Here is a 56077-nt window from a genome sequence, read left to right on the forward strand (position 1 = left end):
GCTGCCCGGGCGCTGCTTAGTGGAGGAGCCGTCGGGGCGGTCGGGCTCTGTCGGGCCGGTGGGGGTCTCGGCATCGTCGGCCGCGGCGGCATCGTTAGCCCCGGGCAGCTGCGGGGCGCGCACTGGGGAGACCTCCCCGCCCGGGGCTGTCGCGGCGGGCGCGGTGGAATTGGAGCCGTTGAGTGCGGAGTCGGTGCCCGGCGACCAGGGGCGCGGGCTGGAGTCCGCCTCCGGTGCGGGGCGGGTTTCCTCCCGCGCGGGTTCGGCGGTCTGGCAGGCGGAAAGGCAAAGGGTAGCGGCGATGGCAAAGGCGGCTGTGCGGTAGCGCGGCAGCATGAAAGATTCCCCCGAATGTTTCTCGATAACTCTGTGTGCGTAGTCGGTGATTCATTGCGTTGAGTGAGCGTGCTGTGTGTATTTTCCCCGAGCAGGTGGCCGGTCCGCGCCACCGCGTTCGCTCCAACCGCCACCCTAGCGCAGGGCGACGGGGCACGCAGGGCGGGTGCGGGCGGCTACAACTTTTGTATAGCGCGAAAATCCGTAGAATGTGGGCTATGCCTACTTCTAGCGCCATGACAACGTCCAAGTCCGCCGAGCTTTTCGCACGAGCGGAGAAAGTGATCCCCGGCGGGGTGGATTCCCCGGTTAGGGCGTACGGTTCCGTCGGCGGGCAGGCCCGCGCTATTGCGCAGGGCAAGGGCTCGCAGCTGTGGGACGTGGACGGAAACACCTACGTGGACCTGGTCAGCTCCTACGGGCCGATGATCCACGGCAACGCGCACCCGAAGATCGTAGAAGCCGTGCAGTACGCGGTGGAAAAGGGCCTGAGCTTCGGCGCGACCGCTGAGGCCGAGGTGCAGCTGGCCGAGACCATCGTGGGCCGCACCGCCGTCGACAAGGTGCGCCTGGTCAACTCCGGCACGGAGGCCACCATGTCCGCGGTGCGCCTGGCCCGCGGTTTCACCGGCCGCCCGAAGGTCTTAAAGTTCGAGGGCTGCTACCACGGCCACGTGGACGCCCTGCTGGCCGCGGCCGGCTCCGGCGTGGCGACGCTGGGGCTGCCCGATAGCCCGGGCGTGACCGGCGCGCAGGCCCAGGACACCATCGTCGTGCCCTACAACGACCTGGAGGCCGTCCGTCAGGCCTTCGCCGAGAACCCCGGCCAGATCGCTTGCATCATCGCCGAGGCCGCGGCCGGCAACATGGGCACCGTCGCCCCAGACGAGGGCTACAACGCCGCGCTCAAGGAGATCGCGCACGCCGACGGCGCGCTGCTCATCCTGGACGAGGTCATGACGGGCTTCCGCACCTCCCACCAGGGCTGGTACGGCGTCGACCACGTCGCCGGCGACCTGGTGACCTTTGGCAAGGTGGTCTCCGGTGGGCTGCCTGCCGCAGCCTTTGGCGGCCGCGCCGACGTGATGGACTACCTCGCCCCGGTCGGGCCGGTCTACCAGGCCGGCACACTGTCCGGTAACCCGGTGGCCATGGCCGCGGGCCTGGCCTCCCTGGAGCTGGCGGACGAGGAGCTCTACCCGCGCCTGCAGCAGCAGGCCGACCGCCTGGAAAAGCTCATCCACCGCGCCCTGGAGCGCGAGGGCGTGGCCCACCACGTCCAGCGCGCCGAGTCGATGCTCTCCATCCGCTTCGCCGAGGGCGAGGGCCGCAACTTCGCCGACATGCAGGCGACCGAGACCTGGCGTTTCACCCCCTTCTTCCACGCCCTGCTGGAAGGCGGCGTCATGGTTCCGCCGAGCGCTTTCGAGACCTGGTTTGTATCTGACGCGCTTAGCGACAATGATTTCGAGAGGATTGAAAACGCACTTGCCACGGCAGCGAAGGCCGCTGCCGCCGCAACAAAGGAGAACTAGTGACTGCCACCATCGTCCACCTGGTCCGCCACGGCGAGGTCTACAACCCGGGCAAGATCCTCTACGGCCGGATCCCGGGCTACCACCTGTCGTCCCGCGGGCACTCCATGGCGGCGCGCACGGCCGAGGTTTTCCGCGGCCACGACGTGACCTACCTGGCGGCCTCGCCGCTGCAGCGCACCCAGGAAACCGCCCAGCCCATCTCCAAGGTCACCGGCTTGGACGTGGAGCTGGACAAGACCATCATCGAGTCCGGTAACCGCTTCGAGGGCTTGCGGACCAAGGGGCTGCGCTCCCAGCTGTGGAACCCGCGCCGCTGGCCGCTGATGCGCAACCCGCTGGAGCCGTCCTGGGGCGAGCCTTTCACCCAGATCGCAGGCCGGATGATGAACGCGGTCGAGCGCGCCCGCGATAAGGCCGCTGGCCACGAGGCGGTGCTGGTCTCCCACCAGCTGCCCATCGTGATGGTCCAGCGCACCGTGCTGGGCCTGCGCCTGCCGCACGCCCCGTGGGCGCGGGAATGCGATCTGGCGTCCGTGACCTCCCTGGTCTTCCAGGACGATGAGATCACTGATATCTATTACTCGTCCCCGGCCCACCAGATCTAGCCTTCTGGCCTCGTCTTTAAGTTCTTTAGCCGCCCGGTTATTAATTCAACGGTCTATTTTCCCGGCCTAGATTTTTCAGGTGTATATGTCTTCCAAGTTTGTTGCCGCCGCTGCCGCGCTGACCGCGGCGGCGCTGACCCTGTCCGCCTGCCAGCAGTCGGAGGAAAACTCCAAGAACGCCGTCGCCACGGGGGAGACCTTCGAGTTCATCACCCCGGGCGGGCAGACGGAGATCCGCTACGCGCCTGAGGAGCGCAAGCCGCTGCAAGAGTTCAGCGGCGAGGACCTGATGAACGAGGGGGAGACCATCTCCCTGTCGGACTTCGACGATCAGATCGTGGTGCTCAACTCCTGGGGCCAGTGGTGCGCGCCGTGCCGCTCCGAGTCGGACGACCTACAGCGGGTGCACGAAAAGCTCCAGGAAGACAAGGCCGGCACCGTCTTCGGCATCAACGTGCGCGACTATAACCCGCAGATTTCGCGCGACTTCAAGAAAGACAACGGCCTGGAGTACCCATCCATCTATGACCCGCCGTTCAAGACGGCGGCGGCGCTGGGCGGCGTGCCCACCGCGGTCGTGCCCACCACCATCGTGCTGGACAAGCAGCACCGCCCGGCCGCCGTCTTCCTACGCGAGATCACGGACCAAGACCTGCTGGAGGTCGTCGAGGAACTAGAGCAGGAGTCCGCCTAGCGTATGGACGCACAGCTAATTGTGGCCCAGTCGGGGCTGGGGCAGACGTTTGCGGACACCGCCGTGGCCGGTCCCCTCCTGTTAGGGATCATCGCCGCGGCTGCTGCCGGCCTGGTCTCTTTCGCCTCCCCGTGCGTGATCCCGCTGGTGCCCGGTTATATCTCCTACCTGGCCAGCGTGGTCGGCGGGGAGGTGACTTACGACGCGGAGTACGGCGCCCGCGTGGGCAAGCGCCGCCAGTGGGCGGTAGTCGGCGCGGCGCTGCTGTTTATCCTCGGCTTCACCGTGGTATTCGTGCTGGCGACGGTCTCCGTCTTCGGCGCGATCTCCGTGCTGACCTTAAACGCTGACACGCTCATGCGTATTGGCGGCGTGGTCACCATCCTCATGGGCGTGGTCTTTATGGGCCTGGTGCCCGCGCTGCAAAAAGACACCCGCTTGTCGCCCAAGCGCTGGACCACCTGGCTGGGCGCACCGCTGTTGGGCGGTGTTTTCGCCCTGGGCTGGACCCCGTGCCTGGGGCCGACCCTGGCCGCCATCATCTCCGTGTCCGCGGGCACCGAGGGGATGACGGCGCTGCGCGGCACCATCCTCATCATTGGCTACTGCCTCGGCCTGGGGCTGCCCTTCCTGCTCGTGGCGCTGGGCTCGGCCCGGGCCATGCGCACGATTTCCTGGCTGGGCAAGCACTCGCGTACCGTGCAGGTAATCGGTGGCGTGGCCATGATCCTGGTGGGCCTGGCACTGCTGACGGGCCTCTGGGGAGAATTCATCAACTGGATCCGGCAGTGGACCGTGGAATACGGCGCGACCCTCATTTAGTTAAGGAGCATTCGTGAAACAGATCGGCACCTGGCTCAAGCGGGGCTGGAACTGGCTGACCAGTATGCGCACCGCCTTGGCACTGCTGTTTTTGCTGGCGGTCGCCGCGATCCCCGGCTCCTTGCTGCCGCAGCGCGACCTCAACGAGGCCAATGTCAACGAGTTCATCGAGACCAACGGCACCATCGCCGAGATCTACGACAAGCTGCAGCTTTTCGACGTCTTCTCCTCCACGTGGTTCATCGCCATCTTCGTGCTGCTGACCATCTCGCTCATCGGCTGCATCCTGCCGCGCTCGTGGGATCACTACAAGGCGTGGAAGACCCAGCCGACCCGCCCGCCCAAGTTCCTGACCCGCATGCCGCTGCACTCCGAAGGCACCTCGGAGCGCGGCATCGAGGAGCTCAGCGACAAGACGCAGGCGATGTTCAAGCGCTGGCGCGTGGCCCGCTACGAGCCGGGCGAGGATCGTGCCGGGGCGCTGTCCTTTTCGGCCGAGCGCGGCTACTCCCGCGAGCTGGCCAACCTGATTTTCCACGTCGCCCTGGTGGCCATGCTGGTCACCATCGCCGTGGGCCGCATGGTCTACTACGAGGGACAGGTCATCGTGGTCACCGAGTCCGGCAAACACGTTTCTGCCTCCGATGCCGAGCAGTCCACCGAGTTCTGCAACACCTCGACGTCGAACTACGACTCCTTCCGCGCCGGCCCGCTCTTCGACGGCACGGGCCTGCACCCCTTCTGCCTGGTCGCGCATGATTTTACCGCGGACTACCTGCCGAACGGGCAGGCGGAGATGTTCACCTCGAACGTCTCCTACGCCGAGGGCGAGGACATCTACGCCAGCGAAGAGGCCTGGGACGACTACGAGCTCAAGGTCAACCACCCGCTGCGCCTGGCCAATAACCGCGTCTACCTGCAGGGCCACGGCTTCGCGCCCACCGTGACGGTGGAGTGGCCGGACGGGGAAAAACGCACGCAGACCATGCAGTTCCGCCCGGACGATCTGACCAACTTCCTGTCCTCGGGCGCCATGCGCTTCGACCCGCCGGCCGGCATGTACCCGGACCTCTACGAGCGCCGCCAGAACCAGCTGGCTATCCAGGGCCTGTTCGCGCCGACGGCCAGCTGGTCCGGCGAGAACGGCGAGCTGCTGTCCTCGTCCTTCCCGTCCATGATGGACCCGGCGCTGGCCATCGACATCTACCGCGGCGACGCGGGCCTGGACACCGGCACGGCGCAGTCCATCTTCTCCCTAGACTCGACGCTGATGCATTCGGGCGCGCTGCAGAAGCTGGAGCGCGTCAACCTGGGGATGGGCGAGTCGGTCACGCTCGACGACGGCACCAAGGTCACCTTCGACGGCGCCAACGAGTTTGCCAACTACCAGGTCTCCTACGACCCGATGCAGTTCTGGGTGCTCGTCTCCGCACTGGTCATGCTGGCCTCCCTCGTCGGCTCGCTGGTCATCAAGCGCCGCCGCGTGTGGGTGCGCCTGCGGCCGAACGCCGACGGCACCACCGCCATTGAGATGGCGGGCCTGTCGCGCACGGACCGGGCCGGCTGGTCGGAAGAGTTCCACGTGCTCTACCGTGAGCTGCTGGAGCTGCCCGATCCGGAGGAGACGGAAGAGGACGAGCTCTTCGATTACGAAGACAAATAATCCTGTCCATCTAAAGTTGGATTCCCGTGTTGGCCAGGGGTAGTCTAATCTGCGAACGCAATCTGTCAGAGTAGGTGTGTATGCCGGTCGATCAGAACCTGTCGAACTTTTCGGACATCGCGGTACAGACCGCGTTTGTCATCTATATCGTCGCCCTTTTCATGTCCCTTATGTACTACGGGCGCATGAAGAGCCTCCTGGAGACCCGCCGCGCGGCCCAGGAAGAAAAGGCGAAGGGCCGCAAGGAAAACAAGGAGCTCGCCACGGTAGGCGCCAGGTCTAGCGACGCCGCCGCCACCCCCGTCGGGGCCGCGGGCGCCGAGCCCGCCCCGACCGCGGATGAGGTCGCACACCGTGAGCGCCGCGCCGACAAGATTGGCAACATGACCCAGTCGCTCATCTGGGTGGCCGTGGTCCTGCACCTGGTGGCGATTGTCCTGCGCGGCCTGGCCACCGGCCGTTTCCCGTTCGGCAACCTCTACGAATACGTCCTGATGGTCACCGCCGGCACCATGGTGGTCGCCGCGATCTCCCTGCAACGCAAGCAGTGGCGCCCGCTGTGGCCGTGGCTGCTCACCCCGATGTTGGCCCTGCTGTTCTACGGTTCCACCAAGCTGTACGCGGAGTCCGCCCCGGTCGTCCCGGCGCTGCAGTCGCACTGGCTGCCCATCCACGTCACCACGGTCTCCGTGGGCGCGTCCATCGGTATTGTCTCTGGCATCGCCTCGATTTTGTACCTGCTGCGCCGCGCGCAGCCCAAGGGCGAGGAGCATGGCTTCCTGGGCACCATCACGATGATTTTGCCCTCGGCGAAGAAGCTGGACCAGCTGGCCTACCGCCTGGCGGTCATCACCCTGCCCACCCTGGGCTTAGGCATTGTCCTGGGTGCTATCTGGGCGGAGTCCGCCTGGGGCCGTTTCTGGGGCTGGGACCCGAAGGAGACTGTCTCCTTTGCCACCTGGATCCTCTACGCGGCCTACCTGCACATGCGCGCGACCCCCTCGGCCCGCAAGTACGCCCCCTGGGTCAACATCTTGGCGCTGGCCACCATGATCTTCAACCTGTTCTTCATTAACATGGTGGTCTCCGGCCTGCACTCCTACGCGGGCCTGAACTAGCCACGAGCTTCCCACTAGCTCACTACTGCCGCGATTGGTGGCGGGAGGTCTACTGAATGGAAAACCGCACTCGTAACAAGCCCGGCAAGCCGGCTGGGGACAACCCGCAGCTGCTGCACTTGGGCGACTACCTGGCCCGGTGCCGCCGGGAGCGCGGCATCCTGCAGCAAAAGCTCGCTGAGGACGCGGGCGTGTCCCGCTCGACGCTGCACACCATCGAGCACGGCGGCACGGGCGTGCGGTGGGAAAAGGTTGCGGCCGTGGCCCAAGCGCTGGGCCTGGAGCTCACGTTTAAAGACCAGTCCGAGTAGGCCGGGCCCACAGGCCCGCGGGGCTTAGGTCTCGTCCTGCGGGGGCTGCTGCCGGCGCTGGCGTTCCTGCTGGCGGCGCTGCTCGGCCTCACACGCCTCCCGCGCGCGGCGTTCCTTGAAGCGCTGCTTTTCAATGTTCCACAGGAACTCTTCGTCATCATCCGGGCCCTTGATCTGCTTGGGGCTTGGGGCGCGGTTATCCGCTTGGATTTCGGTCCGCTTGCCCCACGTGCCGGGGCCGAAGGCCTTCCAGACTAGGATGACGGCGGCAACGATGAGGAGGAGAAGGATGAGGCGTCCCATGCCCTCCATAGTACTTAACCGAAAATTAACCGACTAGCTTAGGCGAAGGTAAAATGTCTGACGTGTCAGCCCACGATAACGAACCCCAGAACCGCCCCGCGGCGGTCCCGGAATCGACCCCCAAGTCGACCCCGGCTCACGATGCCGCCCCGGCAACCCCGGCCGGCGATGCCCGGCCCGCCGGCCAGGCGGGTGCAGCGCAGCCTGCCGATGCGGTCACTGCCGCCGCGGGGGAGCGGGGCGAGCACGAGCCGCCCAAGCCCGACCCGGAGCTGCGCTCTGCCTCGCGCAAGGCGATGGCCAAGTACGGCCTGGCCCGCCTGGTTCTCTTCCTGGTCCTGACGGCGGTCATCCAGGGCCTAGCCATGCTCATCGGCGCCCCGGTGCCTCTTATCTTCTCCGCGCTGTTGGCCTTGTTCCTGGCGCTGCCGCTGTCGATGCTCATCTTCACCAAGTGGCGGCTCGAAGCCACGAACTCGCTGGCCGAGTACTCCCGCCAGCGCAAGGCCCACAAGGCCTGGGTCCAGCGCGAGCTAGCCGGCCGTAACTAGCGGCCGAAGAGGAAGGCGATCACCAGCATCACCGGCAGCGCGGCGAAGGTAGTCAGGAAGACGACGTCGCGGGCGACGGTCTGGCCGCGCTGGAAGGTGGCCGCGTAGTTGTAGACCTGCTGGGCCGTGGGCAGCGCGCAGAGGATAACTGCGGCGTAAGTGGCGTCGGCGCTCAGGCCGAAGATGCTCGCCAGGCCGAAGGCCGCCAGCGGCATGCCTACCAGTTTCAGGAGCGTCGCCGTCGCGGTGGGGCGGCGCGCGGAGGGGTCGGAAAGCACCCCGGAGGTCTTCAGGGAGGCACCGAAGCTCATCAGGATCATGGGGATGGACGCCCCGCCCAGCAGGCCGATGGGCTCCATGATGGGCGCGGGGATTTCCCAGCCGCGCCAGGCCACGATAAAGCCCAGGAAGCTGGCCACCACCATGGGGGAGAGCAGCCCAGTCTTGATCCCTCCCAGCAGGGACTTGCCGCCCAGCGCGCCCAGGATGAGCGGGGTGAACAGGACCATCTGGATGAAGACGACGGGGATGGCGTACGTGGAATCGCCCAGCACGTAGGTGCTCACCGGCAGGCCGATGTTGACGGAGTTGAAGTAGCTGGCCGCGGCCGCGCCGGAGGCGATATCCGGCAGGGACTGGCGGAAGTGCAGGGCCGCGTAGACGGTGGCGACCACCACGGTCGCCCCGATGACCACCAGGATGACCGGGGAGAAGACTACCCCGGGATCCGAGCGCGCCACGGAGTGGAAGAGCAAAGCCGGGGTCGCGGCGTAGAAGGCCACCCGGTTGAACATCAGGCGCTCGCGATCGGAGCCGATAACCCCGCGTACGGCGAGCACCCAGCCGACGAAGATGACGGCCAGGATGATGGCAAACCCGGTGATAACCCCTAGCATCTAGCGCACCTTTCCTGCAGTCGGTGGATCCTGCCTAGACGATGACCAGCGCGATGGCTACGACCACGGCCCAGATGAGCATGGCCCGGCCGGCCATGCCGAGGACCGGGATGAGCTCCCGACCCTGGGCGCCGCGGTTGACGGTGCGCACCGCGCCGAGCGCGAACGGGAAGTAGACCAGGCCCAGTAGCGCCAGCCAGGAGTCGAAGGCGATGCCGATAGTCAGCAGTACCGGCAACAGCAGGAGCACGGTAAACAGTAGGCGGGCTCGTTCGTTGCCCAGGGTGACGGCCAAGGTGATCTTGCCGGTGGCGGCGTCCGAGGGGATATCGCGGATGTTATTGGCCAGGTTGACCGCGGAACTCATCGCGCCAACGCCCACGGCCAGGGCGAGGCCGGTCCAGGAGATGCGGCCGGCCTGGGTGAACTCGGTGCCCAGCACGGCCACCAGACCGAAGAAGATGAAGACGGCGACCTCGCCGAGTCCGCGGTAGCCATAGGGGTTCTTGCCGCCGGTATAAAACCACGCGCCGGCGATGCACAGCGCGCCGACGAGGATGAACCACCAGGCACCCGCCCACAGGGACAGGATGATGCCGGCGGCACCGGCCACGGCGAAGCAGCCGAAGGCGGCGTACTTGACGTGGGCGGGCTTGGCGAGCCCGCCGCCGGTGAGCCGCTGCGGGCCGGAGCGGTCATCGTCGGTGCCGCGGATGCCGTCCGAGTAGTCGTTGGCAAAATTGACGCCGACGATGAGCGCCCAGGCCACGATGAGCGCGAGCAGGGCCCGCCCGAGGTGGGCTTGCCCCAGCGAGGCGGCCGCGCCGGTGCCGGCGACGACCGGGGCGAAAGCGTTGGCCCAGGTGTGCGGCCGGGCCCCTTCAATCCAATCCGCGCGGGTGGCGGAGTACTTCTTTCCAGCAGCTGACATACAGCCCATTGTGCCACGCGCTCAGTTAGCGCTTTAACTAACTGCCGTCCCAGAGCCAGCCGGAATCCCAACCGTCCTTCCCGAAAGTGCTCGTTCCAACCCGTCGAAGTCAACTTCCCACTTAACTTCCCACAGTGTTATGTTAAGTGGGAAGCTGGTGTAGCAGCCATGTTCTATTGTGCTCAGATGTAGCGTCGGGTGTTCTGCCGGCTGCGCCACGCATAGACACCGAGGGCAGCGGCGAAGACCACGGCGTTGGCTACGGTCATGGCGGCGGAGGTGGCAGCCTGGAGATGATAGGCGGCCCAGAAGCCGGCGGTGGCCGTGCCGGTTGCTACCAGGCAGGCGAGACCCAGCATGGGCAGCACGCGGTGGGCTAGCAGCCGGGCGGTGATGGCGGGGAAGACCATGAGCGCGATGACCAGCATGGCGCCGGCGGCGTGGAAGGCCGCGGTGGCGCTGAATGCCACCAGAGCCATGAACGCGGTGTGCAGGCCGCGCCCGCCTATTGCCTGGATGCGGCAGAACTCGGCGTCGAAGGAGCTAGCCGTCAGCCGCGGGAAAGCCACGGCGACAAAGGCGGCGTTGATGATGAGCACGGTCAGCATGACCCAGAGGTAGTTCGGGTTGGCGAAGACCGCCAGGTTGAGATCCCCCACCAGCACGGTGTGCACGTCCAAGTGGACGTGGCTCATCTTGGTCGAAATCAGGATGGTGCCGAAGGCGAAGAGGGCGGGGAATACCAGCCCTAGGGAGGCATCGCCGGTGACCAGCTTGGCGCGGCCGAGCCACTCGGTGAGCAGGGCGACAGCCAGCCCGCCGAGCGCGGCGGTCAGCAGGAGCCAGGGGGAGCCGATATCCGCGGTGAACAGGTAGCCCACGGCGATACCGGGCAGGACCGCGTGGCCGATGCCGTCGATGACCATGGACTCGCCCTTCAGCACGACGAAGATCCCGGGGATAGCGCAGGCTAGCGAGGTCAGGATGGCCAGCAAACAGGCGGAAAAAGCGAGACTCATGCGCGCACCTCCTGGCGGCGGTTAAGGCCCGTGCGGGCGAAGGATACGGCCACGAGGGCGGCCTGGACGAGGACGATGACTGGACCGGTGGGCAGCGGTCCGTAGGCGATGGAGATGTAGCACCCGACCGCGGCGGCCAGCCCGCCGAAGGCGGCGGACAGGGCAATGAACGGGAGCAGGCGGGTGGTCCACTGCCGGGCGGCGGCAGCCGGGGCGATGACCACGGCCACCATCAACACCACGCCGGAGACTTTGACCCCGGAGACCGTGACCACCGTGAGCGCGAGGAAGCTTAACCAGTCCAGCACCCGGACGGGCAGGCCGGCCACCTGTGCAAAGGAGACGTCAAAGACGACGGCAGACTGTTTATCGTGTACCCAAGAAAGAATCAACAATGTGCCGACGCCAATGACGAGTATGAGGCTCACATCGGCGCGCGTGAGGGTGGAGGCATTCCCCAGCAGGTAGTCCTGGATGCCGGCCTTGCCGGGCAGGGGGTGGCGGGAAATGTACTGCATCAACAGCATGCCGAGTGAGAAGAATGTGGTTAAGGTGGCCGCCATGGCCGCGTCCGGGCGCAGCGGGGTGCGGCGTACTAGGGCGTTGATGATCGCCACGGCGAGCACCCCGGAAAGCACCGAGCCGACGACGAGCGCCAGCGGGTTACGGCCGTTTAGCCCCAGCATGGTGGCGGCGAGGAAGGCGACGAGCAGGCCGGGCAGGGCGGAGTGCGAAATCGCATCCGCCAGCAGCGACTGGCGCCGCAGGTAAATCAGCGGCCCCAGCGCCCCGGCGCACACGCCTAGGCCCACGGTGCCAACGAGGGCCTGCGTGTAGGTGTAGTTGTCTAAGAGATCGAGCGGGTTCATGCAGGCAGCCCGAACATCTCATTGACCACGGAATCCTGCAGGGCCTCAGCTACCGGGCCGGTGGCCAGCACGCGGCCGTGGCCGAGGGCTACCACGTCGTCGCAGTAGTGGGTGACCTCCGCGAGGTTGTGGTGGACCAGCAGGACCGCGGCGCCGTCGTCGCGCCGGGCGCGGATGATGGACATGATGGCGTCCTGGCTGGCGGCGTCCACGCCTGCGAAGGGCTCGTCCAAGATGAGCAGGTCGGGTTCGTTCACCAAGGTGCGCGCCAGAAGTGTGCGCTGGCGCTGCCCGCCGGACAGTTGCCCGATGGGCATGTGCGCATGGCTATCCATCCCGGTTTCGTGCAGGGCCTTCGTCGCGGCCTCGCGGTCCGCGCGGCCGGGCCACTGCCACCAGCGCAGGCGCGGTAGCCGGCCCATGCGTACGACATCGGCCACGGTGGCGGGGAACTGCCAGTCGACGTCTGTGTGCTGGGGCATATAACCCAGCCGCTGGCGGAAGTGGTCGAGGGACTGCCCGTCGAAAGACAGCTCGTCCGCCGCCAGCGGCTTGATTAGCCCGGTCAGGGTCTTGACCAGCGTGGACTTGCCCGCGCCGTTGGCGCCGACCAGCCCCGTAATCGCCCCGCGGCGCAGCGCGAAGGAGGCGTCTTCCAGAATTGCGTGCCGGCCGTAGCCGGCGGTCAGGTGGCTGACGCGGAGCATCGTCCGGTCGCAGTCGCCGTTGCTGCGTTCCCGCGGCACCTGGTGAAGTGCGGACATTTTAGGACAGCGCCTCCGCAACGGCCTCGGCGTTGTGCTGGAAGGCGCCCAGGTAGGTATCCGTCGGCGCGGTCGGGCCTAGGGTATCGGCGAAAAGCTCCTGGTCGGAGACGTGAACGTCCCAGCCGCGGGAGTGGACCGCCTCCTTCAGGGAGGTAATGGCCTGCGGATTGGCTTGGTTGTCTTGGAAGATGACCGGCACCTTCTCCTTGGCGATGGTGTCGGCCAGCTCGGAGATCTGCGTCGGTGACAGCGCGGCCTCGGTGGTGACGAAGTCCGTGGCGTGGACCTCGAAGTTGAAGGTCTTGCCGAAGTAGTTGAAGGCGTCGTGGCCCGTGATCAGCACGCGTGGGTCGGCGCCCTCGAGCGCCTTTTCAGCCTTCGAGTGGGCGTCGGCGATCTTTTCTTCGTAAGAGTCGGCGGCCTTCTCGTAATCCGCGGCGTTGTCGGCGTCGATCTCGCCGAGCTTGTCACCGATTTCGTCGACTACCTCAGACCACAGCTGCGGGCTGTTCCAGATGTGCGGGTCGTAGAGCTTTTCGCCCTCCGGGCCCTGTTCCGGCCAGGGCAACAGGTCGCGCTTGTCGAGCTTCTCGCCGACGCCCAGCTGCTTGTTGCCCAGGGACTCGAGCTGGTCGATCATCTGGGCCTCGAGGTGCAGGCCGTTCCACAGGACCAGGTCGGAGTCGCGCATGGCCTCCATGTCCTGGGTGGTGGGCTGGTAGGTGTGCGGGTCGCCGCCCGGGCCGACCATGGTAGTGACCTCGGCGTCCGGGGCGATATTGTGCACGGCGTCGGCCAGGTAGCCGGTGGTGGCGAAGACGGTCAGGGGTTTGCCCGCGCTGCCCGCCGATCCGGCGGATTCTGCGGAGTCGGACGAGCAGGCGGTCAGGGTGGCAGTCAAGGTAGCCAACGTCAGGGCCGTAACGGCCAGGGAAGTGCGACGTTTCACCGTGGGTGCCACCTCCTTTCAAGAATATAGAAATGAATGTCGGTGTTCAACGGGTTGAACTACTAAGACCGTACACAGTGAACCCCGTGTTCTGCAACGAGCTAGCTAAAATAGCCCCTATGCATATCAGCGATCTGCCCGAACGCACACAGGACTACCTGAAGGTCCTGTGGGACTATGAGGAACGTCACGGCGAGGGCACCCCCATGGCGCTAGGTGAGCTCGCCACCGCGTTGCAGCAGAAGCTGCCCACGGCCTCCGAGGCGGTCAAGCGCCTGGCCAAGCAGGAGCTCGTGGTCCACGAGCGCTACTTCGGCGTGGGCCTGACCCCGACCGGTCGCGAGCTGGCCGTGGTGATGGCGCGGCGCCACCGACTGCTAGAGACCTTCCTGGTGCGCACCCTCGGCTACAGCTGGGACGAGGTCCACGCCGAAGCGGACGCCTTGGAGCACGCCACCTCCGATCGCTTCGTCGACGCTATCGATGCCCACCTGGGCCACCCCGACCGCGACCCGCACGGCGATCCCATCCCGCGCGCGGACGGCAGCTCGGAGCCGCTGTCGCCGCAACGCCTCGCCCAGGCAGAACCCGGGGCAGAGGTGATCCTCGAGCAGGTCAACGACTCCGACCCGGAGCTGCTGCGCTACCTCGACCGCTTCGCCGTGCACCCGGGATCGGCCTTGCGCGTGGTCGCCGCCCCCATGGCCGGGCTGTTAGAGGTGGAAACCTCCGCCGGGGCCACCTTCACCGTGGCAGAGGGCGTGGCCCAGGAAATGGTCGTCCGGCCGGCGGATAAAGACAGCTAGACTGGGCAGGTATGACTTCCCGCGTAGTTTTAGGCTGTACCTCCATGACCCCGCACTCCTACCCGGATTCCCCGCGCCGGGCGGAGATGGTCGACGTCCTGCGCGGCGCGCTGGCAGCCGGGGTGGATACCTTTGACACCTCGGAGATTCAGGGCCCGTTTACCGGCGAGGAACTGCTGGGCGAGGCCCTGGGCGGCCGCGGCACCGTGGTCACCAAATTCGGCTGGGAGATAGAAGACGGCACCCCGACCGGCCGGCTCAACTCCCGCCCGGAGGTCATCCGGGCCAGCGCCGAGGGCTCGCTGCGGCGGCTCGGAAGGGACCAATTGGACGTCTACCTCCAGCACCGCGTGGACCCCCAGGTGCCCATCGAGGAGGTCGCGGGTACTATCGGCGAGCTCATTCAGGAAGGCAAGGTTGCCCGCTTCGGCCTGTGTGAGGCCGCCCCGGATACCATCCGCCGCGCGCACGCGGAATGTCCGCTAAGCGTTATCCAGCACGAATACTCGCTGTGGACCCGCGGCCCGGAGGCCACCGTCCTGCCGGTCGCCCGGGAGCTGGGCCTGGATGTTATGGCTTATTCCCCGCTGGGCAAGGGCTTTTTGGCCGGCTCGGCCCAGCCGAACGATGACTCCTCGTCGCCGCGCCTGCACGCGGAGAACTTCGCGGCGAACCAGCAGCTGGCTCAGGCCCTCTTCGCGCTGGCCGAGGAGTGGGGGATGACCTCGGCGCAGCTCGCGCTGGGCTGGCTGCTGGCCCAGGGTGCGGACATCTACCCGGTGGCCGGCAGCACCAACCTGGAGCGCATCCGCGCCAACGCCGCGGCACAGCCGCTGGGCCCGGCCCAGGTCGAGGCCGTCGATGCCGCCGTGGCCGCCCACCCCGTGGCCGGCGCACGCTACACGGACAAGCACTTGTCGTTTATGGATGCCGGGTTGGAAACTGACTCCGGTACCGGGCAGAAACCCTAAACAAGGCGGGTAGAAAGTTTTTGGGGTCGCATGCGCGCTAGCCCCTAAAAAGCTGGACAATAGCCTGTCGGTTGACCTTGCCCGGGCCGGTGGTGGGAAGCTCGTCCATCCGGCGCAGATCCTTGGGCAGCTGCCAGCGCGGGGTATCGGCTTCCTCGAGCGCGTCGATGATGTCCCCGCGGGAGGCCCAGCCGGTGTAGGCGGCCACGATGGCCTGGCCCAGCCGCGGGTGGGGGACACCGACCACGCAGACGTCATTGACGCCGGGCACGGACTGGATGGCGCGTTCGAGAACCTCGGGGTGCAGCTTCAGCCCGCCCGAGTCGATGATGTTGTCCAGGCGGCCGGTGACCTCCAGCCGGGCAGCCTCGCCTTGGCCGTGGAGGACGCCGCCGTCAGAGGTGGCGAACCAGCCGGGCCGGGCGAAGGCTGGGTGATCCGGTACGTTGCGGTAGCCGCGGGCGATGGTGGGCCCGCCCAGGTAGATGCGGCCGTTATCTACGGCGACCTGGGTGCCGGGCAGCGCCTGGCCGTCGTAGACGCAGCCGCCGGCGGTCTCAGAGGAGCCGTAGGTGGTCACGACGGCGATGTCCAGCTTGGCCGCGGACTCGGCGAGTTGCGGGTGCAGGGCCGCGCCGCCGACCAGGATGGCGTCGAAGGCGCGCAGCGCCTCGATGCCGGCCAGGGAGTCCAGTGCCTTGCCCAGCTGCATGGGGGTCAGGCCGGTGTAGAGGCGATCTCCGGTGCGGGATAGTTCTGCGGCGGCGTGGGCGAAGGCGTCCACGTTGAAGCCTTCCGTCAGATACAGGCACCAGGGATCCACGCCAGCGACGAGCGAGCGGACCAGGACCTGGAGGCCGGCGATGTGGTGGGCGGGCATCGCCAGCAGCCACTGGCCGGGCCCGCCCAGGCGCTGGTGGGTGGCGTCCGCGCTGGCGACCAGGTTGACCGCGGTCAGCTGCGCGCCCTTCGGGGTGCCCGTGGACCCGGAGGTGGGCACCACCAGGGCGATGTCGGCGTCGATGGGCTGGCCGCAACGCTGGGAGTTGGTCAGCACCGTGGTCTTGGCGCGGTCCGTGGCGGGCACGGGGAGAAAAGACTTATGCCCCGCTATCGCCGCCTCCAGGTCGGGGAGGATGGCGGCGGGCCGGTCGGGGTGGACGGCTAGCGGGGCGAGGAGATGAGTCACGGTCACATAGTTTAGCCGCGGGCGGCGCGTTTGCCGAAGAAGATGCGGTCCAGGGAAATCTGGCCGGCGCCAACGGCGACGAAGGCGAGGGCGGCCGCGGCGATAGCGCCGACGAGCTCCCAGCCGCCACCGTCGATGAACAGGCCGGAGGAGAAGTGGTTGGCGAAAACGCCGGCGCCGATCATCTGCAGGACGACCAGGCCGCTGACCCAGCGGGTGAACAGGCCGGCGATGATGAGGATGCCGCCCACGAATTCGATGACGGCTGCCACGACAGCGGCCAGGCCGGCGGCCGGCACGCCCATGGCGTCGAAGGAGTCGGCGGTACCGGCAATACCCCACTCGCTGAACTTCTGCCAGCCGTGGCCCATGAGGATGATGCCGAGGACAATACGGGAAACAAGGAGGGCAATAGAGCTGCTGATTCTCATGGCCAAAACTTTACAGTTTAACTAATGTGCTGTCCATTCCAGAGAGAAAACTTGTTGAAAAGTCCGCAAAAATTATCGCAGACACACCAGAATTTATTAAGCGTACGGTTGGGCTTTTGTCACTTCCGAAGAATGTTGACAACCGTCCCGTTGTAGTCATCGGCGCTGGCGTTTGGGCCAGCGCATCTCTTTGATGCTTTCCGTCCGCGGCGGAGTAGTGCACTTGCCCGACCCCGGCTCCCCGGAGGCTCTAGATAAGGCCAAGGCCTATATCGACGCCAACCTGGAAAACTACGTGGCTAGCTTCATCGAAAACATGGGCTCCGGCCAGACCGATCAGGAGCTCTTCGATTTCATGCTTGAGCACATGGCCACCTATGGTCTGCAGGTCGTGCCGGTGTACAAGGAATTCACCGGCTTTGCCATCAACCGCGTCTGAGCCGCCATCAAGCGTGAGGTCCTCACCGTCCTAGGCCAGGGCGGCTCCGATCCGGAAGCTATCGATGCCGCCTTCAAGGAACTGACCCAAGGCCCCGACACCCCGCTGGAGCTGCTGGACAAGATGGTCGACGATGACAAGCTCGGCCTAAAGTCCGGCGAGGGCTTCTACCGCTGGGAAAACGGCCAGCCGCAGCTCTAGTCCTAAAAACCCGGCTAGTTGGGGACTATGACCGTATGTCGCCTAGCTCCGGCTCGAGTGACCTCCGCGGACAGTCCGTAGAGGCTCTTGATGAGCTTGGCGGTGACTACGTCCGTTGGCTTCCCGTGTGCGACTAGCTGACCGTCTTTAAGCGCCACGAGGTGATCGGCGAACCGCACGGCCTGCTGAAGATCGTGGACAACGGCGATGACTGTTTTGTGCTCATTGGCACTCAGGCTGGCGATTAGCGTTAGTAGCTCGTGTTGGTAGCCCAGATCCAAAAACGTGGTGGGCTCGTCCAACAAAAGCACCGGGGTGTCCTGGGCCAGCGCCATGGCCAGCCAGGCGCGTTGGCGTTGGCCACCGGACAGTTCACTCAGGCGTCGGTCTGCAAGTTTGCCGAGTTCCACGGTGGAAAGAGCCTGGGAAACTTTGTCCCAGTCCTGGCTGCTGCGCTGGCCCAGCAGGCCCTGGTGGGCGAACCGGCCGCGTGCGACCAGCTCGGTCACGGTGAGGTGCTCAGGGGCGCTTGCGTCTTGGGCCATCAGCGCGATGCAGCGAGATAGCTCCTTGCGGTCGAAAGAACCTATCTCTTTCCCATCGAGGCAGATGGTGCCGGCGGTGGTGGTCAGCACGCGCGCCAGCGCGCGTAGCAGCGTGGACTTGCCGCAGCCGTTAGGGCCAATGATGCAGGTGAATTGTCCGCGCGGGAACTCGACGCTTAACCCGCGTACGGCCGTAAAATCGCCGTAGCCTACGGTGGTCTCCTGCACTGTGATGGCGGGGGGTGGGGTGGTGGAGGACATGGAGGCGGTCAAGGAATCCTTTCTGGGGCTGGGGAAGGAGTTGAAGCTGTTCGACACTATCGCGGGCGAAGCCCAGCAGGGGCGCGGAGTCTATCTGCGGGAAGCTCGGCTGGTGGCCAGCATGAGGGCTATTAGATAAACCCCGCCGAGGGTCACGGTAACCACCCCTACAGGCAGCATGACGGTTGGAAACAGGTGCTGGCCGATGATGTCGCAGACCAATACCAGGGTGGCCCCGGTTAGTGCAGCGGCCGGTAGATTGACGCGTTGGCCACCGAGCAAAAAGCGGGTCAGGTGCGGTGCTGCCAATGCCACGAAAGAAATCGGGCCGGCTAGCGCTGTACACAGGGAGGTCAGTAGAGTAGAAATGGCCAGGAACAGTAGCCGGGTACGGGTGACGTTTAGACCCGTGGAGTAGGCGGTGTCATCGGCTAACTCCAGCGCTTCGCAGCACGGCCCCAGCACCAAGCTGAGCGCGGTGATTAGGGTCAAAATCGCTGCCGCTGGAGCGACGAACCTCCATTCGAGTCCGTTGAGCGAACCAGCTGCCCACGTGGCTACCGCCAGAGCGGTGTCCAAGTCTGCGTTCAGTATCAGGTAGCGGTTCACCGCTGCCAGGGTAAGTGATACTCCGATCCCGACTAGGATTAACCGCATCCCGCTTACTTGTCGGCGCACCGCCAGGGTCATGACAATCAGAGCAGTAAGACCGCCGCCGGCGAGCGCGCCAATCCCGACGTTGATAAAGCTGCTAAAACCCAGGTAACTGACCACGATAACGCCGGTGTAGGCGCCGGTGTTGAAGCCGATAATATCGGGTGAGCCCAGTGGGTTGCGGGTGAGAGTCTGAGACAGTGTCCCAGCCACTGCTAGCCCAGCACCGATTAAGGCGCCTGCCGTGACCCGCGGCAGGCGCCACCCATAGACCACCCTGGCGCCTAAACTGGATTCGGAGCCGGGATCGGGGTGGATTAGCGCCTGCCAGGCGGTGCCATGGTTCAGTCCAGCGCCAGGGAAAGTCAGGGCCAGCACCGCAGCGAGGAGCACCACCACGGTACTGAGAGTGATTACCATCCTACTCCGGCTACGGGAACGGGCGGCGATGTCACGAACGTCTGAGACCTCTGGCGTGCTCATAAAGTCACCTGCTTGCGTTGGGCTAGAAAAATCAAAAACGGTGCGCCGATGATGGCCACGGTCACGCCGGCGGGTAGCTCACCGGGCAGGAGAAGCCTTCCTAAGATATCCGCGGCGAGCAACAGGATGGGGCCGGTGAGTCCACTTACCCAAATCTGGTCACGTTCGTTGGTGATGCCGGCTTGGCGTACTAGGTGGGGGACTACCAGGCCAACGAATGCTAGGACGCCGACAGCTGCGGTGACGGTTGCCGCAAGCAGGGATACCACCAAAAGAGCTAGCGCCCGGGTGCGCGCGACGTGGACGCCTAGCGCCTTTGCAGTAGACTCGCCCAGCGGCAGGATGGCCAAGCGGGGGGCGAGGAATGCCAGAGCTACTAAGGCGACGGAAAGGCCGGTGGCCATGAGGTAGAGCGGGGTGGCGGCAGCCACGTCCAGGCTTCCGACCATCCAGGATTTGATGCGGGCGAATGTCTGTGGGTCCAGTAGTGACATCCCCTCGGAAAGGCCCTCGAACACGGCGGATACGGCCACTCCGGCGAGGACGATCCGTAGGGGGTCGATAGGGCCGGAGGCGTCGCGGCCGAGGCGCGTGACCAGCATCATCGTCCCGCCTGCGCCGACGAGAGCAGCGGCGGTAAAGGCGGGCGGAGAAGAAAGCCCCAGCGCGCTGAGTGCTAGCGCGGCGGCGAAGGCGGCGCCGGCATTCATTCCGAAGACCCCTGTATCGGCCAACGGGTTGCGCGTGATGATCTGCAGGACACAGCCGGCCATCGCGAGGCCCGCGCCGGCTAGGAGAGCGGCGATGGTGCGGGGGATGCGCCGTGCGAGGAGAATTTCTCTGGCTGTGCTGCCGCTTGACTCTCCTAGCAGTCCAGCAACTACCTCCGCGGGGTGGAAGAATTGAGCGCCCACGAACAGGCTGAGGGTTACCAGACACGCGAGTATTAGCACTGCAGAAGCGATAAAAACGGTCAGCGGCCGGGAAGGAACGCGACGGACTAGGGCGTTCGGCGCGCTCTGAGCAGGCACCATTGAGCTGTTGTGAGTCATATTGCTGCAATAGTAGCGCAAGTTAGTATAGGCTAGCCAACATGGTAAAGCATTTTTTGAATAAAAAACTCTCCCTATCAGGTGCGGCGACTGTCGTCGTACTCGCGCTAACGCTGACTGGGTGCAGCGCCGCTGAGAACAGTGAGTTCAAAGATGGTCAGGGAAACAAGGAGGTTGCCTACAGCGGTGAGCGCTTTGAAACCGCGGACGAGGAAACCGCGAAGTTGGGAACCGATGCTGAACCGGGCCAGTTCCCGCGCACCATCAAGCACGCCAGCGGTGAGACGGAAATAAAGGACAAACCGCAGCGCGTAGTCGTGCTAGACATGGGGGAGCTCGACTCCGTAGTTTCCCTGGGTATTAAACCGGTGGGGATGGTGACTTCTAAGGGGCAACACCCGGTCCCGGACTACCTAGCCGACCACGTGGAGGGCGTGCCCTCGGTGGGAACCATCCAGGAAGTCAACGTTGAAAAGGTGGCGGAGCTGAAACCCGATCTCATTCTCGGTTCGCAACTGCGCGTCGACGACTTGTACGGCCAGCTATCGGATATCGCACCGACCGTGTTGTCCATTCGCCCAGGTTTTCCCTGGAAGGAGGATTTTCGTCTCGTAGGTGATGCACTGGGCGAGGAGGAAAAGGCCGTGAGCATTCTCAACGACTACGCGGACACCTTGGCCGAGGTTAAGAAAAAGATGCCCGCGGACACCACCGTATCGATGCTGCGATTCATGCCGGACAAAATCCGCCTCTACGCCAACAAGTCGCTGATCGGCGTGATCCTGCACGATGCCGGCTTGGCTCGGCCGGAAAACCAAGACGTCGACGAGCTAGCTACGGAGATATCGCCGGAAACCATTTCTGAGGCTGACGGCGAATACATCTTCTACTCCAGTTACGGCGATCCGTCCGCCACGGGTGAAGCCACCATCGTGAATTCCGAGCAATTCAAGAACCTGCCAGCTGTCAAGGCCGGAAGAGCCTTCCGCGTCAGTGATGATCTCTGGTTCTTAGGGCTGGGGCCCACCGGGGCCGAGAAAATCGCCAATGAACTAGTCGACTACTTGGACGTCGACTAGCTGGCTTAGACATTAACCAGGTGCAATTGGTCTAGTAGTAATAAGGGAAGTTGTCCCAGTTGGGCTCGCGCTTTTCGAGGAAGGCTTCCTTGCCCTCGACCGCCTCATCGGTCATATATGCCAAGCGGGTTGCCTCCCCGGCGAAGACCTGCTGGCCCATCAGGCCGTCATCGGTCAGGTTAAACGCGAATTTCAACATACGCTGCGCGGTGGGGGACTTCATATTGATTTCGCGGCCCATCTGGATCGCCGCGTCCTCGAGCTCGCCGTGATCGGCGACCTCGTTGACCGCGCCCATCTCGTACATCCGCTGGGCGTCGTAGGTCCGGCCCAGGAAGAAAATTTCGCGCGCGTACTTCTGGCCAACCATCTTGGCCAAGTAGGCGGAACCAAAACCGGCGTCGAAGGATCCGACGTCCGCGTCAGTCTGCTTGAAGCGCGCCTCTTGGCGGCTGGCCACCGTCATATCGCAGACCACATGCAGCGAGTGCCCGCCGCCGGCGGCCCAGCCGTTGACCACGGCGATAACCACCTTCGGCATGGTCCGAATCAGGCGCTGGACCTCCAGGATATGCAGGCGTCCGCCCTCGACCTTCTCGCGCGCGGTATCCACCGTGGACTCATCCGCCGTGGCGTCATCGTGCGCGTGCTCCGTGGCGTAGCGGTACCCGGAGCGACCACGAATGCGCTGGTCACCGCCGGAACAAAACGCCCAGCCGCCGTCCTTCTGGCTGGGGCCGTTACCAGTCAGCAGTACCGTGCCCACATCAGGTGTGCGCCGCGCGTGGTCCAGCACCCGGTACAGCTCATCCACCGTGTGCGGCCGGAAAGCGTTGCGCACCTCCGGCCGGTCAATCGCCACGCGCACAATCCCATCCGCCCGGCTATCCCCGTGCAGCCGGTGGTAGGTCACATCCGTCAAGTCTTCGAAGCCGGCAACCGGCGCCCACAGCTCCGGCTTGAACGGGTTGTCCGTGCTGTATTTCCTTTGCTCAGTCATGGTCTCGACTGTAGTCAATCCCGGTGAGGTGGAACGGGTGTGGCCCCGCGGTCTTAGCCCGCTTCGGGGAAAGTGAAAAATTTTCCTTCAGGTAGGTCGAGGAAGCTCCAGATTCTCTAGGTGTGATGAACACAGCCTTGCTGGGTAAATGAGAACGCAAATTTAAGGGGAAGCTAAAGCGGTTGCGAATCGCAGGGGAGGAAGTAGTGTGTGGGGTATATCAAAGAAAGTTATAGGAAATATGGTTTTAACAGTCATGGTTGCGGTGATGCCCGCAGGGGTGGCTGGTGCTGAGGAAGTGGCAGATGCTTCCTCGGTTGAGCGCGAGAGGCTGCATCAAGTTATCGATGGGGGACAAGCTCAGAGTACCGACCCAGCTGCGTACGATTATATTCCGGAGGTGGACGATAGTCCGTCTGGGGAAACTCAAGATCGGAGTGCTTCTGGGTATGAGCCCATCAACGGGTTTGGATTCACTTTCAACGGCGTGCCGTTTAAAGTGACTACTGGAGAGCTGCAGCACAGGATTATTGGTTCCGGCAACTATATCGAGTCGGAGGGAGCACAGTATCGAGTCCCTTCAACCATTTGTAACTGGCGTGTCGATTATCAGAATCGTAGCGGTGCGCAGATCCACCGTACCTTCAAGTGGGCAGAATCACGCGGGCTGTAGTTTCGGCGCTGTGTCCGATAGTGGTCCCAGAAACGTTCATGTGAAGGCGGGATGTCAGCAGTGTGCCCGTTTGTTTGTGGCAGGCAAGTTCCGTGGTGAGCAATGCCATAACATAGGTTAGTTGCATGAAGTTTATCTCTCGGATTATTGAGCTAGGAGCGCTACTGGTTGCCTGTGTAGCATTTTCCATCGGATTTAATGCGACGAATAATGCTTCCATTTATCTGCACCCCGGAACCGGATTAGAGGAAGCAACTCGGCTCCTCGAACAGGCACAAGCAATGTTTACTGCGGCCGCATTTAGCGGAGTGGTTTTCCTTATGTTGTTCCTGATGAGGCTAATTAGGTTTTTCGTACAGAGGACCCAGCGAGACGGCTCCTGACTTGGGTGTTGCCTAAATTTTCCGGCTGTTTCTGAGTCTTGGGGCATCCGATGGCGGCAATTTGAGAAGTAAATGCCATGTTGCTTCCCCGAGTCTCAGTTCCGGTAACTGCCCAGTAGGCTGGGGACATGAATCTTGATGATGTTTTAGACCGCGCTCACGTGGTCCAGCTGCCCATGGCGGTGAAGTTCCGTGGGGTGACCCGCCGGGAGGCTCTGCTCATTGACGGGCCGAAGGGCTGGGGTGAATTCGCTCCCTTCCTGGAATACGGGCCGGAAGAATCCGCGCACTGGTTGCAAGCCGGTTTGGAGTCTGCCTACCAGGGCTTTCCGGTGCCGTTGCGGGAGACGGTTGAGGTTAACGGCACGATCCCGGCGGTGCCGGCGGAGCAGGTTCCGGAGATCATGCAGCGCTACCCGGGCTGCACCACCTTCAAGATTAAGGTGGCGGAAAAGGGGCAGACCCTGGATGATGACATCGCGCGCGTGGCGGCCGTGCGCGAGCACGTGGCGGCCACGGGGGCCACGCCGGTGCTGCGCGTGGATGCCAACTGCGGCTGGACCGTGGACCAGGCGGTGGAGGCCGCGCAGCGCCTCATGCCGCTGGATTACATGGAGCAGCCGTGCCAGACCGCGGAGGAACTAGCCGAGGTGCGCACCCAGCTCATGCGCCGCGGTATCTTCGTGCGCGTGGCCGCGGATGAGTCCATCCGCAAGGTCGAGGACCCGTTCCGCGTGGCCGAGCTGAAGGCCGCGGACGTGGCCGTCGTGAAGCCGGCGCCGCTGGGTGGCGTGCGCCGGGTGCTGAGCATCGCCAGCGAGCTGCGCGCTAGGCACATGGACATCACGGTGGCCTCCGCGCTCGATACCTCCGTAGGCATCAGCATGGGCCTGGCGGCCGTGGCGGCGCTGCCCAAGATTGCTGATGACGAGGACATTGACGTCGCCCCGGCCGCAGCGGGTCTGGCGACCGGCTCGTTGTTCCTCGAGGACGTCACCGCGCCCCGGGAAATCGTCGACGGGCACCTCAAGGTAGACGCCGCCGTCCCGGAGCCGGACCGCCTGGCCGCCTTGGCCGCCCCGGCGGACCGCCGCGACTGGTGGTTCGAGCGCCTGCGCCAGGCCTGGGAGTTCGTGCCTGCCCAGGAAGACTAATAGGGGACTTGTGGTGGGCCGCGCTGCTGTTAGCTTTCTGGACGTAGGCTGGATTACATGACGGAAGGAATGATTTCGGTCCGAGACGCCCACCTGCACAACCTGCGCCACGTCAACGTGGACGTGCCACGCGGCAGGTTGGTTGCGGTCACGGGGGTCTCCGGTTCGGGTAAGTCGTCGCTGGCGTTTGGCACCATCCACGGTGAGGGTCAGCGGCGGTACTTGGAGTCCGTGGCGCCGTTCGCCCGGCGGCTGATCGGCTCGGCCGTGGACCCGCAGGTCGAGTCCATCACTGGCCTGCCGCCTACGGTGGCGCTGCAGCAATCGACCTCCGGCGGCGGGGCGCGCTCCACCGTCGGGACGGTCTCCGCGATGGCGAATACGCTGCGACTGTTGTACTCCCGTGCCGGTAACAACCCGGAGGGGCTCTACTCCGATTCCTTTTCCCCGAACACCCCGGAGGGCATGTGCCCGACCTGCCAGGGCCAGGGCATCGAACACGTCCCGACGGAGGCCTCCATGGTCCCGGATCCCACCTTGAGCATCGAGGACGGCGCCATCGCCGCTTGGCCGGGGGCGTGGGCCGGCAAGAACTTCCACGACATCCTGGAGGAACTGGGCTTCGACCTGGACAGCCCCTGGCAGGACCTGCCGGAACAGGACCGGCAGTGGATCCTCTTCACCGACGAGCGGCCCGTCGTAACGGTCAAGCCACACCGCGGGGCCGACCAAATCCAGCGCAACTACCAGGGCACGTGGCGCTCTGTGGCCGGGTACCTGAACAAGACCCTGGCCGAGACCGAGTCGGACACTCTGCGCCGGCGCACCCTGTCCTTCATGGAATCGCGCAGCTGCCCCACCTGCCACGGCCGCCGGCTGAACCCGCGGGCACTCGAGGTCACCTACGCGGGCCGGCCCATCGATGCCACCAACGCGTTGCCGCTCGATCAGCTGCACGCCGAGCTGAGCGAGCGTGCTCCGGAAGAAAACTCGGCCGAGGACCTGCTGCTCAAGCAGCTGGTGCCGACGCTGGCCTCCGCGGTGGAACTGGGGCTGGGCCACCTCAGCCTGGATAGGCCCACCGCCACGCTGTCGGCCGGTGAGCTGCAGCGCCTGCGCCTGGCCGGGCAGCTACGCGCCGGGCTCTTCGGCGTGGCCTACGTGCTCGACGAGCCCTCGGCGGGCCTGCACCCGCAGGAGCGCGCCGCGGTGGCGCAGATGTGCCAGCGCTTCCTCGCCGAGGGAAACAGCGTCCTGCTGGTCGAGCACGACATGAACCTGGTGGCCCAGGCCGACTGGATAGTCGATGTCGGGCCGCAGGCCGGCAGCGGCGGCGGGGAGATTGTCTTCTCCGGCCCCGTGGACGAATTCATGGACCAGGCCGACTCGCCGACCGCGCGGGCGCTGCGCCACCGGAAGCGCGAGCCGAAGAACGCCCCGCGCGAGGCCACCGGCCAGCTGGAGCTGCGCGGCGTCCAGGCCCGCAACATGGACGACCTCACCTTGAACATCGGCCTGGGACAGTTCACCGTGGTCGCCGGGGTGTCGGGTTCGGGCAAGTCCACGCTGGTCAGCACCGTTCTGGCCGGCAAGCTGCGCGAGGAACTCACCGCGGTGACGGACACCGAAGAAGCCGGCGGATGGTCCATCGACTCCGTTGACGGGCTCGACCAACTCAAGCGCGTGGTGCAGATTACCCAGAAGCCCATCGGCCGCACGCCGCGCTCCACCCTAGCCACCTACACCGGCCTCTTCGACGCGGTCCGCAAGCTGTTTGCCGGCACCGACTACGCCCGCGGACGCAAGTGGACGGTCAGCCGCTTTTCCTACAACACCAAGCAAGGCCAGTGCCCGACCTGCCAGGGCGCGGGCAAGATCGAAGTTGAGCTGGTCTTCCTCCCCGGCGCCTACACCACCTGCCCGGACTGCGGCGGGGCCCGCTACAACGCTAAGACCCTGGAGGCGACCTGGCGCGGGTACACCATTGCCGACATCCTGGCCCTGACCGTGGACCAGGCCAGCGAGGTCTTCGACGCTGATGATAAGGCTGAGGCCAAGGTGGCGCGTGCCATCGAGACCCTCCAGGCCGTCGGGCTGGGCTACCTGCAGCTGGGGCAGGGCGCGCCGGAGCTGTCCGGCGGCGAGGCCCAGCGCATCAAGCTGGCCACCGAGCTGCAGCGCTCCCGCAACTCGCGCCGCGGCCACACCATGTACCTGCTGGACGAGCCCACCACGGGCCTGCACCCGCAGGACGCCGCGTTGCTGGGCGCCGAGCTCAACCGCCTCGTGGACGCCGGCAACAGCGTCGTAGTGGTGGAGCACGACCTGTCTTTTATCGCCCAGGCCGACCGTGTCGTGGAGATGGGCCCGGGCGCGGGCAGCCAGGGCGGGCAGATCGTGGCGGACGCCGCTCCGGCGGAGCTGGCGCAGCTGGATACCCCCACGAGCAAGGCCCTGCGCGCGGCCGTGTAACGGCTCCCGCCTGCCGGGGCGGGGCTGTACTCGGCGCGCCCCGATCCGGTACTAATGGGAGTTATGCCTAATCGTTACGATAATTCCGACGACGAGACGCGCTATATCGGCCGCGTCCCTAACAGCGGCAACCAGCAGCCGCAGGGCGGCCAGGAGCGCCCGCGTCAGTACTTCCCGGGCGAATACGACCCGAACCAGCCCCAGACGCAGCAGTACCAGGCCGGCTACCAGCAGCCGGGCCAAGAAACCTACGTGGGGCAGCCTGGCTACTACCAGGGTGGCTACCACGATAACTACCAGGGCAATGACCAGCAGCCGGTCAGCGACTATGAGCCGCCGCGGGAGAAGAAGTCCGGCTCGGGCCTGGCCGGGGTCCTGGGTGCGCTGGCCGTCCTGGCGCTGGTGGCCGCCGGCGCGTTGTTCTTCCTGTGGCGCAACGCCGCCAGTGAGGCGGACAAGCCCGCGCCGGAGCCGGTGACCGAGACAGTCACTCACACCACGCAGGAACCGACCACCGTCACCGAAACTGAGACCACCACGGATAGCTCCGGCGAGGGTGACAGCCTCCGGGACCGCGGCCGGGATCTGATCCCGTCGGAGGTGCCGGATGACCTGTTGCCGGAGAACACCGAAGACATGGATGTCGAGGGCTGGCTGCAGGATCTCTTCGGCGAAGGCGGAGCACTGGAAAACCAGTAGAGGCAGCTAGACTTAGCCACTATGACTGGCACGCAAGACAATTCCCCCGCCCGCGCGACCGACGCCACCGAGGTGGCGCGGGCAGTCGCAAGCGAACTAGCTAAACATCTCACCGACGTGGTCATCTGCCCGGGCTCCCGCAACGCGCCGCTGTCTCTGGCTCTCATCGCCCAGCCGGGCATCCGCGTCCACACCCGCCTGGACGAGCGCGCTGCGGCCTTCCTGGCGCTGGGCATGGCGCGCGTCCAGCGTCGCGCGGTCGGGGTCGTGATGACGTCCGGCACCGCGGTGGCGCACACGCTGCCGGCGATGATCGAAGCCTCCTACGCGCACCTGCCGCTGGCCGTGATTTCGGCCGACCGACCGGCGCGCCTGGTCGGCACGGGTGCTTCCCAGACCATCGAGCAGCAGGGGATTTTCGGCCGCTACTCCGAGACCACCCAGGTCACCACGGTCGAAGACGCCGCCAACATCGGCGAGCGCTTCGCCCGCGACCGGCAGGTCCACATCAACGTCGCGCTGGACAACCCGCTGGTGGGCGAGCAGCTGCCGGAGCCGGGCGCTGTCCCGGCGAGCGCGCCGCGGGCATCGAGCGCGGGCTGGGTCAACCACGGCGAGGTGGAGATCGACTTGAGCCGCAACACCCTGGTCATCGCCGGCGACGAGGCCTGGGCCGTGGAGGGCCTGGAAGACGTGCCCACCATCGCCGAGCCCAGCGCCCCAGCGCCGTACCACCCCGTGCACCCGGCTGCGGCGCACATCTTCCGCCGTGCCCAGGTCAGCGCGAACGACTACGTAGTCAACACGAAGGTCGAGCAGGTCATCGTGGTCGGCCACCCGACCCTGCACCGCGCGGTGCTGGCGCTAATCAATGATCCGGACATCGACCTGGTGACCCTCTCGCGCACCGCGGACTTCACCAACCCGCGCGGGGAGCGCGCCCGCCGCGGCACCCGCGTGAAGGTCACCGGCGAGGTCAGTCGCGAGTGGTACCGCATCTGCCAGGGCGCGGCCGAGGTCGGCGCCGAGGCGGTGCGCTCCGCGCTGGAGAACGAGGACTACGGCTTCACCGGCCTGCACGCGGCGGCCGCCGTCGCCGATACCCTGGCGGTGGGCGACTACTTCGTGGTGGGCGCTTCCAACCCGGTGCGGGACGCCTCCCTGGTGGGACTGCCCTTCGACGGGGTGGAGACCTATTCCCAGCGCGGGGTCGCCGGCATTGACGGCACCGTGGCCCAGGCCGTCGGCATCGCGCTGGCTGGCCAGTCCCTGCACGCCGACCTGCCGCGGGCCCCGCGCACCGTGGCGCTTCTGGGGGACGTGACCTTCCTCCACGACGCCTCCTCGCTGCTCATCGGGCCGGATAACCCGCGCCCGGAAAACCTCACCATCGTGGTGGCCAACGACGACGGCGGCGGCATCTTCGAGACCCTGGAGGTCGGCCAGGAGGGGCTGCGTGGCTCCTTCGAGCAGGCCTTCGGCACCCCGCACGAGGCGGACATCGAGTCCCTAGTCCACGGTTACGGCGCCGACTACCGCCGCGCCGAGACCCCGCAGGAGCTCCTCGACGTGCTGGCGGAGCTGAAGGAATACTCCGCCGGCGTGACCGTGGTCGAGGCCCGCACGACCCGGGAAACCCGCCGCGGCCTGAACGCGGCCATCCGTTCCCACGCCGGCGAATAGGTAGACCCACCCCATGCAGCAGAGACGCCACCGTCCCGCCATCCTGCGCCGGCGCGGCCGCCAGCTCATCCTAGGCGCCTACGCCGTGATGATCGTCGCCGCGATCGCGCTGGTGGTAGGTCCCTGGCTCAACGACCGGGAGATCAACCAGAACCCGGGGCGGGCCCTGGCGACCGTCACGGACATCGACTGGCTGCGCACCACCGTCGACTTCCAGGATGAGTCCGGGCTCTACCACTCCCCGGAGACCGGGCTGCTCTACCCCTCCGGGCTGGGCGAGGGGCAGCGCGTGTGGGTGTCCTATTCCACCGCCGACCCGGAGCTGGTCAAGGTGGAGGGCCGCGAGTGGACCCTCTCAGTCATCCCGGCGCTGTCCGTGTGGGCCGTGTCCACGGCGGCGGCTGCCGTATTGTGGTGGTTGTTAAACCGGGCAACTCGGGGTGTTAATAAAAATTAACCTCAAGTTCGCGCCGGGGCCACCAGCGGTTGAGTTTGATGAACAAGGATGAGCGTATGCGAGTAGCCATTGTTGCGGAATCTTTCCTCCCGAACGTCAACGGCGTGACCAACTCGGTCCTGCGCGTGCTCGAGCACCTGCACGCCAACGGGCACGAGGCCCTAGTGGTCGCGCCGGGCGCGCGGGACGGCCAGGAAGAAATCGCAGACTACCTGGGTTTCCGCATCCGCCGCGTGCCCACCGTGCGGGTGCCGCTGGTGGACTCCCTGCCCGTTGGCGTGCCGACCACAGAGGTGCTCGGCAGCCTGCGTGAGTTCCAGCCGGACATCATCCACCTGGCCAGCCCCTTCGTCCTGGGCGCGGCCGGGGCTTTCTCCGCCCGGCAGCTGCGCATCCCGGCCGTGGCGCTTTACCAGACGGACGTGGCCGGCTTTGCCACCAAGTACCACGCCTCCGCCCTGGCGCACGGCGTGTGGGAGTGGCTACGGATCATCCACAACTCCTGCCAGATGACCCTGGCGCCGTCCACACCCACCATCGAGGACCTGGAAAAGCACAACGTGCGCAACGTCCGCCGCTGGGGCCGCGGCGTGGACGCGGAACTGTTCCACCCCTCCAAGCGGGATGAGACACTGCGGCGCAGCTGGGACGCCAGCGGCAAGAAGAACATCGTCGGCTTCGTGGGCCGCCTGGCCGCCGAAAAGGGCGTGCACCGGCTCAGCGCGCTCAACGACCGGGACGATATACAGCTGGTCATCGTGGGCGATGGCCCGGAACGCCCCCTGCTGGAGGCCCAGCTGCCCACCGCGGTCTTCACCGGCGCCCTCAACGGCGAGGAGCTGGCTCGCGCCTACGCGAGTCTCGACCTGTTCGTCCACGCCGGCGAGTTCGAGACCTTCTGCCAGTCCATCCAGGAGGCCCAGGCTTCCGGCGTGCCGACCATCGGCCCGCGCGCGGGCGGCCCAGTCGACCTCATCGACGAGGGCTACAACGGCCTCCTGCTGGACGTGGACACCTTCATCGAGAACCTGCCGCGCGCGGCCGAGGCCCTGCTCAACCCGGAGATCCACGCCGAGATATGCGCCAATGCCCGGGAGTCCATCCGCACCAAGACCTGGGAGGGGCTGTGCGACCAGCTCATGGGCTACTACGCCGAGGTGCTGGAGGAGACCCGCCGGGTGCCGCTGACCATCCTGGGGCAGCGCCCGGAGCTGCCGCGTTGGGCCGCGCGCGCCCTCGGCGCCCGAGTGGCCTAGACTAGACAGCCGTGGCTAAGGCAAATCTGGACAAGCACCCCTTCGACGTCGCGCACATGTTTGACGCGGTCGGGGAGAAATACGATCTGACCAACACGGTCCTGTCCTTCGGGCAGGATGCCGGTTGGCGCAAGCGCACCCGCGAGCGCCTCAACCTGCAGCCGGGCGAGAAGGTCCTCGACCTAGCCGCCGGCACCGCGGTCTCCACCGTGGAGCTGTCCAAGTCCGGCGCCTGGTGCGTGGCGTGCGACTTTTCCCGCGGCATGCTGGCCGCCGGCCGCGACCGCAACGTGCCCAAGGTGGCCGGCGACGGCATGCAGCTGCCGTTCGCGGACAACACCTTCGACGCGGTGACCATCTCCTACGGCCTGCGCAACATCCACGACTTCGAGCTGGGCCTGCGGGAGATGGCGCGCGTGACCAAGCCCGGCGGGCGCCTGGCGGTCGCGGAGTTCTCTAAGCCCGTGGTGCCGGTCTTCGGCACGGTTTACAAGGAATACCTGACCCGCCTGCTGCCGCCTATCGCCCGCGTGGTCTCCTCCAACCCGGAGGCCTATATCTACCTGGCAGAATCCATCCGCGCCTGGCCGGACCAGGAGGAGCTGGCCCAGGCCATCAACGCCAACGGCTGGTCTAACGCCGGCTGGCAGAACCTCACGCTCGGCATCGTGGCGCTGCACTCGGCCACCAAGCCGGAGGAATAACTCTTTAAGCCGCGTCCCAGAGCGGGGAGCCGCGCCGGGCGCTGGAAATGGTGTGGCCGGCTAGCCGCCAGGCGCGGGCGATGAGATCGCGGTCCTGCTCGGTGACCAGGTTGCCCATCAGGCGTGCGGCCGCCGGCATGAGGGCCCGGCCCACCGGCCCGCGCAGGCCCACCGGGCCGACCACGGGCAGGAACTGCGGGTAGGTCAGAAGGCGGGCGGCGGTGCGCGCCAGAACGAAGGCCTCGCCGTAATCCGCGCGCAGGCGGTCCGGCCAGGCCAGGGTGAAGTCCTTCGGGCCCAGCATCTCCACCGCGCTCCGGGCGGTCTCCAGCCCGTAGTCGATGCCCTCGCCGTTGAGCGGGTTCACGCAGGCGGCCGCGTCCCCGATGAGCATCCAGTTGTCGCCCGCCACGTGGGAGACCGCCCCGCCCATGGGCAGCAGGGCCGAGGTCACCGCCTGGGTGGGGCCCAGCTGCCAGTCGGCGCGCTGCTGCTCGGCGTAGTGCTCCAGCAGCTTCTTGGTGTTGATCTTGGCCGGGCGCTTGTCCGTCGACAGCGCCCCGCAGCCCAGGTTGACCTGGCCGGATTCGGCCCCCAGCGGGAAGATCCAGCCGTAGCCGGGCTGGACGGTGCCGTCGTTGTTCTTGAGCTCCACGTGGGAGTGCATCCAGGGCTCGTCCGCAAACGGGCTGTCGCAGTAGGAGCGCGCGGCGATCCCGTAGACCTCCCCGCGGTGCCAGGTCCGGCCCAGCTGCTTGCCGAAGGTGGAGCGCACCCCGTCGGCCACGATGACCCAGCGCGGGAGCACCGTCTGCTCGCCCACCTGGAAAGACTCCACGCGGTTGCCGGCCAGCTGCGGATTGGTGGCCGGCGCGCCGAGCAGGGGAGTGGCGCCGGCGGCGACGGCGGTCTCGAAGACCAAGTTGTCGAAGTCGTGGCGCGGCAGGGCCGAGCCCTCCGCGCACGGGTACGTGCTTGGCCAGGGGGCGGTGACGTACCCGCCATAGCCGTGCAGCTTCAGGCCAAGGTTGCGGTAGCCCGGGTTGACTGTGATGCCCAGCTGGTCCAGCTGGTGCATGGCCCGCGGGGTGAGCCCGTCGCCGCAGGTCTTGTCGCGGGGGAAGGAGGCGGCATCGACAAGCAGCACCTCGTAGCCGGCGCGGGCGGCGTGGATGGCGGCGGCCGAACCGGCCGGCCCGGCGCCGATGACCGCCACGTCGCAAGTAAGTGGGGAAGATGCGGGGATATGCTGAGTCTGTGCCGACATGCCCCCTATTGTCGCATGCGCGCTTGCCCGCCGACCCCTCGAGTATGTCTAAAAATGAGTATTGGACTACGGTTGAGGGAGTTAAATTAGAGTATCGACCCCAAGGATCGCCTCCATGACCAACGGCCCGACATCGTCCCACGGCTCCGCGCAGTCCGTGGACTTGGGAGACCCCCAGCTGAACCAGCGCGTGGGGGCAGGCGTGGCAGCCGTCGAAGAATTGCTGCGCACTGAGATTACTCAGGGAGAGGATTTCGTCCACGAAAAGGCTCTCTACCTCGCGGAAGCCGGCGGCAAGCGCTTCCGCCCCGTCATGGCTTTGCTAGCCAGCGAATACGGCCCCGAGCCCGGCTCCGCCCGGGTGGTCAAGGCCGCCACCTCCGTGGAGATGGTGCACGTGGCCACCCTCTACCACGACGACGTCATGGACGAGGCTGAGCGCCGCCGCGGCGTGGAATCCGCCAACTCCCGCTGGGGCAACTCCGTGGCCATCCTGGCCGGCGACGCCCTGCTGGCGCACGCCTCCCGCCTGATGGGCCAGCTGGATACCCACACCGTCGAGCACTTCGCCGAGACCTTCCAGACCCTGGTCACCGGCCAGATGCGTGAGACCATCGGGGCGGGCGAGGCGAACGCCATCGAGCACTACCGCGCCGTCATCGAGGAAAAGACCGCGGTGCTCATCGCCTCCGCCGGCTACCTGGGCGCCTACCACTCCGGCGCCGCCCCGGAGCACGCGCAGGCGCTCAAGCGCATCGGCAGCGCCGTCGGCATGATCTTCCAGATCGTCGACGACATCATCGACATTTTCTCCGACCCGGAGGAATCCGGCAAGACCCCGGGTACCGACCTGCGCGAGGGCGTGTTCACCCTGCCGGTGCTCTACGCCTTGGAGGAAGACAGTCCCGCGGGTGAGCAGCTCGCGCAGCTGCTCACCGGGCCGCTGAAGGACGACGCCACGGTCGAGCGCGCCATCGATCTGCTGCGCCAGTCCGCCGGCCGGGAGAAAGCCTTGGACGACGTGCGCTACTACCTGGACCAGGTGGATACCGAACTGGCCCGCCTGCCGGACAACTCCGCCACCACGGCGCTGCGGCAGCTGGCCACCTACACCGTCAAGCGCGTGGGCTAAGCCTTAGCCGCAAGACCCCAGCGAGATGGCCCCTTGCCTGCCGATTTGTGTCGGGCAGGGGGTTTCGTAGTAGAGTAACTACTCGCACCAAGGTGCACGCCAGGTTGCCCGAGCGGCCAAAGGGAGCGGACTGTAAATCCGCCGGCATTGCCTTCAGAAGTTCGAATCTTCTACCTGGCACCAACAACAACTCCCCTTCACTTTTCGTGAAGGGGAGTTTCCTTATGCCCGCAGTTTCGGGCCGAGTCACACCACCTACTGGGAGCCGGCCAGCCCGCGCCGTTCAAGCAGCGGGCGGATGTCCTTGTCGTGCCCGCGCCACTGGCGGAAGGCGTCGGTGAAATCGCGGGAGGCGCCCGCGGACAGGATCCGCTCGCGGAAGGCCTGCCCGGCCTGTCGCAGGGACTCCGCGTCGCGGAAGAGTTCGAAGCCGTCGGCGTCGAGGGCCTCCGCCCACAGGTAGGAGTAGTAGCCCGCGGAGTAGCCGCCGGCGAAGATATGGTTGAAATACGTCGAGCGGTAGCGCGGGGCGATCCCGGTCTCGCCCAGGCCCACCTCCGCCAGGGTCTCCTGCTCGAAGTCGGCGATGGCCTCCGGCGTGGCGACCAGCTTCTCAGCCTCGGCGGCTGGAAGGCTGTGCCAGGCCAGGTCGATGACGGCTGCGGCGAGGTATTCCACCGTGGCGAAGCCTTGACCGAACTCGCGGGCGCGCCCCAGCGCCTCCAGCGTCTTGTCGGGGATGGGCTCGCCGGTGTCCACGTGGAAGGCATACGCCTTCACCAGGCGGGGATCCAGCGCCCAGTTCTCATTGATCTGGCTGGGGAACTCCACCCAGTCCCGCGGCACATTCGTGCCGGAGAAGGTCGGGTAGCGCACGTCGGAGAGCAGGCCGTGGAGGGCGTGGCCGAACTCGTGGAAGACGGTGTGCAGCTCGTCCTGGCTCAGCAGCACCGGCTGGCCCGCCGGCGGCTTAGACAGGTTCAAGACGTTGACCACCACCGGGCGGGTGCCCAGCAGGCGGGACTGCTCCACAAACGTGCTCATCCAGGCCCCGCCGCGCTTGGAGGGGCGGGTGAAATAGTCCGTCAGCAGCAGGCCCAGGCCGGTGCCATCGGCATCCACGACCTCCCAGACGTCCACATCCGGGGCGTAGCCGCCTAAGCCTGGGCGCGGGTGGACCGTGAGCCCATAGAGCATGTGCGCGGCCTGGAAGACCCCGTCGCGTAAGACTCGGTCGAGCGGGAAGTACTTGCGCAGCCCCTCCTCGTCGAGGGCGTAGTCGCGCTCGCGGACCCGGGACTGCCAGTAGGGCCAGTCCGCCGGGCCGAAGTCCGCGGCGTGGAAGCCGGCCTCCTCGCTCAACAGCTTGCCCTCGGCGGCGGCGTTGGCCGCGGCCGCCGGCGCCAAGTCCGCCAGCAGCTGCCGGGCCGCGGCCGCGGTACCCGCGGTCTCCTCCGCGATGACGTAGTCCGCGTGCGTGGCATAGCCCAAAAGCTCCGCGCGCCGGGCGCGTAGCCGCACCATCTCGGTCAGCACCGCGCCGTTGGATTCCGCGCCGCGTTGCTGGGAGGCCTCCCAGAGCTTAAACCGGGACTCTGGGTCCTCCAGGCGCGCCTGCTCTGCCTGCTGGGTGGGCAGTTCCAGCGGTAGCATGAAGCCGGTCCGGCCGGCCTGGGCGGCGTAGTCCCGGGCTGCGGCAACGCGCTCTTCCGGCAGGCCGCGCAGCTCCTCGGCGCTGTCGAAGCCTACGGCCAGGCGTTTGGTGTCGTCCAGCAGGTGGCGGCCGAATTCCTCCGACAGCGCGGACAGGCGCTGGTTCAGGCGGGTGAGCTCCTCCTTGCCGGCGGCGTCCAGGTCTGCGCCGCGGCGGGCGAAAGACCGCAGGAGGTAGTCCAGCAGCCGCTGGGACTCGGGATCCTCCGGCGCGGTGACCGCCTTAAGCCGGGCGTAGAGATCCTCGTTCTGGTAGACGGTGTCGAAGTGGGCAGAAAGCTCCGGGAATACTTCGCCGGCCAGCTCCTGCATCTCCGGCGTGGAGTCCGTGCCCAGCAGGTTCGCGAAGTAGCTGACCACCCGCTCGAGGTCGCGGCCGGAGCGCTCCAGCGCTTCCACCGTGTTCTGCCAGCTGGGCTCCGACGCGGCGATAGCGGCCACTTCCGCGTCGTGGCGGCGCAGCGCCTCGTCGAAGGCCGGGCGCACGTGCGCAAAAGAAATCGCGGCGAAGTCCGGCAGCTGGTAATCCAGCTTCGAGGGCACAAGCAGCGGGTTGGCGGCTAGCTCCGCGTTCCTCGCGGCATCCGCGGTTCGAGCCTGGGCCGCGGAGTCAGATTCGGCTGGGCGGGACGGTTGGTGGGACACAATCTTTCCTTTCTGAGGCGGCGGGGCGGCTAGCGGCCTTGGGGCCTGGCACAGCGCCGGGGACGAGGGCCGGCGCTGCAGCCGCAACGTCAAGGCCACCACGCTACGCCTGCCACTAGGGCAGGGGCGCTAAAATACATCAAAGCTAGCACAACTGTGACCCGCGCTACACGGGATTCGGGGTGCCACTTCATGCCGCGGCGCGCGCTGGACGGTGCAGGGGATTTCCGGGGCGTGCCTTGGGCCGCAGTCAGCAGTGGCCGGAAGAAGAACGCGACCAAGGCAAAAACAGCCGTCTTTCAAAGCGCTGAAAATGTGGTCTGTGCTGCCGATTTGTGAAAGTTTTAGGAATCGGGTTATTGTTATCAAGGCTTCAACGCGAGAGGGGCGGTGAGAATTACCGCTTGTCTTTAACGAGGCTGTGCCCCCTTAGCTCAGTCGGCAGAGCGTTTCCATGGTAAGGAAAAGGTCGACAGTTCGATTCTGTCAGGGGGCTCTGTTCGTTTCTGGGGTATTATCCAACAGTGCCCTTTAAGGAAGCGGTCACTTGGCGGTGTAGCTCAGTGGTAGAGCAAGCGACTCATAATCGCTGTGTCGCGAGTTCAATTCTCGCCATCGCTACCGGGAACAAAAAGCGCCCTCGGGCGCTTTTTTATTACCGATCTCCACCGAAAATGAGGGCGGTTTATTTATTAACCCGCTACTCTGGTAGGGTAGTCCGTGCTGTTTTAAACGCAGTACGCCTAGGGGCGTGGCGCAATTGGTAGCGCAACGGTCTCCAAAACCGTAGGTTGCAGGTTCGAGTCCTGTCGCCCCTGCCAAACTTATTTTCTAGCGAGGAGTTCAGACGTCGTGAGCGATAATCAGCGTCCAGATGCTGGCGCACAGCGCCCCACCGGTAAGCGTCAACGCTCCGGCGCCTCCACTACCTCCTCTGCTGACTACGCCAAGAAGCATGGCGGCCAGGTCGCTACCGCCAGCCCGCAAGATCAAAAGCCGGGCAATGGTGTGGCTTCCTTCCTTCCCGAGGTTGTTACCGAGGTCAAGAAGGTCGTCTGGCCGACTAGCAAGGAAATGGTCCAGTACACCCTGGTGACCTTCGGCTTCCTGATCGTGCTGACCGCTCTGGTCTGGAGTGTCGACACGCTGACCGGCCTCGGAGTTGAGTGGGTACTGACTCCTTAGTACACTAGGTAAACAGCAAGCTAGAAAGCTTAGTCCCGCCGCTTCCCGATGATGGGGAGGGCGGGATAATTTATTAGCCCACCGCCTATAATCGGTGGCACGCGAAACCCCAAGGTGAGGAAGAATCCAGTGAGCGAAGACAACAACCTCGAGAACTCTGTCGAGTCGGCCCTGTTGGAAAGCATCCAGGACAAGGCTGCCGACGCCGCCGAGAGCGCTGAGAACGCCGAGGGCGTCGAGGCTGCCGAGAACGCGGACGCCGCCAACAACGCGGACGTTACCGCTGCCGCCGAGGCCGGCGAAGGCGAGGCCCCGGCCGCTGCCGAGGAGACTGCCGGTGAGGCCGAGTCCGCCGACGCCGCGCAGGCTGAGGGGCAGGCCGGGGAAGGCGCCGAGGGTGAAGAAGAGGTCGACCCGGAGGCGGACTACCGCCGCCGCCTGCGCGCCTTCACCTCCGAGCTGAAGAAGCGCGACGGCAAGTGGTACATCATTCAGTGCTACTCCGGCTACGAGAACAAGGTGAAGACCAATCTGGACATGCGCGCCCAGACCCTGGGCGTGGAGGACTCCATCTTCGAGGTCATCGTCCCGGTCGAGCAGGTGCTCGAGGCCAACAAGGACGGCAAGAAGAAGATCGTCAAGCGCAAGCTGCTGCCGGGCTACGTCCTGGTCCGCATGGAGCTCAACGACGCGGCCTGGTCCGTGGTCCGCGACACCCCGGGTGTTACCTCCTTCGTGGGCAACGAGGGCAACGCCACCGAGGTCAAGCCGCGCGAGGTTGCCAAGTTCCTGATGCCGAACGACACCGCCGCGAAGACCGGCGAGGCCGCCGCCAACGCCGCCGAGGGCGAGCAGGTCGTGGCCATGCCGGAGAAGGAAGCCAAGAAGAAGATCGCCCACGACTTCCAGGTGGGCGAGGCCGTGACCATCCTGGCCGGCCCGCTGGCGTCCGTGTCCGCGACCATCTCCGAGATCGACGAGGAGACTGGCAAGATGCAGGGCCTGGTCTCCATCTTTGGCCGCGAGACCCCGGTCGAGCTGTCGCCGACCGCTATCGAGCGCATCAACTAAAACTCACCCCAGTTTCCCGCCGGTGCGAAACGCCGGTGCGGAGACGAACTGGGATTTGGGTCTGACAGGGCCCGTCCCGTAGTATTGACCGGCGTGTGTGGCCAAGTGCCGCATACGCCGTTATTCGTTCATCCCCGGTGGCCGAACCCGAAAGAGGGAAAGCATCCGGACGGCACCCGTTATTCATCGTGGCGGGCGTGCCGGTAACTAGGAAAGAGGTAATTCGATGGCTAAGAAGAAGGTTTCTGGCTTCATTAAGCTGCAGATCGAGGCTGGCGCCGCTAACCCGGCCCCGCCGGTTGGCCCGGCACTGGGTGCCCACGGCGTCAACATCATGGAGTTCTGCAAGGCTTATAACGCCGCAACCGAGAACCAGCGCGGCAACATCGTGCCGGTGGAAATCACTGTCTACGAGGATCGTTCCTTCGACTTCAAGCTGAAGACCCCGCCGGCAGCGAAGCTGCTGATGAAGGCCGCCGGCATCAAGAAGGGCTCGGGCGTTCCGCACACCGACAAGGTTGGCTCTGTCACCTGGGATCAGTGCAAGGAAATCGCTCAGACCAAGTTCGAGGATCTGAACGCCCGCGACATTGAGAACGGCGCCCGCATCATCGCCGGTACCGCCCGCTCCATGGGCATCACCGTCGACGGCGCGCCGGCCTAAGAAACAACTGCATGTGGTAGGGCCAGCTCCGGCCCGCCTAAGACCACACCACCCTTTACTCAAGAAAAGGACTGCTAATAATGAGCACCAAATCCAAGGCTTACAAGGCCGCCGCGGAAAAGGTTGACTTTTCCCGCCTATACCGTCCGCTAGAGGCCGCCAAGCTGGCCAAGGAGACCTCCTCCAAGAACTTCGACGCCACCGTCGACGTTGTCCTGCGCCTGGGCGTTGACCCGCGCAAGGCCGACCAGCTGGTCCGCGGCACCGTCTCCCTGCCGAACGGCACCGGCAAGGACGTCCGCGTGGCCGTCTTCGCCGAGGGCGAGAAGGCTACGGAGGCTGAGCAGGCTGGCGCCGACATCGTCGGCACCGAGCAGCTGCTCGAGGCCGTCAACGCCGGCAACCTGGACTTCGACGTAGCCATCGCCACCCCGGACCAGATGGCCAAGGTCGGCCGCGTGGCCCGCGTGCTGGGCCCGCGTGGTCTGATGCCGAACCCGAAGACCGGCACCGTGACCAACGACGTGGCTAAGGCCATCTCCGAGGTTAAGGGCGGCAAGATCTCCTTCCGCGTGGACAAGGCTTCCAACCTGCACGCCATCCTGGGCAAGGCTTCCTTCGACGCGGAAAAGCTGGCCGAGAACTACGGCGCCCTCATCGAGGAGCTCAACCGCCTGAAGCCGTCCGCTTCCAAGGGCGTCTACATGAAGAAGATCACCATCTCGACCACCAACGGTCCGGGCATCCCGGTGGATCCGTCCGTGCAGAAGAACTTCGCTGAGTAATTCCTAGCTAAGCCTTCCCACGGTCACGTAGATAAGTGCTAAACCCGTCCGCCCCTTCCGTTTCTGGGAGGCGGGCGGGTTTTGCTCTATCCTCGTCCTATGACACAAAAGCGCGCGGCGGTTGTAGGGGCAGGGCCGAACGGATTAACGGCGGCAGCGCGGCTGGCCCGGGCCGGCTGGGCGGTCACCGTCTTTGAGGCCCAGCCCACCCCGGGCGGGGCGGCGCGCTCCCTGCCCGGGGCGCTCGGGCGCGGCACCATCGTGGACTTCGGCGCGGCCGCGCACCCTTTCGGGCTCGTCTCCCCGGCGCTGCGCGAGCTCGGTTTTAACGACTGGGCGCACGCGCCGCTGCCGCTGGCCCACCCACTAGAGGGAAAGCCCGCCGCGCTGCTGCGGCCAGGGCTGAAAGAGACCGCCCGGGGGCTGGGCCGCGACTGTCAGCGCTGGGAGCTCATCCACCGGCCCATGGTCGAGGACCCCGAGCGCCACGCGGACAACGTTCTGCGGCCGATGGCGGGGTGGCCCCCGCACCCGGTGGACCTGACCCGCTTCGGGCTGCGGGCGCCGTGGCCGGCGCAGGCGCTGAGCCAGTTCTTCTTCCGGGAAGAACCTGCCCGAGTTTTGACGCTGGGCTCGGCCGCGCACGCGCTGTGCCCGCCGTCTCAGCCCCTGACGGCCAGCCTCGGCGTCCTTTTCAACGCCTTTGGCATGGCGGGCGGCTGGCCCGTGGCGCGCGGCGGCACCCAGGCCATCATCGACCATCTGCTGGGGCGGCTGCGAGCGGGCGGCGGACAAGTGATTTGTGGACAGCCCATCACGAGCATGGATCAGCTCGTCGACGCCGGCGGTCGGGCCGAGTGGGACGCGGTGGTCCTGGACCTTGCCCCACGCGGCGTGTTGGGTATCGCCGGGCTGCGCCTGCCGGGGCGGGTGGCGGCCAGCCTGCGCGCGTGGCGCTACGGGCCCGGAGTGCACAAGGTGGACTACCGTTTGAACGCCCCGGTGCCGTGGGCGGACCCGGCCGTGGGTGGTGCTGGCACGGTGCACGTGTGCGGCGGGGTGGACGATATCGAGCTGGCCGCGCGCCAGGTGGCCGCCGGGCAGCTGCCGCAGCGGCCTTTCGTGATGGTCTGCCAGCAGGCGGTGGCAGACCCCTCCCGCGGGCCCGTGCTGTGGGCCTACGCGCAGGTGCCCAACGGTTACCACGAGGCCTACCCGGGCCAGGTCACCGAGCGCATCGAGGCCCAGATCGAGCGCTTCGCGCCCGGCTTCCGGGACCTCGTCGAGGCCCGCCGGGTCAGCTCACCCGCGCAGCTGGCCGCCTATGATGCGAACCTGGTGGGCGGGGACATCGCCGCAGGCGCGATGAGCGGGCTGCAAATGCTCGCCCGCCCGCGCCTGACTGCCCACCCTTACCGCCTGGCCGACGGGGTCTATATGTGCTCGGCGGCCACCCCACCCGGCGGCGGGGTCCACGGCATGGGCGGCTGGAACTGCGCCGGCCGGATCCTGGGGCGGTAGCGAGGGACTAGATATCGTCCGGCAGGCCGGCCTGCCGCGCCGGCACGGCAGCCTTGTTTGCGCCGGCCTTGATGTCGGAGTAGGCCGCGAGCGCGGCCTTGCGCGACTTCTGCAGATCCACGATGGGCTCAGGCCCCAGGGGAGTCAGGTCTTCCGGGGCCCAGCGGCCGACGTACTCGCCGTGCGGGTCGAAGCGCTCGGCCTGGGTGACCGGGTTGAAGATCCGGAAATAGGGCGCGGCGTCGTCGCCGCAGCCGGCTATCCACTGCCAGCCGAAGGGGTTGGAGGCCGGGTCCGCGTCTACCAAGGTATCCCAGAACCAAGCCTCGCCTGCGCGCCAGTGGAGGCCTAAGTTCTTGGTGAGGAAGGAGCCGACCACCATCCGCACCCGGTTGTGCATGTAGCCGGTCTGCCACAGCTCCCGCATGCCGGCGTCGACTAGGCCGATGCCGGTGGTGCCGGCCTTCCACGCAGCAATAAGCTCGGGTTCCTCCTCGGCGCTGGCCCAGGCGAAGGAGTCGAACTGGCGGCGCACATTCACCGCGTGCAGCTCCGGCAGGTAGTAGAGGCGGTGCCAGGCGAAGTCGCGCCACAGCAGCTCGGTGAGGAACTTCTGCCCGTCGCCGGCCGGGGCCTGGTTGGTGGCCAGTAGCTCGCCGACTGCGGCCCAGACCTGGCGCGGGGATACCTCCCCGAAGCGTAGGTGGGGCGAGAGCCGCGAGGTCGCCTCCTCGGCCGGCTGATCGCGGCCCGACTCGTAGCCGGCGATGCCCTCCAGGAAAGACTCCAGGCGCGCGCGGGCGCCGTCCTCGCCCGGGACCCAGGTCTCCCGCAGCCCGCCCGCCCAGTGCGGGTCGGCCGGCTCGCTCATCGGCTGCCGGGCGAAGCCCACGGCGCCGGCATGATTGGGGATGTCGTCCACGCCGGCGCCGCGCAGCTGGGGGACCGGGAGGGGCGCGTCGTCGCGGACCTGGGCGCGGGCGGCCTTCGAGAACGGGGTGAAGACCTGGTAGGGCTTACCGTTGCGATTGGTGACCTCCCACGGCTCCACCAGGGTGTGGCCCGGGTGCGAGGCGACCTTAACGTCGCGGGCCTGGAGCTCGGACTTGACCGCGGCGTCAACCTCCCGCCAGGGCTTGTGGTAGCGGCGGGACCAGGCCACCGCGTCGATGCCCAGGTCGGCCACGAGGCGGGGGGGTGAGCTCGCGGGCATCGCCGGCCGCACGCAGCAGCGGCACGCCGTGGGCATCCAGGGAACGCGCCAGCCGCGCCAGGGAGACCTCGCGCCACCAACCCGCCGCCGCGCCCAGCGGACGGGCGGGGTAGGTAGCCGGCTCGTCTAGGACCACCGCGACCACGGGGCCGCGCTCGTTGGCCCAGTCCAGCGCCTGGTTATCGAGCAGGCGAAGATCGTCGCGAAACCACATCAGGCTAGTCATGGGCCAAGCCTACCAACGCCGCCCGCGCAGACGATTTTTTAAATCTGTAGGCCGGGTGCTAGGGTATACAGCGAAGTTTGAACGGGAGGTTTCCCGAGCTCAAGTTTCACCGAAGACCGTTGGTCACCTTCTTGTTGGAAGGTCGAAGGTTTCCCATCCACGGGAACGGCCCACGCAGGAGACACTTGTGCATCACATCCTATGTGTGCGCCCTGTGCTCTTGCACGGGGCTTTTTTGATGCGACGACCGGGCGAGTTAAAGCCCGCCCGGGGCAAGCTAGAAAAAGCTCCGGCGGAAAAACAAGAGATGTTTTGGAAGGAGGCGAGAGTTAAGATGGCAAACCCGAAGAACACCGCAGACCTGGCGGAGCTGAAGGGCAAGCTCGACGCTGCTGATGCGTTCGTGCTGACCGAGTACCGCGGCCTGACCGTGGCACAGCTTTCCGAGCTGCGTAACAACCTGGGCTTTGACGTTGACTACTCCGTCGCCAAGAACACCCTCTTCAAGATCGCTGCCAAGGAAGCTGGCATCGAGGGTCTTGACGAGCACCTGGCCGGCCCGACCGCTATCGCCTTCATCAAGGGCGAGGCTGTCGACGCTGCCAAGGTGATGAAGAAGTTCGCCGAGGATCACGACGCGTTCATCGTCAAGGGCGGTTACATGGACGGCAACGCTTTGACTGCCGACCAGGTCAAGGCCATTGCTGACCTTGACAACCGTGAGACCACGCTGGCCAAGCTGGCTGGCGCTATGAAGGGTTCTATGGCGAAGGCTGCCGCTCTCTTCAACGCTCCTGCAATCAAGGCCGTATGTACCGTTGCGGCTCTGCAGGACAAGAAGGAAGCAGAAGCTTAAGAATTCGCGCACAACCTGCGCAACAACTACACCACTACCGAGACGCTATTGCAGCGCTCACATAAGAAAGGATGCTTACCATGGCTAAGCTCACCAAGGACGAGCTCATTGAAGCTTTCAAGGAAATGACCCTCATCGAGCTCTCCGAGTTCGTCAAGGAATTCGAAGAGGTCTTCGACGTTGAGGCTGCCGCTCCGGTCGCCGCTGTTGCTGCAGGCGCTCCGGCTGCCGGCGGCGAGGCTGCTGCTGAGGAGAAGGACGAGTTCGACGTCGTTCTGACCGACGCTGGCGCCAAGAAGATCGGCGTCATCAAGGCTGTCCGCGAGATCGTCTCCGGCCTGGGCCTGAAGGAAGCCAAGGAGCTGGTTGAGTCCGCTCCGAAGGCCATCCTGGAAGGCGCCAACAAGGACGACGCCGAGGCTGCCAAGACCAAGCTGGAAGAGGCTGGCGCTTCCGTCGAGCTGAAGTAGTCTGAACTAGACTCACCTCGGCTTCGGCCTGAGCCTTCTTAAGGCTTTAACCACCTCCGCCTGCCCCGCATCACCGCGGGAGCGGGCGGAGGTCTTTTTATGCCTCCACCCGCGGCGGGGGAGGGGTCGCGCGCTAGAAACCGGGTGTTTCGTTATCAACCGGCAATTGCTGGGTTGTAAGATGCTGTACCATGCTGCCCAAATCCCGCATCATCTCCGTGATCGTTCTAGGCCTCGGCATCGCTTTGATTGCCGCGGGCGCGCTCGCGCCTGTCTTCCTAGACCTGCGGGCCAAGCTGCCGCTGGACGCCGAGTACACCACGTTTAGCTTCAGCGACCAGGGCGGCCGAGCGCAGACCGTGAGTGAAGAGGGGACACAGCCCTACGAGGGCCCGCTGGCCTACCAGCTGCACTACGACACCGTGGATCCCTCCGGCAAGGAGGATGCTTTCCTGCGGGTCGGGCAGACCACCGTGCGCGGCACCGAGGCCGACGCCGGGGATGTGGAGAACCTGGTCAGCGCCCAGGTGTGGAACTTCACCATTGACCGCGTCAGCGGCGCGGCACAGGGCAAGGCACGCCTGAACCACACGATCGCCTCGCCGGCGGCGGAGGTGGCCGTGGACGGCTACTGGCTGAAGTTCCCCTCGGCGGCGGAAAAGACCACCTACCCGGTCTTCGACCCGACCCTGCGCCAAGCGGAAGACGCCGTCTTCGCCGAGGAGCAGGAGATAGATGGCCGAGAGATCTATCGCTACGACCAGGAGATAGCGCCGGTCAACGTCGCCACGCTTTACGCGGGGATGGGCAATACCACCCAGTTCGAGACCCCCGACGGCGGTACGGAGCCGGGCTACCTGTTCCACTCCGGCAAGCGCAGCATCTACGTCGACCACGCCACCGGCATGGTGGTGGGCATGGATTTGGACATCGACGACTACTATGGCACCCGGGAGGGCGAGCGCCGCGAGGACGCCTTTGTGTTCCAGGCCTCCACCTCTGACGAGGATCGCGCCCAGCTCATTGAGCAGGCCGGCCAGATTCCGGATCCGCAGGCCGCGAATATCGCGCGCTGGATTGGCTTCGGCCTAGGCGTTGTCTTGACCATCATCGGGCTACTGGGAGTCTTCGGAGTTTTCGGTCCGCGCGTCCAGAAGGTCAAGCGGGCCCTCTAGGTCCGGGTCTGGGCTTGGGCTTGCGACTGTGTCTGGTCCGCCCGCGCCCGCTGCGTGCGAGCAAGAACCCGGCCGGGCACATAGACGATCGCGCGCGTCTTTACAAATCGCCGGATTTGATATAGGCTGTTTCGTTGCGCTGGAATCCGGATCCCCAGTGCACATTTAGCCTTGGCACGTGGTGATGGTAAAGCGACTTGACAAGGTGATTTTGTGCTATCTGAGCCCGCTGATTCCACAGCAGACCGAATGCTAAATCTACCAGCGGTTTTGCTTGCTCGCCCCTCCCAGGCGGGTTAGTGATCCGCGTGAGGTGCTGGAAGGACCCATCTTGGCAGTCTCCCGCCAGACCAAGTCAGTGGCCAATATCCCTGGAGCCCCGAAGCGTTATTCGTTCGCTAAGATTAGCGAGCCGATTGCGGTTCCGGGCCTCCTTGACTTGCAACTTGATTCTTTTGCATGGCTCATCGGCACGCCGGAGTGGCGTGAGCGCCAGCAGGCTGAACGTGGCGACGACGCGCGCGTTACCTCTGGCCTGGAGGACATTCTAGAGGAATTGTCCCCGATCGAGGACTACTCGGGCAATATGTCCCTGTCGCTGTCCGAGCCGCGCTTCGAGCCGGTGAAGAACACCGTCGACGAGTGTAAAGAAAAGGACATCAACTACTCGGCGCCGCTCTACGTGACCGCAGAGTTCATCAACAATGACACCCAGGAGATTAAGTCTCAGACGGTGTTCATCGGCGACTTCCCGATGATGACCGACAAGGGCACGTTCATTGTCAACGGTACCGAGCGTGTTGTCGTCTCCCAGCTCGTGCGTTCCCCGGGCGTGTACTTTGATCAGACGATCGACAAGTCCACGGAGCGCCCGCTGCACTCCGTGAAGGTCATCCCGTCCCGCGGCGCTTGGCTCGAATTCGACGTGGACAAGCGCGACACCGTCGGCGTGCGTATTGACCGCAAGCGCCGCCAGCCGGTCACCGTGCTGCTCAAGGCCCTGGGCTGGTCCGAAGAGCAGATCCGTGAGCGCTTCGGCTTCTCCGAGCTGATGATGTCCACCCTCGAGTCCGATGGCGTTGCCAACACGGACGAGGCCCTGCTGGAGATCTACCGCAAGCAGCGCCCGGGCGAGCAGCCGACCCGCGAGCTGGCTCAGTCCCTGCTGGACAACTCCTTCTTCCGCGCGAAGCGCTACGACCTGGCCAAGGTCGGCCGCTACAAGGTCAACCGCAAGCTGGGTCTGGGCGGCGACCACGACGGCCTGATGACCCTGACCGAGGAAGACATCGCCGTCGCGCTGGAGTACCTGGTACGCCTGCACGTCGGTGAGCGCGAGATGAAGGCGCCGAACGGTGAGATGATCTCCATCAACACCGACGACATCGATCACTTCGGCAACCGTCGTCTGCGCACCGTGGGCGAGCTGATCCAAAACCAGGTCCGCGTGGGCCTGTCCCGCATGGAGCGCGTCGTGCGCGAGCGCATGACCACCCAGGACGCGGAGTCCATCACGCCGACCTCGCTGATCAACGTGCGCCCGGTCTCGGCAGCTATCCGCGAGTTCTTCGGTACCTCGCAGCTGTCCCAGTTCATGGACCACAACAACTCGTTGTCCGGCCTGACCCACAAGCGCCGCCTGTCCGCACTGGGCCCGGGCGGCCTGTCCCGTGAGCGCGCCGGCATCGAGGTTCGAGACGTGCACCCGTCGCACTACGGTCGCATGTGCCCGATTGAGACCCCGGAGGGCCCGAACATCGGCCTGATCGGCTCGCTGGCTTCCTACGCCCGCGTGAACTCCTTCGGCTTCATCGAGACCCCGTACCGCAAGGTCGTCGACGGCAAGATCACCGACCAGGTCGAGTACCTGACCGCCGACGAGGAGGACCGCTTCTCCATCGCCCAGGCCGAGGTCGAGCAGGACGCCGAGGGCAACATCACCGGCGACCGCATCGAGGTCCGCCAGCGCGACGGCGACATCGCCGTGACCGATGCTTCCGGCGTCGACTACGTGGACGTCTCCCCGCGCCAGATGGTGTCCGTGGCTACCGCCATGATTCCGTTCTTGGAGCACGACGACGCTAACCGTGCACTGATGGGCGCGAACATGCAGCGCCAGGCGGTGCCGCTGGTGCGCTCCGAGTCCCCGTACGTGGGCACCGGTATGGAGCAGCGCGCGGCTTACGACGCCGGCGACCTGGTCATCACCCCGAAGGCCGGTGTGGTCGAGGACGTGACTGCGGACCTCATCACCATCATGGACGATGAGGGTCAGCGTGATACCTATATGCTGCGCAAGTTCGAGCGCACCAACCAGGGCACGAACTACAACCAGACCCCGCTGGTGTCCATGGGCGACCGCGTCGAGGCCGGCCAGGTGCTGGCCGACGGCCCGGGGACCCACAACGGCGAGATGTCGCTGGGCCGCAACCTGCTCGTGGCGTTCATGCCGTGGGAAGGCCACAACTATGAGGACGCCATCATCCTCAACCAGCGCATCGTCGAAGAGGACATCCTGACCTCCGTGCACATTGAGGAGCACGAGATCGATGCCCGCGACACCAAGCTGGGCGCCGAGGAAATTACCCGCGAGATCCCGAACGTGGCCGAGGACGTGCTCAGCGATTTGGACGAGCGCGGCATCATCCGCATCGGCGCCGACGTCCGCCCGGGCGATATCCTGGTCGGTAAGGTCACCCCGAAGGGCGAGACCGAGCTGACCCCGGAGGAGCGCCTGCTGCGCGCCATCTTCGGTGAGAAGGCCCGCGAGGTGCGCGACACCTCGATGAAGGTCCCGCACGGTGAGGTCGGCAAGGTCATCGGCGTGGCTCGTTTCAGCCGCGAAGACGATGACGACCTGGCCCCGGGCGTCAACGAGATGATCCGCGTCTACGTGGCCCAGAAGCGCAAGATCCAGGACGGCGATAAGATGGCCGGCCGCCACGGCAACAAGGGTGTTGTCGGCAAGATCCTGCCGCCGGAGGACATGCCGTTCATGGCGGACGGTACCCCGGTCGACATCATCCTGAACACCCACGGTGTTCCGCGTCGTATGAACATCGGCCAGGTCCTCGAGGTCCACCTCGGCTGGCTGGCTCACGCTGGCTGGAAGGTCGACGTCGACGATCCGGCAAACGCCGACCTGCTCAAGACCCTGCCGGAAGAGCTCTACGACGTTCCGGCCGACTCGCTGACCGCCACCCCGGTCTTCGACGGCGCGACCAACGAAGAGATCTCCCGCCTGCTGGCGTCCTCCCGCCCGAACCGCGACGGCGACGTCCTGGTTGACGGCGAGGGCAAGGCCACGCTGTTCGACGGCCGTTCCGGCGAGCCGTACATGTACCCGATCTCGGTCGGCTACATGTACATGCTTAAGCTGCACCACCTGGTGGATGAGAAGATCCACGCCCGTTCGACTGGTCCGTACTCCATGATTACCCAGCAACCGCTGGGTGGTAAGGCCCAGTTCGGTGGCCAGCGCTTCGGTGAAATGGAGGTGTGGGCCATGCAGGCATACGGCGCGGCCTACACTCTGCAGGAGCTGCTGACCATCAAGTCGGACGACGTGGTCGGCCGCGTGAAGGTCTACGAGGCCATTGTGAAGGGCGAGAACATCCCGGATCCGGGCATCCCGGAATCCTTCAAGGTGTTGCTCAAGGAGCTGCAGTCGCTGTGCCTGAACGTGGAGGTCCTGTCCACCGACGGCACCCCGATGGAGCTTTCCGGCTCGGATGAAGACGACATGGAATCCGGTTCCTCGCTGGGCATTAACCTGTCCCGCGATGAGGGTTCCGCCGCCGACATCGCCTAGCAACTCTGCTTTAGGTCCGCCGCTGGTTTCCCAGCGGCGGGCAAGGAAACAAGTTACTTTTTCAAATGCCAACAATTCCTCGTTAAACGAGGATGAAAGGGAGAATTTACGTGTTCGACGTAAACCTCTTCGACGAGCTCCGCATTGGTCTGGCCACCGCTGAAGACATCCGTCGCTGGTCCAAGGGCGAAGTTAAAAAGCCCGAGACCATCAACTACCGAACCCTGAAGCCGGAGAAGGACGGCCTGTTCTGCGAGCGCATCTTCGGGCCGACCCGCGACTGGGAGTGCGCCTGCGGCAAGTACAAGCGCGTGCGTTACAAGGGCATCATCTGCGAGCGGTGCGGCGTCGAGGTCACCAAGTCCAAGGTCCGCCGTGAACGCATGGGTCACATCGAGCTGGCCGCTCCGGTTACCCATATCTGGTACTTCAAGGGTGTGCCGTCCCGCCTGGGCTACCTGCTGGATCTCGCTCCGAAGGATCTGGAGCGCATCATCTACTTCGCGGCCAACATCATCACCTCCGTGGATGAAGAAGCCCGCCACAACGACATGTCCACCCTCGAGGGCGAGATGCTGCTCGAGAAGAAGGATGTGGAGGACGACACCGAGGCGGAAATCGCCGAGCGCGCGTCCAAGCTCGAGGCCGACCTGGCCGAGCTGGAGGAAGCCGGGGCCAAGGCGGACGCCCGTCGCAAGGTCCAGAACGCTGCGGACAAGGAGATGCAACACATCCGCGAGCGCGGTGAGCGCGAGGTCGCCCGCTTGGACGAAATCTGGAACACCTTCGTCAAGCTGGCCCCGAAGCAGATGATCATCGACGAGAACATCTACGAAGAGCTCGTCGACCGCTACGAGGATTACTTCACCGGCGGCATGGGCGCGGAAGCCATCCAGACGCTCATCCGCAACTTCGACCTGGAGGCCGAGGCTGAGGTCCTGCGTGAGACCATCAACAACGGCAAAGGCCAGAAGAAGATGCGCGCCCTGAAGCGCCTGAAGGTCGTCGCCGCGTTCCTGCGTTCCGGCAACGACCCGGCCGGAATGGTCCTGGACGCTATCCCGGTCATCCCGCCGGAGCTGCGCCCGATGGTCCAGCTGGACGGTGGCCGCTTTGCCACCTCCGACCTGAACGACCTGTACCGCCGCGTGATCAACCGCAACAACCGCCTCAAGCGCATGATCGATCTGGGCGCGCCCGAGATCATCGTCAACAACGAGAAGCGCATGCTGCAGGAGTCCGTGGACGCCCTGTTCGACAACGGCCGCCGCGGCCGTCCGGTCACCGGTCCGGGCTCCCGCCCGCTGAAGTCCCTGTCTGACCTGCTCAAGGGCAAGCAGGGCCGCTTCCGCCAGAACCTGCTGGGTAAGCGCGTGGACTACTCCGGCCGTTCGGTTATTATCGTCGGCCCGCAGCTGAAGCTGCACGAGTGCGGTCTGCCGAAGCTGATGGCGCTCGAGCTGTTCAAGCCTTTCGTCATGAAGCGCCTGGTGGAAAACGACTACGCGCAGAACATAAAGTCCGCTAAGCGCATGGTCGAGCGCCAGCGTTCCGAGGTTTGGGACGTGCTGGAGCAGGCCATTTCCGAGCACCCGGTGCTGCTGAACCGCGCTCCGACCCTGCACCGCCTGGGCATCCAGGCCTTCGAGCCGAAGCTGGTTGAGGGCAAGGCCATTCAGCTGCACCCGCTGGCTTGTGAGGCCTTCAACGCCGACTTCGACGGTGACCAGATGGCAGTCCACCTGCCGCTGTCTGCCGAGGCCCAGGCCGAGGCCCGCGTGCTGATGCTGGCTTCCAACAACATTCTGTCCCCGGCCTCCGGTAAGCCGCTGGCTATGCCGCGCCTGGATATGGTCACCGGTCTGTACTACCTGACCATGGACAAGGCCGAGGACGAGATCGGTGGCGAGGGCCGCTTCCACGAGGCGGAGACCGACAAGCCGGCCACCGGCGTCTACTCCTCCTACGCGGAGGCGCTCATGGCGCGCGACCGTGGTGTGGTGGGCCTGCAGGCGCCGATCAAGGTGCGCATCGACCACCTGCGTCCGCCGGAGGACATCGAGGCCGAGCAGTTCCCGGACGGCTGGGAGCGCGGCCAGGCCTGGCTGGCGGAGACCACCATCGGCCGCATCATGTTCAACGAGCTGCTGCCGTGGAACTACCCGTACCTCGAGGGCGTCATGGTCCGTAAGGGTGGGTCCGGCAACAAGGTGCTGCTGGGCGACGTGATCAACGATCTCGCCGTCAAGTACCCGATGATCACCGTGGCTCAGGTCCTAGACAAGATGAAGGACGCCGGCTTCTACTGGGCTACCCGTTCCGGCGTGACTATCACCATGTCCGACGTTCTGGTTCTGCCGAACAAGACCGAGATCCTGGAGTCCTACGAGAAGGAAGCCGAGCGGATCGAGCACAAGTACTGGGAGCAGGGCGCCCTGACCGAGCGCGAGCGCTACGACCGCCTGGTTGAGCTCTGGAAGGACGCCACCGACACCGTGGGTAACTCGGTGGAGAACCTCTACCCGGATGACAACCCGATCCCGATGATCGTTAAGTCCGGTGCGGCCGGTAACATGCGACAGATCTGGACGCTGGCTGGCATGAAGGGCATGGTCGTGAACTCCAAGGGTGACTACATCACCCGTCCGATTAAGACCTCCTTCCGTGAAGGCCTGTCGGTGTTGGAGTACTTCAACAACTCGCACGGTTCCCGTAAGGGACTGGCGGATACCGCACTGCGTACAGCGGACTCGGGCTACCTGACCCGTCGTCTGGTCGACGTGGCCCAGGACGTCATCGTCCGCGAGGAAGACTGCGGCACCCGCCTGGGCGTGCGCGTGCCGATCGGCACCGAGGTCGCCGAGGGCCAGTACGCGGTTCACGAGCTGTGGGAGACCTCCGCTTCCGGCCGCGTGGTGGCTAGCGACGTCAAGGACGCCGACGGCAACGTGCTGGCTGAGGCCGGCTCCGACCTGACCGAGAGCCTGACCAACAAGCTGGTTCAGGCTGGCGTGCAGGAGATCAAGGTCCGCTCCGTGCTGACCTGCCAGACCCCGGCGGGTGTCTGTGCTAAGTGCTACGGCAAGTCCATGGCTTCCGGACACCTGGTCGATATCGGCGAAGCCGTCGGTATCGTGGCCGCCCAGTCGATTGGTGAGCCAGGTACCCAGTTGACCATGCGTACGTTCCACCAGGGCGGTGTCGGCGGCGATATTACCGGCGGTCTGCCGCGTGTGCAGGAGCTCTTCGAGGCCCGTAACCCGAAGAACCGCGCCCCGATCGCCTCCGTGGACGGCACCGTGTCCCTGTCGGACGAGGGCAACTTCTGGACCCTGACCATTACTCCGGACGATGGTTCCGACAACGTGGTCTATGAGAAGCTGTCGAAGCGCCAGGGCCTGGCCCAGGTGCGCCGCCCGATGGAGTCCAACCCGGACGCCATGATCGAGCGTTCTCTGCGCGACGGCGATCACGTCGTCACCGGCGAGCGCCTGATGCGCGGTGCGGCCGACCCGCACGACGTCCTGGAGGTCCTGGGTCGCCGTGGCGTGGAGAAGCACCTCATCGACGAGGTCCAGGCCGTGTACCGGACCCAGGGTGTGGCCATCCACGACAAGCACATCGAGATCATCATCCGCCAGATGCTGCGCCGTGGCACGGTCATCGACGCCGGCTCGACCGAGTTTCTGCCGGGCACCTTGGTGGACCTGTCCGAGGCCAAGCAGATCAACGCCGCGCAGGTGGCCGAGGGCGGCGAGCCCGCACAGCTGCGCAGTGAGATCATGGGTATCACCAAGGCCTCCCTGGCTACCGAGTCCTGGCTGTCCGCCGCCTCTTTCCAGGAGACCACCCGCGTGCTTACCGATGCCGCTATCAACAAGCGCTCCGATAAGCTCATTGGCCTCAAGGAGAACGTGATCATCGGTAAGTTGATCCCGGCCGGTACCGGTATTTCCCGCTACCGCAACATCACTGTGAAGCCGACGGAGGCCGCCCGCAACGCGGCGTACTCCATCCCGACCTACAGCGATACCATCTACAGCGACGACAGCTTCGGTGAGTTCACCGGCGCCTCCGTCCCGCTGGAGGAGGACTTCTTCTAAAGGAAGTACTCCCGCGGTCTAACCGCACACATTCGGTCTGCACAGCGGCCCCGCACCTCCTACACGGGAGGCTGCGGGGCCGCTGTCTATGTTCGCTGTCCTTGCCAAGGCATAATCCCGCCAGGGCCTCTGGCCCACGGCCCGAGGGAGGGGGTTAAAGCCAGCCGTTGTCCTCGGCCGCGGCGACTGCGGCGTGCCGGTTGCCGGTGGCGGTCTTGGTCATGATGGCGGACAGGTGATTGCGCACGGTGCCCTCGCTTAAGTGCAGGGCCGCGGCGATGTCGCGCACGCTGTCGTACTCAGTCGCGGCGTGGCAGACCTCTATCTCGCGCTGGGTGAGCGGGTTGGGCGGGCTAAAGAGGGCTCGCTCGGCCAGTCCCGGATCGATGACGCGGTGGCCGGCGTGGATGCGGCGTACGACGTCGGCGAGGGAATCCGGCGGGGTATCCTTCATGATGAAACCGGAGGCCCCAGCGGCCAGTGCGCGCTGCAGGTAGCCGGTGCGCCCGAAGGTGGTCACGATAAGAACCTGGGTCTTGCCGGCTCCCAGCAGCCCTGCGTCGCGCAGCTCTTTGGTAGCTTGCAGGCCGCTGGTGCCGGGCATCTCAATATCCATGATGAGCACGTCCGGCCGGCACCGGCGTACCTGGGAGAAGATCTGCGCGCCGTCGGCGGCCTCGCCCACGACCTCGAGGTCTCCCTGCAAGCTCAGCAGCGCGGCGAGCGCCCCGCGGACCAGGTTCTGGTCGTCGGCGATGAAAACCTTGATGGGGGCCTTGGCTCCAAAGTCTTTAGTCATGACATATCCACTTCAATCCGGGTCCCTCGGCTTGGTTGGGAGGTGATGCCCAACGTACCGCCGGCGTCTTCGACTCGGGCGCGCAGGCCCGCTAGCCCGTTGCCCGGGGAGATGGTGTGGCCGATGCCTTCGTCGCCGACGACGAGGCGTGTGGGCGTGACCTCGATCCAGGCCTGGCGAGCCCGGGCGTGCCGGAGGATATTGGTCGTGGCCTCTCGTACCGCCCAGGCATACAAGACCTGATGCTTACCGGCGAGCTCTTGGGCGCGGGAGGGCTCCGGGACACGGGCGGCGATGCCCGCGGCGTGTAGCGCGTTTTCGGCATTGGCTAGCTCCACCGCCAGCTGCGGCTGGCGCAGCGCGGTCACGGTGGCGCGCACTTCGTCCAGGGAGGAACGCGTCAGCTCACTGATGGCGCGCAGCTCCTCCTCGGCCTTTTCCGGAGCGAACTGGAGCTGCCGCCGGGCGAGCTCGGACTTGAGATTGATGACGGTCAGGGACTGCCCCAACAGATCGTGGATGTCGCTGGCGATGGCCTCGCGCTCGCGCGCCAGCCGGAGGCGGCTCTCGGCGCTGCGCTCCGCGGCCTTCCTATCCTCGAGGCTCTTGTTGAGCACCATGAACGCCGGGGTGCACACGGCCAGGCCGGCCAAGGCGAAGGCGTTCGGTGGCTGGAAGATGATCAGGAGGATCACCGTGAAACCGGCTCCGCAACCGACCATGGCGTAGCCGGTCATCCCAGGCGTGACGTAGAGAAAGACGGCCGTGAAATAGGGCAGGAAGACCAGCACGTACCAGCCGATCAGCGGCAGGAGTGCTAGCGGACTGATCAGCAGGACGGCGCACCAGGGGAGTACGAAGAGGGGCAGGCGCCGGTGGGGTACTGATGCGTGGTAGCCGGAACCTAGGGCGTAGGCGAGGGCGAAAAACACAAAGCCGGCAGCGACGGTTGTTAGGGCTGTGCCGTTGAATTCTGAGAACAGGATGGGCACGAAGGAAAACAGCAAAAAGACGAGCCAGATGCTGCTCTTGGTGGCGTCGCTGCGGGAAAAATGCATGAGGCGGGTTAGCGTCCCTTCTGGCGGCGGTTGAGCAGTATGAAGGTGATGACGAAGATAGCAGCCCAGGCGGCGATGTTGGCTAGGGCGTTGGGGAGGGCTTCTTCGTGGTAGTAGGGTTCGTCGGAGATTATTTGTACCCCGTCGGTGAGGGGATAGTTGGCTAGGGCGTTGGCGCCGTAGAGGGGCGTGAAGCGCCCGAAGTCGAGCATACCGGCACTCAGCGGCATGAACATGTTGGCGGCGAAGGCGAAGACCACGATGAGCGTGGAGGCGATCGTAATCGCGCTGTCGGAGCGGAAAAGCTCCCCGAAGGCCATGCCGTAGACGCCGAAGGGCAGGGAAACGGCGATGCAGAGAAAGAAGCAGGCGGCCCACGCGCTCGCGGTCATGGTGGCACCGGTCAGGGCACCGGCGAT

Annotated in this window: 51 protein-coding genes, 4 tRNA genes and 1 pseudogene (1 of these 56 cut by a window edge); 35 read left to right on the forward strand and 21 right to left on the reverse strand. The window is 65.7% G+C overall.

The genetic code is table 11. The annotated features are described in order from the left end of the window. Positions 1–336: pseudogene (locus tag HMPREF3067_RS02340) on the reverse strand (hypothetical protein); the annotation flags it as partial. A 209-nt stretch (positions 337–545) separates the two neighbouring features. Between HMPREF3067_RS02340 and hemL the strand changes: the two are divergent. The 7 genes from hemL (at position 546) to HMPREF3067_RS02375 (ending at position 7087) form a co-directional block, all read left to right on the forward strand. Continuing rightward, the gene (gene hemL, locus HMPREF3067_RS02345; RefSeq protein WP_070768137.1) at positions 546–1871 is read left to right on the forward strand and encodes a glutamate-1-semialdehyde 2,1-aminomutase; all 1326 of its coding nucleotides are present in this window, start codon (positions 546–548) and stop codon (positions 1869–1871) included. Beyond that, complete coding sequence (locus tag HMPREF3067_RS02350; RefSeq protein ID WP_070768138.1) at positions 1871–2479, forward strand: histidine phosphatase family protein; 609 nt, start codon at positions 1871–1873, stop codon at positions 2477–2479. Before hemL ends, HMPREF3067_RS02350 begins: the two co-directional genes overlap by 1 nt. A gap of 85 nt (positions 2480–2564) precedes the next feature. Then, positions 2565–3173: a TlpA disulfide reductase family protein gene (locus tag HMPREF3067_RS02355; protein ID WP_070768139.1), complete on the forward strand. Its 609-nt coding sequence runs from the start codon at positions 2565–2567 to the stop codon at positions 3171–3173. A gap of 3 nt (positions 3174–3176) precedes the next feature. Next, complete coding sequence (locus tag HMPREF3067_RS02360) at positions 3177–3995, forward strand: cytochrome c biogenesis CcdA family protein (protein WP_070768140.1); 819 nt, start codon at positions 3177–3179, stop codon at positions 3993–3995. Between the two features lie 64 nt (positions 3996–4059). Then, a complete protein-coding gene (locus tag HMPREF3067_RS02365) occupies positions 4060–5658 on the forward strand; it encodes a cytochrome c biogenesis protein ResB (RefSeq protein WP_070768230.1) in 1599 nt (532 codons plus the stop codon). 80 nt (positions 5659–5738) lie between these two features. Next, a complete protein-coding gene (ccsB, locus tag HMPREF3067_RS02370; protein WP_070768141.1) occupies positions 5739–6776 on the forward strand; it encodes a c-type cytochrome biogenesis protein CcsB in 1038 nt (345 codons plus the stop codon). Between the two features lie 56 nt (positions 6777–6832). Then, the gene (locus HMPREF3067_RS02375; protein ID WP_070768142.1) at positions 6833–7087 is read left to right on the forward strand and encodes a helix-turn-helix domain-containing protein; all 255 of its coding nucleotides are present in this window, start codon (positions 6833–6835) and stop codon (positions 7085–7087) included. A gap of 24 nt (positions 7088–7111) precedes the next feature. Here HMPREF3067_RS02375 and HMPREF3067_RS02380 read toward each other — a convergent pair whose 3' ends face one another. Continuing rightward, positions 7112–7390: a hypothetical protein gene (locus HMPREF3067_RS02380; RefSeq protein ID WP_070768143.1), complete on the reverse strand. Its 279-nt coding sequence runs from the start codon at positions 7388–7390 to the stop codon at positions 7112–7114. A 296-nt stretch (positions 7391–7686) separates the two neighbouring features. Between HMPREF3067_RS02380 and HMPREF3067_RS02385 the strand changes: the two genes are divergently transcribed. Beyond that, positions 7687–7941 carry a DUF4229 domain-containing protein gene (locus tag HMPREF3067_RS02385; protein WP_083319103.1) on the forward strand — a complete coding sequence of 85 codons (255 nt, stop codon included), beginning with the start codon at positions 7687–7689 and terminating at the stop codon, positions 7939–7941. On the opposite strand, the gene HMPREF3067_RS02390 is transcribed toward HMPREF3067_RS02385, so the two are convergent. The 6 genes from HMPREF3067_RS02390 to HMPREF3067_RS02415 form a co-directional block, all read right to left on the reverse strand. Next, positions 7938–8837 carry an AEC family transporter gene (locus HMPREF3067_RS02390; RefSeq protein WP_070768144.1) on the reverse strand — a complete coding sequence of 300 codons (900 nt, stop codon included), beginning with the start codon at positions 8835–8837 and terminating at the stop codon, positions 7938–7940. The two genes, HMPREF3067_RS02385 and HMPREF3067_RS02390, sit on opposite strands and share 4 nt — an antisense overlap. Before the next feature lie 34 nt (positions 8838–8871). Then, a complete protein-coding gene (locus HMPREF3067_RS02395) occupies positions 8872–9768 on the reverse strand; it encodes a 1,4-dihydroxy-2-naphthoate polyprenyltransferase (protein WP_070768145.1) in 897 nt (298 codons plus the stop codon). 182 nt (positions 9769–9950) lie between these two features. Then, positions 9951–10787 (reverse strand): metal ABC transporter permease, encoded by an 837-nt coding sequence (locus HMPREF3067_RS02400; RefSeq protein ID WP_070768146.1) that lies wholly within the window; start codon positions 10785–10787, stop codon positions 9951–9953. Further along, entirely contained in the window at positions 10784–11656 is an 873-nt protein-coding gene (locus HMPREF3067_RS02405; RefSeq protein ID WP_070768147.1) for a metal ABC transporter permease, read from the reverse strand. Before HMPREF3067_RS02405 ends, HMPREF3067_RS02400 begins: the two co-directional genes overlap by 4 nt. Then, on the reverse strand, positions 11653–12420 hold the full coding sequence (locus HMPREF3067_RS02410) for a metal ABC transporter ATP-binding protein (RefSeq protein ID WP_246819208.1): 768 nt from the start codon (positions 12418–12420) through the stop codon (positions 11653–11655). The genes HMPREF3067_RS02405 and HMPREF3067_RS02410 overlap by 4 nt, the downstream gene beginning before the upstream one ends. A gap of 1 nt (position 12421) precedes the next feature. Further along, positions 12422–13372 (reverse strand): metal ABC transporter substrate-binding protein, encoded by a 951-nt coding sequence (locus tag HMPREF3067_RS02415; protein ID WP_070768148.1) that lies wholly within the window; start codon positions 13370–13372, stop codon positions 12422–12424. 119 nt (positions 13373–13491) lie between these two features. Between HMPREF3067_RS02415 and HMPREF3067_RS02420 the strand changes: the two genes are divergently transcribed. Further along, positions 13492–14178 (forward strand): metal-dependent transcriptional regulator, encoded by a 687-nt coding sequence (locus HMPREF3067_RS02420; RefSeq protein WP_070768149.1) that lies wholly within the window; start codon positions 13492–13494, stop codon positions 14176–14178. 11 nt (positions 14179–14189) lie between these two features. Then, positions 14190–15149 (forward strand): aldo/keto reductase, encoded by a 960-nt coding sequence (locus HMPREF3067_RS02425; RefSeq protein ID WP_070768150.1) that lies wholly within the window; start codon positions 14190–14192, stop codon positions 15147–15149. A gap of 37 nt (positions 15150–15186) precedes the next feature. Here HMPREF3067_RS02425 and menE read toward each other — a convergent pair whose 3' ends face one another. Both menE and HMPREF3067_RS02435 read right to left on the reverse strand, forming a co-directional pair. After that, positions 15187–16338, reverse strand: a complete 1152-nt coding sequence (menE, locus tag HMPREF3067_RS02430; protein ID WP_070768233.1) for an o-succinylbenzoate--CoA ligase — start codon at positions 16336–16338, stop codon at positions 15187–15189. Positions 16339–16349: 11 nt separating this feature from the next. Then, entirely contained in the window at positions 16350–16769 is a 420-nt protein-coding gene (locus HMPREF3067_RS02435) for a DoxX family protein (protein WP_070768151.1), read from the reverse strand. A gap of 217 nt (positions 16770–16986) precedes the next feature. Between HMPREF3067_RS02435 and HMPREF3067_RS02440 the strand changes: the two genes are divergently transcribed. After that, positions 16987–17208 carry a hypothetical protein gene (locus HMPREF3067_RS02440; RefSeq protein ID WP_141759305.1) on the forward strand — a complete coding sequence of 74 codons (222 nt, stop codon included), beginning with the start codon at positions 16987–16989 and terminating at the stop codon, positions 17206–17208. Positions 17209–17423: 215 nt separating this feature from the next. On the opposite strand, the gene HMPREF3067_RS02445 is transcribed toward HMPREF3067_RS02440, so the two are convergent. The 3 genes from HMPREF3067_RS02445 to HMPREF3067_RS02455 all read right to left on the reverse strand — a co-directional run bounded on the left by HMPREF3067_RS02445 (position 17424) and on the right by HMPREF3067_RS02455 (position 20305). After that, entirely contained in the window at positions 17424–18227 is an 804-nt protein-coding gene (locus HMPREF3067_RS02445; RefSeq protein ID WP_246819209.1) for an ABC transporter ATP-binding protein, read from the reverse strand. Positions 18228–18305: 78 nt separating this feature from the next. Continuing rightward, the gene (locus HMPREF3067_RS02450) at positions 18306–19289 is read right to left on the reverse strand and encodes a FecCD family ABC transporter permease (protein WP_070768235.1); all 984 of its coding nucleotides are present in this window, start codon (positions 19287–19289) and stop codon (positions 18306–18308) included. Between the two features lie 59 nt (positions 19290–19348). Then, positions 19349–20305 carry a FecCD family ABC transporter permease gene (locus tag HMPREF3067_RS02455; RefSeq protein WP_246819213.1) on the reverse strand — a complete coding sequence of 319 codons (957 nt, stop codon included), beginning with the start codon at positions 20303–20305 and terminating at the stop codon, positions 19349–19351. A 140-nt stretch (positions 20306–20445) separates the two neighbouring features. Between HMPREF3067_RS02455 and HMPREF3067_RS02460 the strand changes: the two genes are divergently transcribed. Beyond that, a complete protein-coding gene (locus HMPREF3067_RS02460) occupies positions 20446–21483 on the forward strand; it encodes an ABC transporter substrate-binding protein (protein ID WP_070768154.1) in 1038 nt (345 codons plus the stop codon). Between the two features lie 31 nt (positions 21484–21514). Here the strand turns inward: HMPREF3067_RS02460 and HMPREF3067_RS02465 are convergent, their stop codons facing one another. After that, a complete protein-coding gene (locus HMPREF3067_RS02465; protein ID WP_070768155.1) occupies positions 21515–22483 on the reverse strand; it encodes a 1,4-dihydroxy-2-naphthoyl-CoA synthase in 969 nt (322 codons plus the stop codon). Positions 22484–22724: 241 nt separating this feature from the next. Between HMPREF3067_RS02465 and HMPREF3067_RS11195 the strand changes: the two genes are divergently transcribed. The 8 genes from HMPREF3067_RS11195 to HMPREF3067_RS02500 all read left to right on the forward strand — a co-directional run bounded on the left by HMPREF3067_RS11195 (position 22725) and on the right by HMPREF3067_RS02500 (position 31964). Next, a complete protein-coding gene (locus HMPREF3067_RS11195; protein ID WP_141759306.1) occupies positions 22725–23156 on the forward strand; it encodes a hypothetical protein in 432 nt (143 codons plus the stop codon). Positions 23157–23667: 511 nt separating this feature from the next. Beyond that, positions 23668–24693, forward strand: a complete 1026-nt coding sequence (locus tag HMPREF3067_RS02470) for an o-succinylbenzoate synthase (protein WP_070768156.1) — start codon at positions 23668–23670, stop codon at positions 24691–24693. A 57-nt stretch (positions 24694–24750) separates the two neighbouring features. Next, a complete protein-coding gene (locus tag HMPREF3067_RS02475) occupies positions 24751–27165 on the forward strand; it encodes an excinuclease ABC subunit UvrA (protein ID WP_070768157.1) in 2415 nt (804 codons plus the stop codon). Between the two features lie 63 nt (positions 27166–27228). Next, the gene (locus HMPREF3067_RS02480) at positions 27229–27864 is read left to right on the forward strand and encodes a hypothetical protein (protein WP_070768158.1); all 636 of its coding nucleotides are present in this window, start codon (positions 27229–27231) and stop codon (positions 27862–27864) included. Positions 27865–27885: 21 nt separating this feature from the next. Then, complete coding sequence (menD, locus tag HMPREF3067_RS02485) at positions 27886–29547, forward strand: 2-succinyl-5-enolpyruvyl-6-hydroxy-3-cyclohexene-1-carboxylic-acid synthase (RefSeq protein WP_070768159.1); 1662 nt, start codon at positions 27886–27888, stop codon at positions 29545–29547. A 13-nt stretch (positions 29548–29560) separates the two neighbouring features. After that, positions 29561–30004 (forward strand): DUF3592 domain-containing protein, encoded by a 444-nt coding sequence (locus HMPREF3067_RS02490; RefSeq protein WP_070768160.1) that lies wholly within the window; start codon positions 29561–29563, stop codon positions 30002–30004. A gap of 56 nt (positions 30005–30060) precedes the next feature. Beyond that, entirely contained in the window at positions 30061–31260 is a 1200-nt protein-coding gene (locus HMPREF3067_RS02495) for a glycosyltransferase family 4 protein (protein ID WP_070768161.1), read from the forward strand. Between the two features lie 11 nt (positions 31261–31271). Then, positions 31272–31964, forward strand: coding sequence for a demethylmenaquinone methyltransferase (locus HMPREF3067_RS02500; protein ID WP_070768162.1), 693 nt, complete (start codon positions 31272–31274; stop codon positions 31962–31964). A gap of 4 nt (positions 31965–31968) precedes the next feature. On the opposite strand, the gene HMPREF3067_RS02505 is transcribed toward HMPREF3067_RS02500, so the two are convergent. Further along, positions 31969–33231 carry a geranylgeranyl reductase family protein gene (locus HMPREF3067_RS02505; protein WP_070768163.1) on the reverse strand — a complete coding sequence of 421 codons (1263 nt, stop codon included), beginning with the start codon at positions 33229–33231 and terminating at the stop codon, positions 31969–31971. Between the two features lie 115 nt (positions 33232–33346). On the opposite strand from HMPREF3067_RS02505, the gene HMPREF3067_RS02510 reads away from it, so the two are divergent. Together HMPREF3067_RS02510 and HMPREF3067_RS02515 are read left to right on the forward strand one after the other, a co-directional pair. After that, positions 33347–34363, forward strand: coding sequence for a polyprenyl synthetase family protein (locus HMPREF3067_RS02510; RefSeq protein ID WP_070768164.1), 1017 nt, complete (start codon positions 33347–33349; stop codon positions 34361–34363). A gap of 98 nt (positions 34364–34461) precedes the next feature. After that, a tRNA-Tyr gene (locus HMPREF3067_RS02515) sits at positions 34462–34546 on the forward strand. Between the two features lie 72 nt (positions 34547–34618). On the opposite strand, the gene HMPREF3067_RS02520 is transcribed toward HMPREF3067_RS02515, so the two are convergent. Next, on the reverse strand, positions 34619–36625 hold the full coding sequence (locus HMPREF3067_RS02520; protein WP_070768236.1) for a M3 family metallopeptidase: 2007 nt from the start codon (positions 36623–36625) through the stop codon (positions 34619–34621). A 519-nt stretch (positions 36626–37144) separates the two neighbouring features. On the opposite strand from HMPREF3067_RS02520, the gene HMPREF3067_RS02525 reads away from it, so the two are divergent. From HMPREF3067_RS02525 to HMPREF3067_RS02560, 8 genes are all read left to right on the forward strand, one after another. Continuing rightward, positions 37145–37217: transfer RNA gene (locus HMPREF3067_RS02525), tRNA-Thr, on the forward strand. A 53-nt stretch (positions 37218–37270) separates the two neighbouring features. After that, positions 37271–37342 (forward strand) — tRNA-Met (locus HMPREF3067_RS02530). A 124-nt stretch (positions 37343–37466) separates the two neighbouring features. After that, positions 37467–37542 (forward strand) — tRNA-Trp (locus HMPREF3067_RS02535). A gap of 31 nt (positions 37543–37573) precedes the next feature. Further along, complete coding sequence (secE, locus tag HMPREF3067_RS02540; RefSeq protein ID WP_070768165.1) at positions 37574–37906, forward strand: preprotein translocase subunit SecE; 333 nt, start codon at positions 37574–37576, stop codon at positions 37904–37906. 129 nt (positions 37907–38035) lie between these two features. Then, entirely contained in the window at positions 38036–38977 is a 942-nt protein-coding gene (nusG, locus tag HMPREF3067_RS02545; protein ID WP_070768166.1) for a transcription termination/antitermination protein NusG, read from the forward strand. Positions 38978–39203: 226 nt separating this feature from the next. Then, on the forward strand, positions 39204–39641 hold the full coding sequence (rplK, locus tag HMPREF3067_RS02550; protein WP_070768167.1) for a 50S ribosomal protein L11: 438 nt from the start codon (positions 39204–39206) through the stop codon (positions 39639–39641). Between the two features lie 80 nt (positions 39642–39721). Further along, positions 39722–40426 carry a 50S ribosomal protein L1 gene (rplA, locus tag HMPREF3067_RS02555; RefSeq protein ID WP_070768168.1) on the forward strand — a complete coding sequence of 235 codons (705 nt, stop codon included), beginning with the start codon at positions 39722–39724 and terminating at the stop codon, positions 40424–40426. Positions 40427–40525: 99 nt separating this feature from the next. Next, the gene (locus HMPREF3067_RS02560) at positions 40526–41947 is read left to right on the forward strand and encodes a phytoene desaturase family protein (RefSeq protein WP_070768169.1); all 1422 of its coding nucleotides are present in this window, start codon (positions 40526–40528) and stop codon (positions 41945–41947) included. Positions 41948–41954: 7 nt separating this feature from the next. Here the strand turns inward: HMPREF3067_RS02560 and HMPREF3067_RS02565 are convergent, their stop codons facing one another. Together HMPREF3067_RS02565 and HMPREF3067_RS11475 are read right to left on the reverse strand one after the other, a co-directional pair. Then, complete coding sequence (locus HMPREF3067_RS02565) at positions 41955–43133, reverse strand: cryptochrome/photolyase family protein (RefSeq protein ID WP_246819210.1); 1179 nt, start codon at positions 43131–43133, stop codon at positions 41955–41957. Further along, positions 43066–43386 (reverse strand): deoxyribodipyrimidine photo-lyase, encoded by a 321-nt coding sequence (locus HMPREF3067_RS11475; protein ID WP_246819211.1) that lies wholly within the window; start codon positions 43384–43386, stop codon positions 43066–43068. Before HMPREF3067_RS11475 ends, HMPREF3067_RS02565 begins: the two co-directional genes overlap by 68 nt. A 334-nt stretch (positions 43387–43720) precedes the next feature. On the opposite strand from HMPREF3067_RS11475, the gene rplJ reads away from it, so the two are divergent. The 5 genes from rplJ (at position 43721) to HMPREF3067_RS02590 (ending at position 53801) form a co-directional block, all read left to right on the forward strand. After that, a complete protein-coding gene (gene rplJ / locus HMPREF3067_RS02570; RefSeq protein WP_070768170.1) occupies positions 43721–44242 on the forward strand; it encodes a 50S ribosomal protein L10 in 522 nt (173 codons plus the stop codon). Between the two features lie 80 nt (positions 44243–44322). Then, the gene (gene rplL, locus HMPREF3067_RS02575; protein WP_070768237.1) at positions 44323–44712 is read left to right on the forward strand and encodes a 50S ribosomal protein L7/L12; all 390 of its coding nucleotides are present in this window, start codon (positions 44323–44325) and stop codon (positions 44710–44712) included. A gap of 191 nt (positions 44713–44903) precedes the next feature. Next, positions 44904–45887: a cell envelope lipid trafficking protein PgfA gene (locus HMPREF3067_RS02580; protein ID WP_070768171.1), complete on the forward strand. Its 984-nt coding sequence runs from the start codon at positions 44904–44906 to the stop codon at positions 45885–45887. A gap of 313 nt (positions 45888–46200) precedes the next feature. Then, positions 46201–49698, forward strand: a complete 3498-nt coding sequence (locus tag HMPREF3067_RS02585; RefSeq protein ID WP_070768172.1) for a DNA-directed RNA polymerase subunit beta — start codon at positions 46201–46203, stop codon at positions 49696–49698. 110 nt (positions 49699–49808) lie between these two features. Next, positions 49809–53801: a DNA-directed RNA polymerase subunit beta' gene (locus HMPREF3067_RS02590; protein WP_070768173.1), complete on the forward strand. Its 3993-nt coding sequence runs from the start codon at positions 49809–49811 to the stop codon at positions 53799–53801. Between the two features lie 154 nt (positions 53802–53955). On the opposite strand, the gene HMPREF3067_RS02595 is transcribed toward HMPREF3067_RS02590, so the two are convergent. The 3 genes in view from HMPREF3067_RS02595 to HMPREF3067_RS02605 are tightly spaced (at most 8 nt apart) and all read right to left on the reverse strand, a layout consistent with a single transcriptional unit that may run on beyond the window. Further along, complete coding sequence (locus HMPREF3067_RS02595) at positions 53956–54600, reverse strand: response regulator transcription factor (RefSeq protein WP_070768174.1); 645 nt, start codon at positions 54598–54600, stop codon at positions 53956–53958. After that, positions 54597–55658, reverse strand: coding sequence for a sensor histidine kinase (locus HMPREF3067_RS02600; RefSeq protein WP_070768175.1), 1062 nt, complete (start codon positions 55656–55658; stop codon positions 54597–54599). The genes HMPREF3067_RS02595 and HMPREF3067_RS02600 overlap by 4 nt, the downstream gene beginning before the upstream one ends. An 8-nt stretch (positions 55659–55666) precedes the next feature. Further along, on the reverse strand, positions 55667–56077 hold the 3' portion of the coding sequence (locus HMPREF3067_RS02605; protein WP_070768176.1) for an ABC transporter permease. It continues 378 nt past the right edge of the window; 411 of the gene's 789 nt are visible here — the last part of the coding sequence; its start codon lies beyond the right edge, outside the window; its stop codon occupies positions 55667–55669.

It is taken from the genome of Corynebacterium sp. HMSC04H06 (assembly GCF_001815935.1).
Classification (GTDB): domain Bacteria; phylum Actinomycetota; class Actinomycetes; order Mycobacteriales; family Mycobacteriaceae; genus Corynebacterium.

Coding starts and splice junctions, on each gene's coding strand:
- HMPREF3067_RS02510 (WP_070768164.1), top strand. CDS start 33,347: ATGACCAACGGCCCGACATCGTCCCACGGCTCCGCGCAGTCCGTGGAC.
- ccsB (WP_070768141.1), top strand. CDS start 5,739: ATGCCGGTCGATCAGAACCTGTCGAACTTTTCGGACATCGCGGTACAG.
- HMPREF3067_RS02470 (WP_070768156.1), top strand. CDS start 23,668: ATGAATCTTGATGATGTTTTAGACCGCGCTCACGTGGTCCAGCTGCCC.
- HMPREF3067_RS02390 (WP_070768144.1), bottom strand. CDS start 8,837: ATGCTAGGGGTTATCACCGGGTTTGCCATCATCCTGGCCGTCATCTTC.
- rplA (WP_070768168.1), top strand. CDS start 39,722: ATGAGCACCAAATCCAAGGCTTACAAGGCCGCCGCGGAAAAGGTTGAC.
- HMPREF3067_RS02465 (WP_070768155.1), bottom strand. CDS start 22,483: ATGACTGAGCAAAGGAAATACAGCACGGACAACCCGTTCAAGCCGGAG.
- HMPREF3067_RS02475 (WP_070768157.1), top strand. CDS start 24,751: ATGACGGAAGGAATGATTTCGGTCCGAGACGCCCACCTGCACAACCTG.
- HMPREF3067_RS02365 (WP_070768230.1), top strand. CDS start 4,060: ATGCGCACCGCCTTGGCACTGCTGTTTTTGCTGGCGGTCGCCGCGATC.
- HMPREF3067_RS02595 (WP_070768174.1), bottom strand. CDS start 54,600: ATGACTAAAGACTTTGGAGCCAAGGCCCCCATCAAGGTTTTCATCGCC.
- HMPREF3067_RS02375 (WP_070768142.1), top strand. CDS start 6,833: ATGGAAAACCGCACTCGTAACAAGCCCGGCAAGCCGGCTGGGGACAAC.
- HMPREF3067_RS02360 (WP_070768140.1), top strand. CDS start 3,177: ATGGACGCACAGCTAATTGTGGCCCAGTCGGGGCTGGGGCAGACGTTT.
- rplJ (WP_070768170.1), top strand. CDS start 43,721: ATGGCAAACCCGAAGAACACCGCAGACCTGGCGGAGCTGAAGGGCAAG.
- hemL (WP_070768137.1), top strand. CDS start 546: ATGTGGGCTATGCCTACTTCTAGCGCCATGACAACGTCCAAGTCCGCC.
- HMPREF3067_RS02460 (WP_070768154.1), top strand. CDS start 20,446: ATGGTAAAGCATTTTTTGAATAAAAAACTCTCCCTATCAGGTGCGGCG.
- HMPREF3067_RS02425 (WP_070768150.1), top strand. CDS start 14,190: ATGACTTCCCGCGTAGTTTTAGGCTGTACCTCCATGACCCCGCACTCC.
- HMPREF3067_RS02435 (WP_070768151.1), bottom strand. CDS start 16,769: ATGAGAATCAGCAGCTCTATTGCCCTCCTTGTTTCCCGTATTGTCCTC.
- HMPREF3067_RS11475 (WP_246819211.1), bottom strand. CDS start 43,386: ATGACTAGCCTGATGTGGTTTCGCGACGATCTTCGCCTGCTCGATAAC.
- HMPREF3067_RS02400 (WP_070768146.1), bottom strand. CDS start 10,787: ATGAGTCTCGCTTTTTCCGCCTGTTTGCTGGCCATCCTGACCTCGCTA.
- rplL (WP_070768237.1), top strand. CDS start 44,323: ATGGCTAAGCTCACCAAGGACGAGCTCATTGAAGCTTTCAAGGAAATG.
- HMPREF3067_RS02355 (WP_070768139.1), top strand. CDS start 2,565: ATGTCTTCCAAGTTTGTTGCCGCCGCTGCCGCGCTGACCGCGGCGGCG.
- HMPREF3067_RS02420 (WP_070768149.1), top strand. CDS start 13,492: ATGCATATCAGCGATCTGCCCGAACGCACACAGGACTACCTGAAGGTC.
- HMPREF3067_RS02490 (WP_070768160.1), top strand. CDS start 29,561: ATGCAGCAGAGACGCCACCGTCCCGCCATCCTGCGCCGGCGCGGCCGC.
- HMPREF3067_RS02410 (WP_246819208.1), bottom strand. CDS start 12,420: ATGTCCGCACTTCACCAGGTGCCGCGGGAACGCAGCAACGGCGACTGC.
- HMPREF3067_RS02495 (WP_070768161.1), top strand. CDS start 30,061: ATGCGAGTAGCCATTGTTGCGGAATCTTTCCTCCCGAACGTCAACGGC.
- HMPREF3067_RS11195 (WP_141759306.1), top strand. CDS start 22,725: ATGGTTTTAACAGTCATGGTTGCGGTGATGCCCGCAGGGGTGGCTGGT.
- HMPREF3067_RS02380 (WP_070768143.1), bottom strand. CDS start 7,390: ATGGGACGCCTCATCCTTCTCCTCCTCATCGTTGCCGCCGTCATCCTA.
- HMPREF3067_RS02480 (WP_070768158.1), top strand. CDS start 27,229: ATGCCTAATCGTTACGATAATTCCGACGACGAGACGCGCTATATCGGC.
- HMPREF3067_RS02505 (WP_070768163.1), bottom strand. CDS start 33,231: ATGTCGGCACAGACTCAGCATATCCCCGCATCTTCCCCACTTACTTGC.
- menD (WP_070768159.1), top strand. CDS start 27,886: ATGACTGGCACGCAAGACAATTCCCCCGCCCGCGCGACCGACGCCACC.
- HMPREF3067_RS02450 (WP_070768235.1), bottom strand. CDS start 19,289: ATGGTAATCACTCTCAGTACCGTGGTGGTGCTCCTCGCTGCGGTGCTG.
- HMPREF3067_RS02405 (WP_070768147.1), bottom strand. CDS start 11,656: ATGAACCCGCTCGATCTCTTAGACAACTACACCTACACGCAGGCCCTC.
- rplK (WP_070768167.1), top strand. CDS start 39,204: ATGGCTAAGAAGAAGGTTTCTGGCTTCATTAAGCTGCAGATCGAGGCT.
- HMPREF3067_RS02560 (WP_070768169.1), top strand. CDS start 40,526: ATGACACAAAAGCGCGCGGCGGTTGTAGGGGCAGGGCCGAACGGATTA.
- HMPREF3067_RS02600 (WP_070768175.1), bottom strand. CDS start 55,658: ATGCATTTTTCCCGCAGCGACGCCACCAAGAGCAGCATCTGGCTCGTC.
- HMPREF3067_RS02385 (WP_083319103.1), top strand. CDS start 7,687: ATGGCCAAGTACGGCCTGGCCCGCCTGGTTCTCTTCCTGGTCCTGACG.
- HMPREF3067_RS02395 (WP_070768145.1), bottom strand. CDS start 9,768: ATGTCAGCTGCTGGAAAGAAGTACTCCGCCACCCGCGCGGATTGGATT.
- HMPREF3067_RS02580 (WP_070768171.1), top strand. CDS start 44,904: ATGCTGCCCAAATCCCGCATCATCTCCGTGATCGTTCTAGGCCTCGGC.